Below are 55,917 nucleotides of genomic sequence, written 5' to 3'. Positions count from 1 at the left end.
GTTCATGCCCAGCATGCGGGCATTGGCCAGCACCACGGGGCTCACCTCGCGCACACCCTGATACACGTTGAAGAAGACGATGAAGAAGACGAGCGTGAAGCCGAGCGCCACCTTCGACCAGATGCCGAGGCCGAACCACAGGGCGAAAATCGGCGCCAGGACCACGCGTGGCAGGGCGTTCGCCGCCTTGATGTAGGGGTCGAACACACTGGCGAGAATCTCGCGCCGCGCGAAGAGGAAGCCGAAGGCGATGCCGCCGATGGCGCCGAAGGTGAAGGCGAGCACCGTCTCGGTCAGGGTGATACCGAGATGATACCACAATTCGCCCGAGACGAGATCCTTCCACGTGCGGGCGAGGACATCGAGCGGCGTCGAGAAGAAGAAGGGATCGAACAGCGGCTTGCCGCCGCTCACCGGCACGGCGGTGAGGAGATGCCAGACGAGGAGGAAGGCAAGCCCGACGCCCACCTGCATGGCAAGAAGCGTCGTGCGTCTCATGCGTTCGCCCCTTCACCCTGCGCGTAGGCCTTTTGAACCTCGACACGCAGGGTCGCCCAGATGGCCTTGTGGATGGCGTGGAAGGCAGGATCCAGGCGGATCTCCGCGATATCGCGCGGCCGCGGCAGGGAGACGGGATAGTCGCCGACGATGCGGGCCGCGGGTCCCGCCGACATCACCACCACCCGGTCCGCCAGCGCGATAGCCTCCTCGAGATCGTGCGTGACGAACATCACGGCCTTTCGATCCTGCGCCCACAGGTCGAGCAGCAGGTTGCCCATGATCTGACGGGTCTGTGCGTCGAGCGGCCCGAAAGGCTCGTCCATCAGCAGGATCTGCGGGTTGCGGATCAGCATCTGTGCCAGCGCGACACGCTTGCGCTGGCCGCCGGACAGCATGTGCGGATAGCGGTCGGCAAAGGCGGCCAGGCCGACACGGCCGAGCCATTCCCGGCCCCTCGCCAGCGCCTCGGCCCGCGGCACACCCTTCGGCTCCAGCGCCACGGCGACGTTGTCGATGGCTGTCTTCCAGGGCATCAGCGCGTCCTGCTGGAAGAGATAGCCGGCACGGGCATTGAGCCCCGACAATCGCTCGCCGAAGATGTCCGCCCCGCCCGCCGAGGGCTTGAGCAGCCCGGCCGCCGCGTTGAGCAGGGTCGACTTGCCGCAGCCCGTCGGCCCGACGATGGCAACGAACTCGCTGGCACCGACGGTAAGATCGATGTCGCGTACAGCCTGGTAGGTGCCGCCGCCCTTGAGCGCGAAGGTGATCGCCACCTGCGACAGCCGCACCGCCGGGCTGTCCGCCTCCTTCACCTGTGCCGGAGCGTGCATGCCCGTCCTGTCATCGCGCGTCCTCGATTCCTTGTCTTCGTTCGAAGCAGGAAACGTTAACCGATACGGCCTGCGACGCAACCGCCGCGGCTCCGTGACGGCGCCTGCCCTCTGCCACTTGCACTATCCCGTTGCCTCCCGACATATGGAGCCGTTCCTTCCACCCGGGCCCCTGATGACCTTTGACAATTTCGTTTCCGGCACCGTGGCCTTCGTCCGTGACCATGGCGAGTGGGCCCCGGCCATCGTGTTCGGGCTCGCCTTCGCGGAATCCTTTGCCTTCATTTCGCTGCTGGTGCCCGCCTGGGGCATTCTCGTCGGCATCGGCGCCCTCATCGGCGTCAGCGGCCTCGAATTCTGGCCGATCTGGCTCGCGGCCGCCGCAGGCGCAAGCCTCGGCGACTGGGTGTCCTACCTCATCGGCTTCCATTTCAAGGATGCGGCGACGCGCGTATGGCCCCTGTCACGCCACCCGCAGATGGTGGAGCGCGGCCATCGCTTCTTCATGCGCTGGGGACCCTGGGGCATCTTCATCGGCCGCTTCTTCGGGCCGCTGCGGGCTGTCGTCCCCCTCATCGCCGGCATCTTTGCGATGCCCCGGTTCCTCTTCCAGATGGCGAACGTCTCCTCCGCCATGGTCTGGGCCTTCGTCCTGCTTGCCCCCGGTGCCTTCGCCTTTCACAGGCTGCTGTAGAAAGGCCCCGGCACGGTGCACCGGGGCTCTGATGGGGAGCGCAAGCAGAACCAGCTCGCGCAGTTTTGTGGACGAATTCCCTTCACCGTCATGCCGGGGCTTGTTCCCGGGGTATCCACGGATGCCTGGCAGCGCCAGGCTGAAAGGTTTGGATGGCCGGGATGAGCCCGGCCACGACGGTGGCGGCCGGGATGCTCAGTTCTTGGACTTGTCGACCAGCGCCTTGGCCTTGATCCAAGGCATCATGGCGCGCAGCTTCTCGCCGACTTCTTCGATCTGGTGAGCATTGACGCGCGCGCGGGTCGCCTTGAACGAGGTCTGGTTGACCTTGTTCTCGAGCATCCAGTCGCGCGTGAACTTGCCGGACTGGATGTCGGTGAGCACGCGCTTCATCTCGGCCTTCGTCTCCGCCGTGATGATGCGCGGGCCGGTGACGTACTCGCCGTACTCGGCCGTGTTGGAGATCGAGTAGTTCATGTTGGCGATACCGCCCTCGTAGATGAGGTCGACGATCAACTTCACTTCGTGCAGGCACTCGAAATAGGCCATCTCGGGAGCGTAGCCCGCTTCGACCAGCGTCTCGAAGCCGGCGCGGATGAGCTCGACAAGGCCACCGCACAGCACCACCTGCTCGCCGAAGAGGTCGGTCTCGCACTCTTCCTTGAAGGTCGTCTCGATGATGCCGGCGCGGCCACCGCCAATGGCGCTGGCGTAGGAGAGGCCGAGATCGTGGGCATTGCCAGAGGCGTCCTGATGGATGGCGATGAGCGAAGGCACGCCGCCGCCGCGCTGGTATTCCGAGCGCACGGTATGGCCGGGGCCCTTGGGCGCCACCATGAGCACGTCGAGGTCAGCGCGCGGCTCGATGAGGTTGAAGTGCACGTTGAGGCCGTGCGCGAAGAGCAGCGCGGCGCCGTTCTTCATGTTGTCGGCGAGGTGCTCGCGGTAGATGTCGGCCTGCAGCTCGTCCGGCGTCAGCATCATGATGACGTCGGCCCACCTGGCGGCCTCGGCCACCTCCATAACCTTGAAGCCCTCGGCCTCGGCCTTCTTCGCCGAACCCGAGCCCTTGCGCAGGGCGACCGCCACGTCCTTGACGCCGCTGTCGCGCAGGTTGAGCGCATGGGCGTGGCCCTGGCTGCCATAGCCGACGACGGCCACCTTCTTGCCCTTGATCAGATTGAGATCGGCGTCGCGATCGTAATACACACGCATGATGGGCCCTTTCCTTGGCAAGGTGGTTATGATGGCACGCTGACCCCGACCATCCTGCGCGGCGCGGGTCGTGTCGTGGAACGTTTCTGTGACGGCGGTAAAGCCCGAGAAGCGCTGTGGGTCAAGTAAAATCCGGCACGGGGGACCAAGAGAGTTCCGACATTCGTCCTAACGATCCGTAATATGGAACAATCCGACAGGGAGGTTGCACCATGATTGCAGCGAATGCCGCGGAGATTATCGCCTTCTGGCGCGAGGCCGGCTACGAGCGCTGGTTCTCGCGCGACGAGGCCTTCGACGAAGAGATCCGCGCACGCTTCCTCGCCACCCATGAGGCAGCCGCCGCCGGCGCGCTGAACCGGTGGGAGGAGACGCCGGAAGGCGTCCTCGCCCTGCTGATCCTGCTCGACCAGTTTCCCCGCAACCTGTTTCGCGGCACGCCACGCGCCTTCGCCACGGACGCGCTGGCGCGCACCATCGCCGACCGGGCATTGGCGCAAGACTTCGACCGGAAAGTGCCATCGGAACTGAAGGGCTTCTTCTACCTGCCGTTCATGCATTCGGAGAACCTCGTCGACCAGGAGCGCTGCGTTGCCCTGTACGAGGCCGCGGGCGACGAGAAGGGCCTGCCCCATGCCGTCGAGCACCGTGACATCATCGCCCGCTTCGGCCGCTTTCCGCATCGCAACCCCATCCTCGGCCGTGCCACGACGGAAGAGGAGGCCGCCTTTCTTGCAAACGGCGGCTTTTCCGGCTGACGTTCACGAACGCCCGGCGAGCACCCTGCGCAGGATCCCCATGAGCGCCTCACGGCGCTCGGCTCCGCGCGGCTGTTCGCGTCGCTGCAGCGCGGCGCCGACGGAGGCCTTCGGGCTCCCGGTCCCGAGCTCATAATCGTAGCCGTCCCAGGCATCCTCACGAAAGGAGTAGAAGGCCCAGTGCAGGCCCGCCTCCTCGAGGAGCGAGACGACATCGGCAAGATAGGCGTCGCAGCCCTTGTTCCAGCGTACGCAGCCGAATTCGCCGACCATCAGGCGCGAGCGCGGCACGTCCTTCGCCTCGGCCCACTCCAGGAAGGGCGACAGGTGCTTCGCGAGCCTCTCCCTGTCCCAGTATTCCGCCCGACCATGGGCCCGCACCACGCCAGGATAGGTGAAGCGTCCCCGGTTCTCGTGGCTGGTGAAATCGTAAGGCGCGTAGAGATGCACCGCGTAGATGAGATTGTCGTCCGCGATCGGCGCAAGGCAGCGCACCGCCGCCGGCTGGCCATAGGACCCGGTGTCGAGGACGATGGGTATCGTAGCATCGACGACGCGGATGGCCGCAACCATGTGACGATAGAAGGCATCGAGGTCGCGCGCCGTGCCCTTCGCTGCCGCGCACCAGCGGTCACGTTCGGCAATGTCACCCTCGGGAAGCCGGTAGCCATTCTCCGGCACCGGCTCGTTGACGATGTTATAGGCCACAAGGGCGGGATGGCCCTTGAAGGCCGTCGCTATGTCGTGCCAGTACGCTGCGGCCTGATCCCAATAGACCTTGTCGCGCCAGAGTCGGCCGTCGTGGCGGCGGCCGTTGAGTTGCACCCAGCGGGCGCCCGGTAGCCCGAGCGGCGTCAGCACCACCTTGACGCCCGCAGCGGCAGCCGCATCGAGAACCCGCCCGAGCCGCGCCAGATCGGCCGGCACGAGCCCCGCATAGACATCGAGACTGCCGGCGAGGAAGTCGCGCCGTTCGCCCCGCCACTTGTCGAAGGTCAGGCGCACGAAATCGACGCCGAAGTTCTTTGCAGCATCGAGGCGGGCGCGCGTCTCGACCTTGTTGAAGAAATTGGCGCCACGCCGCTGCTCCCCCCAAAAGCCTCCTGCCTCGCCAGCGGCGGCCGGCAGGGTGAAAAAGCCGGCAGCAAGCACGGCCGCCAATGTCGGCCGCGCCCATACCCGACGGCTGAAGCTCCCACAGCCTGCGCGCCGCACCTGTCTCACATCGACTCGGCGCCGCGGCCGATGGCCGCGATGCCGGTGCGGGCCACTTCCGTCAGCCCGCAGGCCGTCATGAGACTGATGAAACGCTCGGTCTCGTCGCTGGTCCCTGTCAGCTCGAAGATGAAGGACGAGAGCGTCGCATCGACCGTGCGGGCGCCGAAGGCCTGAGCAAGACGCATCGCCTCCACGCGAGCTTCGCCCTTGCCCACTACCTTCACGAGCACCAGCTCGCGCTCGATGGCGTCGCCGTTGACCGTCAGGTCGTCCACCCGGTGCACGGGCACGAGGCGCGAGAGCTGAGCCTTGATCTGCTCGATAACGTGCGCCGTGCCCGTCGTCACGATGGTGATGCGCGACAGATGCTTCTCGTGCTCGGTCTCGGAAACCGTGAGGCTCTCGATGTTGTAGCCCCGGCCGGAGAACAGGCCGGCGATGCGCGCCAGCACGCCCGGCTCGTTGTCGACGATCACCGCGAGCGTATGGCGCGCGATGGGCTCGGCAGCGGGAGCATCTGAATAGTGAGACTTCATCGGCGGACCTGCAAAGGGGGGCTGAACATGCTGCATGATTGTCCTCACGCACTCTTGCGATAATTCGCGATGGGCTCGGCGTCCACCTCGTCCTCGGCGACGATCCAGGGCTCGGCCAGCGCATCTTCGCGCCATGCGCGGAAGGCCGGCAGGTCGAGCACCGCGTCCATGTAGGCGCGTGTCGCCGCATCGACGGGGAAGGAATAGGTCTCGAGGCGGGTGACGACCGGCGCATACATTGCATCGGCTGCCGTGAAGGCGCCGAACAGGAAGGGGCCCTCGGCGCCGAAGCGCTCCCGGGCCTCCCGCCAGGCGAAGGCGGCGCGTGCCACGTCGCGCGCGACCTGCGGGCCGAGGTCCATGGCAGCATACTTCTTGCCGAGATTCATCGGGCAGGCCGAGCGCAGCGCTGAGAAACCGGCATGCATTTCGGCGGCCAGCGACCGCGCCATGGCCCGTGCCGCCCGCTCGCGCGGCCAGATGGGCAGGTCGGGATGCATGTCAGCGAGATAGTCGATGATGGCAAGCGATTCCCAGACGACGATGTCGCCGTCGACAAGCGCCGGCACCTTGCCGGCCGGCGTATAGCGGGCGATCTCCGCCTTCCACGCCGGATCGTCAAAGGTCGGGCCGAAGGGCACCTTCACCTCCGCGAAGGGAATGCCGAAGTGGCGCATGACGAGCCACGGGCGCAGCGACCAGGAGGAATAGCACTTGTTGGCGATGACGAGCTTCATGGGCCTTCGTCCGGTTTCGACTGTGGGGCGCCGAGACTGCCGCGGCAACCGGCGCCGGTCCAATCAAGGCATGTGACGCAAACGATCACGGTTGACGCGCACGCGGCGCACCCTCCCCCTGAGGGGAAGGGTGCGGTGCCCAGCCTCACACCAGCATCTTGCCCTTGGCGTCGATGACCGAACCAATGTCCTCGGCCACGTCGCCCAGGATCATCTCGTTGTGCGCCTTGCCCGAGGGGATCATCGGGAAACAGTTCTCCGCCTTGTCGACCACGCAGTCGAAGATCACGGGTCGGGGCGTGTCGATCATCTCGCGGATGGCATCGTCGAGTACGTCCGGCTTGTCGCAACGGATGCCGACGCCACCATAGGCCTCGGCCAGCTTCACGAAATCCGGCAGCGAATGCGAGTAGCTCTCCGAATAGCGCCCGCCGTGCAGCAATTCCTGCCACTGGCGCACCATCCCCATGTATTCATTGTTAAGGATGAAGACCTTGACCGGCAGGCGGTACTGCAGGGCGGTCGACATTTCCTGCATGTTCATGAGGATGGAGGCTTCGCCTGCGATGTCGACGACGAGCGCATTCGGATGCGCGAGCTGCGCCCCGATGGCTGCCGGCAGGCCGTAGCCCATGGTCCCGAGACCGCCGGAGGTCATCCACCGGTTCGGTTCCTCGAACTTGAAGAACTGGGCGGCCCACATCTGGTGCTGACCGACCTCCGTGGTGACATAAACCTCCCGGTCCTTCGTCAATTCGTACAGCCGCTCGATGGCGTACTGAGGCTTGATCACGTCGCTCGACTTGCGATAGGCGAGGCATTTGCGATCCCGCCAGCCGGCGATGTTGTCCCACCAGCCTTTGAGCGCCACCTTGTCCACCTGCGGCGCCGTGGAGCGCCACAGGCGCACCATGTCCTCGAGCACGTGGGCGCAGTCGCCGACGATGCCGATGTCAACCTTGACGTTCTTGTTGATCGACGATGGGTCGATATCGACGTGGATCTTGCGCGAGTGCGGCGAGAAGGCATCGAGCCGGCCCGTGATGCGGTCGTCGAAACGCGCGCCGATGTTGATCATCACGTCGCAGCCGTGCATCGCGAGATTGGCCTCGTAGGTGCCGTGCATCCCGAGCATGCCCAGGAACTGCGGGTCGGAAGCCGGATAGGCGCCGAGGCCCATCAGCGTCGAGGTGACGGGAAAGCCCGTCAGGCGCACGAGTTCACGCAGCAGTGCCGCAGCTTGCGGTCCGGCGTTAACGACGCCGCCGCCGGTATAGAACACGGGCCGCTTGGCTGAGGCCATCAGCGCGATCGCAGCCTTGATCTTCTCCATGTCGCCCTGCACCTGCGGGCGATAGGTCTTGTGCTGGTTGCTGGCCGGGCGCGCATAGGTGCCGCTCGCGAACTGGATGTCCTTCGGCAGGTCGATGACGACCGGACCGGGCCGGCCGTTCGCCGCGACGTAGAAGGCCTCGTGCATGATGCGCGGCAGGTCCTCGATGCGCTTGACGAGATAATTGTGCTTCGTGCAGTGGCGTGTGATGCCGACGGTGTCCGCCTCCTGGAAGGCGTCCGAACCAATGAGATGCGTCGGCACCTGCCCGGTGAGGCAGACGATCGGGATCGAATCCATCAGCGCATCGGTGAGGCCGGTGACCGCATTGGTCGCGCCCGGGCCCGACGTCACCAGCACGACGCCGACCTTGCCGGAGGAGCGCGCATAGCCCTCGGCCGCATGCACGGCGCCCTGCTCGTGCCGCACGAGCACGTGCTTGACCTTGTCCTGGTGGAACAACGCGTCATAGATCGGCAGCACGGCGCCGCCGGGATAGCCGAAGATGTGTTCGACTCCCTGGTCCTGCAGCGCGCGAACCACCATCTCGGCGCCGGTCATCGTCTCGCTCATCGTCTTCTCCGTTTCCTCGTCGGCGTGGCCGGACGGGTCGGACCGGGGCAACAAAAAAGGGCCCCGAAGGACCCTGCATGCGCCACCAGCCGGACCTGCGGATCATCTCCGCTCCGTCGATGGCGCCCCCGTTACAATAAGAATTGCGCGCATAAGCCGCACGTTCCTTCCACGTCTGTGGCGGGCACGCTAGCCGAGGCCCGCCGGGCGGTCAAGCGGAAGATCGCTCCTGCACGTCGCCCGCGGCGGTCCGCAGGGCCTCGCCGATCGCCTCATGAGCGGCTTCCGGGGCGAGCCACGAGAAATCCGGTAGTTGGTGGCGCACCCAGGTGAACTGCCGCTTGGCATAGTGGCGCGTGTCGGCCTGCGCCTTCTCGATCGCTTCCGCAAGGTCGATCTCCCCGCGGATATGGCGGATGAGCCAGGGCACGCCATGGGCCCGCATCACCGGCAGCGCGGGATCGAGCCCCCGCGCCGCGAGCGCCCTCACCTCCTCGAGCGCGCCCGCCGCCATCATCGCCGCAAAGCGGCTGTCGATGCGGGCGAAGAGCGCCGCCCGTTCCGGCGCGAGGAAGCATTTGTGGAGGCGCCAGCCGGCGAGAAGCGGCCGGCTGCGCCGGCCGTGAAAGCTCGCGATCGGCTGGCCGGTCGCCGCGAAGACCTCCATGGCGCGCAGGATGCGCAGCCGGTCAGTCGGGTTGAGCCGGGCCGCCGTGATGGGATCGCGCGCGGCAAGATCGGCATAAAGCAGCGGTGTCCCCCGGCCGTCGGCGGCGGCGCGCACGGCCGCCCGCACCTCGTCCGGCACCGGCGGGATCTCCGACAGCCCCTCGCAGAGCGCCTTGAAATAGAGGCCCGTGCCGCCAACGAAGATGGGCAGCCTGCCCTTCGCCTCCGCCTCGGCGAGCACCGTTGCGGCATCTGCGAGGTAGCGCCCGACGGAATAGTTCACCGCCCCGTCCACGTGTCCGTAGAGCCGGTGCGGCACCATTGCCTCCTCGGCCGCAGACGGCCGCGCGGTGATGGTGCGCAGGTCGCCGTAGACCTGCATGGAATCGGCATTGACGACGATGCCGCCATGCTCCTGCGCGAGCGCGAGCGCCAATGCGGACTTGCCGGAAGCCGTCGGCCCTGCGATGAGGACGGCTCGCATCCTTTCCGTCACGATCTTCTCCGGCAATGACTGAGACCTTGACCCACGTCGCTACTCTCATAACCAATCCGGCCACGCCCGTCCTCAGCCAAGATCTGGTCGCGGCGGCGGCCAGAAGTCTCGAGACGGCCTCGGCGCCGGTCTGGCTGGACGAAGGCGTGGCGGCCGACATCAACTTCACGCCCCGCGAAGGCGTGTCTGCCCGCGAAAGACTGCGCGCGACGCTGAGCGATGCACCCGTCGACATCGTCGTGCAGCCCCTCGCTGGCCGGCGCAAGCGCCTGTTCCTCGCCGACATGGACTCGACCATGATCGGGCAGGAGTGCATCGACGAGCTCGCGGATCTCGTCGGACTGAAGGCGGAGGTCGCGGCCATCACCGAGCGCGCCATGCGCGGCGAGTTGCCCTTCGAGCCCGCGCTGCGCGAGCGCGTCGCCCTCCTCGGCGGCCTGCCGGTCTCGGTGGTCGACCGCATCATCGCCGAGCGCATCACCCTGACGCCGGGCGGCACCGAACTCGTGCGCACCATGCGCGCGAAGGGAGCCTATACCTGCCTCGTGTCCGGCGGCTTCACCCTGTTCACAGGCCCCATCGCCGCCCGCATCGGCTTTCACGAGCACCGTTCGAACCTCCTCGTCACGGAGAACGGCACCTTCGCCGGGCGGGTGGAGGAGCCCATTCTCGGGCGCGAGGCCAAGCTGGCAACGCTGCACGAGCTGCGCGCGCGCTTCAACCTCGCCGGCAGCGAGACGCTGGCGGTCGGCGACGGCGCCAACGATCTCGCCATGCTCGCCGAAGCGGGCCTCGGCGTCGCCTACCATGCCAAGCCGGCAGTGGCCGCGGCTGCCCATGCCCGCATCGACTATGGTGACCTGAGCGCCCTGCTCTACGTCCAGGGCTATCGCCGCGCTGAATTCGTGACCTGAGCCCGCCGGCAAACAGAAAGGGCGGCCCGGGGGCCGCCCTTCCTCACGCCGTGCGAGACGGTTCACTGCAGGCTGAGGGCCACGAAACGCACTTCGCCCTGGGCGGAAGAGACGAGCAGAAGCACGGACTTCTTGCCCTCCTTCTTCACGGCGTCGATGCGCTTGGTCACGTCCTGCGGGCTCGCTACCGGCTCCTGATTAACCTCGACAATGACATCGCCAGCCTGAATGCGCTTGTCGGCTGCGGCCGAATTGGGATCGACACTGGTGACGACGACGCCCTTGATGTCGTCCTTGATGTTGTAGCGCTGGCGCAGCATGCCATTGAGCGCCGACATTTCGAGGCCGAGCGCCTGGCTGACCGCCGGCTTGTCGCTCTGACCGCTCTGGCCGGGCGTCGCATCGTCCGTCGCCTCCTCGAGGCGGCCGAGGGCGATGCGCTTCCTCTCTTCCTTGCCCTTGCGGATGATGACGACCTCAACCTCCTTGCCGACGGGCGTCTGCGCCACCATCAGCGGCAGGTCGCGCGATTGCGCCACCGGCTTGCCGTCGAAGGAGACGATGACATCGCCGACTTCGATGCCGCCGGCCTTGGAGGGGCCCTTGTCGTCGACACCGGCAACGAGCGCGCCGCGCGCCTTGTCGAGGCCGAGCGCCTCGGCGGTGGCATCGTCGACGTTCTGGATGCGCACGCCGAGCCAGCCGCGGCGCGTCTCGCCGAAGTCGATGAGCTGGCGGATCGTCGGCTCGGCGAGCGAGGACGGCACGGCGAAGCCGATGCCGACCGAGCCGCCCGTGGGCGACAGGATGGCGGTGTTGATGCCGATGACCTCGCCGTTCATGTTGAACAGCGGACCGCCCGAATTGCCCTTATTGATGGCGGCATCGGTCTGGATGTAATTGCCGAAGGCTGACGAATCGATGTCGCGCTTGTTGGCCGAGACGATACCCGCCGACACCGAGCCGCCGAGGCCGAAGGGGTTGCCGATGGCGAGCACCCAGTCGCCGATTCGCAGCGCCTCGGAATCGCCGAAGCGGACGGCCTTGAGCGGCCGATCCGGCTTCACCCTGAGCACGGCGAGGTCGAGCTTCGAATCCTTGCCGACGATCTCGGCCTTGAGCTTGCTGCCGTCGGTGAAAACGACCGTGATATCGTTGGCTTCGCCGATGACGTGGTTGTTGGTGACGATGATGCCGTCGGCATCAATGACGAAACCCGAGCCGAGCGAATTGGAGCGGCGCTGCTGGCGCGGCGCGTTGTCGCCCTGTCCGCGGCGGTTGAAGAATTCCTCGAAAAGGTCCTCGAACGGCGTGCCGGGCGGCAATTGCGGGAACGAGGGGCCGCGCGCCTCCACTGTGGTCGAGGCCGAGATGTTCACCACGGCATCGATGACCTCCTGGGCGACATCGGCCAATGATTCCGGCCCGCGCGCCAAGGCAGCGGTAGGGAGCTGGACGGCCATGACGGCCGCCACCGCAAGGGCCGAGAACGCGCGCCTCAGCCCCGAGCCGCCGATAGCGCGTGGAATGGGCGGAAGAAATGTCATTGTGATCCTCGTTCCCTGGAGCGCAGGCCCGCGCCCCCGTGTCGCTGGTTGCCCCGGCAGCGGCCCGCACCGCGGAACCTTCCGGTCTACCGAGGTTTCATTCTTCAAATGCGGCGGAACGGCGGCTCGCACATGCAACTGTGCGTGATCGTGCCTGCTGCCGCAAGGCGCCCCGCGCAGAGCAGGGTGCCGAAACGGACGGCCGCATCGGGCGGCCCCGCCTCAGGCGCCGCCCCAGCGCACGTACCAGATGATGACGACACCCACGACCGCCGAGACAACGCCGACGAGCCGCATGCGCTCCACGGGCGCCTCGGACGCCTCCGCCAGCGCCCGTTTGGCCGCGGTCGGAAAGGCCGCGAAGATGAGCCCTTCAATGGCCAGCACGAGGCCGAGCGCCGCGAGAAAATCCGTCATACGCCAGCGCCCCCCTCGCTCGCGCCGTCAGGGCGTCGCCAGGCTCGACTGCGGCCCCGGCGCAGGTTGCTGCTGCGGCGCGGGCGGCCGGTCACCTCCGGCCGGAGCCGAGTTGCGCCCGAAGGCGTTGCCGAAATAGCGGAAGAAGTCCGTCTCCGGCGCCAGGACGAGCCGCGTGTCCGAAGCCTGCAGGCTCGTCTCGTAGGCCTGCATGGACCGGTAGAACGCGAAGAAATCCGGGTCGCGCCCGTAGGCCTCAGCGAACACACGATTGCTCTCGGCGTCGCCCTCACCGCGCAGTTCCTGCGCCCTCCGGTCGGCATCGGCCTTGATCACCGTCACGTCGCGATCGGCACGCGCCCGAATGCTCTGGGCGATCTGGGATCCGTTGGCGCGGATGTCGGCTGCCTCGCGCTGACGTTCCGTCTGCATGCGCTGGAAGACCGCCTGGCTGTTGGCCTGCGGCAGGTCGACACGGCGCAGCCGCACATCGACGACAGTGATGCCGAAGCCCTGAGCCTGCTTGTTCACGTCGTCGCGGATCTCGCGCATCAGCCTGGCGCGCTGTTCGCGCACGATGTCGGTAAAGGTCGCATCTGCCAGCACGGCGCGGGCCGTGGAATTGACGATGTTGCCGAGCCTCAGGTTGGCGCCGGCGACATTGTTCACCGTCTGGTAGAAGCGCACCGGATCGGTGATGCGGTAGCGCGTGAAGGCATCGACGACGAGACGCTTCTGATCGGCGGCGATGACCTCCTGCTCGGACAGGTCGAGATCGAGCACGCGCTTGTCGACATAGACGACGTTCTCGACCAACGGCACCTTGAAGTAGAGCCCCGGCTCCATGACGACCTTGCGCACGCCGCCGAAGCGCAGCACCAGGGCGGACTGCGTCTGATAGACGATGAAGGTCGAGGCGTAGACAAGGATAAGCGCCGCCGCAACAAGGATGAGGCCGCCCATTTTCCAGACGTTGCCGTTCATCGGGCCGCTCCCTGCTGCAGGTTGCCGCGCGACTGCTGCGGCTGTTGCGGCTGTGGCCGCATGAGCTCGTTCAACGGCAGGTACGGCAGCACGCCTTGCCCGCCCCCCTTCTGGTCGATGATCACCTTGTCCATGCCGCCGAGCACACGCTCCATGGTTTCGAGGAAGATGCGCTCGCGCGTCAGCTCGGGCGCGGAGCGATAGGTCTCGTAGACCTGCGTAAATCGGGATGCCGCACCCTGGGCCTCGGCGACGACTCGTTCGCGATAGGCCTCGGCCGATTGCAGGATCTGAGCTGCCTGGCCGCGGGCTTCCGGTACGATGCGGCTTGCGTAAGTCTCGGCTTCGTTGCGCATGCGGTCCTGGTCCTGCCGAGCCGCTTGCACGTCGCGGAAGGCGTCGATGACCTGCTGCGGCGGGTCGACCTTCTGCAACTGCACGAGGCGGACCTGCACGCCCGCTCCATAGCTGTCCAGCGTCTCCTGCATGAGCTGACGCACCTCGCCTTCGATGGCGACACGGTCGGTCGTCAGCACGGTCTGGATGTTGCGCCGTCCCACGACCTCGCGCATGGCGCTCTCGGCCACGGCCTTGATGGCAGCATCGGGATTCTGCAGGTTGAAGACATAGTCCTCGGGCCTGGCCGGATCGATCTGCCACTGAACGGCGAAGTTGATGTCGACGATGTTCTCGTCGCCCGTCAGCATCAGGCTTTCTTCCGGCACCTCGCGAGCGGCCGCGACACGGCGCGTCGTGTCGCCGGTGCGCATGCCTACCTCGATGGTGTTGACCGTCGTGACCTCGGGCTTCACCACGGTGCCGATCGGATACGGCAGGTTGTAGCGCAGGCCCTCGTTCGTCTTGCCGACATATTTGCCGAAGATGAGGTTGAGGCCGACCTCGTTGGGCCGCACGGTATAGAAGCCCGTCGCGAGCCAGAGCAGCACGGCGCCGAGCACGATGAAGGCGACCCCTCGCCCGCCCATGCCGCCGCCGGGCAGCATGGTCTTCAGACGGTCCTGGCTGCGCCGGAGCAATTCCTCGAGGTCCGGAGGCGTGTTGCCTCCCCCGCCCTGCGGTCCTGTACCCCACGGGCCGCCGGGCTTCTGGCCCCACGGTCCGCCGCTCTGGTTGCTCCAAGGCATGCTTAGACGTTCCTCACCTGTTTCCGGGCGGCCGCAGCCGCAGCGTTGCAACGATCCGCCAGCGTTGATGGGTTGTCCATCCCCGGCCTGTCAAGGTCGGAAGTGGGGAATGAAGCGCTGAACGTCAACGGTTTTCGACGGTTGGTGCCCCCGGCGACCGTTCACGTTTGCGCTTGTAGTTGATGAAGGTGAACGCGTGCTCGTCCTCGGCGCCGGCCGGGTGCGCCTCGCGGCTCGCCTCCGCGAAGATTTCCGGGTTGATCGCCGGGAACACGGCATCGCCGGCGGGAGCGGCATGGACGCGGGTGAGCAGGATCTCGTCCGCAAGCGGCAGGCACTCGGCGTAGACCTGCGCGCCCCCGGCGACCATCAACCGCCCGACACCGAGGCGGCGCGCCGCCTCCCGCCCGAGCGCCAGTGCCTCGTCAAGGCTCGATGCCCGCACGATGTCCGGTGGCAGTTCGCCGCCCCCGCGCGTCAGCACGATCGTCTCGCGGCCGGCGAGCGGCTTGCCGATCGATTCGAAGGTCTTGCGCCCCATCAGCACGGGATGGCCCATCGTCAGGCTGCGGAAGCGCCGCATGTCCGTGCGCAGCCGCCAGAGCAGCTGGTTGTCCCGGCCGATGACGTCGTTATCCGCGGCCGCAACGATGATGGCGAGCGCAACGGGTGCGCCACCCCCGCTCACGGCGCCTGCTCCGCCAGTTTCGCCAGCGCTTCGCCCGTGACGCGGCAGACGGTCCATTCATCCATCATGCGTGCGCCCTGGCGCTTGTAGAAGCCGATCGCGGGCTCGTTCCAGTCGAGCACCCACCACTCGAGCCGCCCGAGCCCCTCATCGACGCAGCGCCGGGCGAGATGGGAAAGGAGAGCCCTGCCGATGCCTGCGCCACGGAAGGCCGGACGCACGAAGAGGTCCTCGAGATAGAGGCCGTGCCGGCCGAGAAAGGTGGAGAAATCGTAGAACCACAGGGCAAAGCCCGCCGGCTCGCCCCGCCACTCGGCGATGTCGCAGAAGACGCGCGGATTGGCACCGAAGAGCGCCGCGCCGAGATCGCCCTCGGTCGCTTCGACCTCGTGGGCCAGCTTCTCGTAGTCAGCAAGCTCGCGCACGAGCGCCGCGATGAGGCCGAGATCGGCCGATTGTGCAGGACGGATGACGAGGGACATCGCGGGTCTTCTTCGGTGAGCCTTCCGGGGCGGGAGCCCTCAAACGGCGACGGGCGCCTTGATGGCGGGATGGGGATCATAGTCCTCGATGACAATGTCCTCGAAGGTAAAGTCGAAGATCGAGCGCACCGCCGGGTTGAGCACGAGGCGCGGCAGCGGCCGCGGCGCGCGTGCAAGCTGCTCGCGCGCCTGGTCGAGGTGATTGAGGTAGAGATGCGCATCGCCGAAGGAATGGACGAAGTCGCCGGGCACGAGACCCGTGACCTGCGCCATCATCTGCGTCAGCAGGGCATAGCTCGCGATGTTGAAGGGCACGCCGAGGAAGACGTCCGCCGAGCGCTGGTAGAGCTGGCAGGACAGGCGCCCGTCGGCGACATGGAACTGGAACAGGCAGTGGCAGGGCGCCAGCGCCATCCTGTCGATCTCCGCCGGATTCCACGCGGACACGACAAGGCGCCGCGAATCGGGGTTGCGGCGGATTTCGTCCACCACCCAGGCGATCTGGTCCACCGTGCGCCCGTCGGCACCTTCCCACGCGCGCCACTGCTTGCCGTAGACCGGGCCGAGATCGCCGTTCTCGTCCGCCCACTCGTCCCAGATGCTGACCTTGTTCTCCTGGAGATAGCGCACGTTGGTGTCGCCCTTCAGGAACCACAGCAGCTCGTGGACGATGGAACGCAGATGAAGCTTCTTGGTCGTGACGAGCGGAAAGCCCTCGGCAAGGTCGAAGCGCATCTGGTGGCCGAAGACGGACAAGGTGCCCGTCCCGGTCCGGTCGCTCTTGCGCGCGCCCTCGTCGAGCACGCGGCGCAGCAGGTCGAGATAAGCGCGCATCGTCGCCTCACGTGATTCCGTCCCGTCGAGGCATAGCATCGGCAGCGGCGCCGGTGAATGCCTCCGGCGCCGGCGAAGGCGGGTTGCGGGCCACGAAAGGACGAGCGCAGACGTTCATCCGCCTGCGCCCGGAGGCAACCGACTTTCACAATGAAGCCGTGGCGCCGCAATACACGAATGGCCGCCACGACAACGACCTGGTCAGAACAAAATCGTATGGTTATTGTTGTTTAATCATACACACATAATGCCAAAAAAGCACCCAAATAATGCTTCACACATCTCTCATTTCAACAAATATAACTTTAATAACTGAAATTTATTCATAAAATAAATAGCGACAACATATCTTCTCACGCGCGGTCTCGCAATGGCTGCAGGGCTACAGCCCTGTCGGGAGGGCGTGGCAAGCTGCCGTTCGGATGGCATGTCGCCGGCCCTCCCTTGCCTGTCGGCAACTGCGCGAGAATGGCGCTCAAGGCCTTCCATCGGGCCGAGAAGGCCCCTATATTCTGGATGCCGTCGCAAGGCGGCTATGGCGATAAACGGCCATCGCAATAAACCCATCGGACCCGGGGGCGGTACCCGGCGCCTCCACCCAAACGCGAGCGGGCCTCGCGTTTCGGCGGGGGCGAAATAGGATCGACGAGGGTGTAAAGGGTGCGCTTTCGCTCGGCATGGTTCCGCCGTTATCGGGCCGAACTTATAGTTGCCAACGACAACTATGCTCCGGTCGCCGCGGCTGCGTAACGCAGCTTAGGTTACCGATCCAAAGTCCTGACGGTTAGCCCCGGCAGGCGGGGTTCGGAGGCACCTGGCAACAGAAGCCTCCACTTCCTTCTCAATCGCCGGCTCAGAAGGCATCGCTCCGGAACACATGGCGAAGGATCTCATCCGCTACGACCTGCTCGTCCAGGAGGCGCTCAGGGGCGTTGTGCGCAAGCTGCTGGCCGATGCCGTGCGCGACGGCCTGCCCGGCGACCACTATTTCTACATCTCCTTCCGCACCGATCATCCCGGCGTACGGCTGTCGAGCCGCCAGCGCGAGCGCTATCCGCACGAGATGACAATCGTGCTGCAGCACCAGTTCTGGGATCTTGCCGTCACGGACCAGGCCTTCGAGGTCGGCCTGTCGTTCCAGGGCGTGCCCGAGCGGCTGATGATCCCCTTCGAGGCCGTGGTCGGCTTCTACGACCCCTCGGTCCAGTTCGGCCTCAAGTTCGGCCAGGATGGCGAGACCGGCGAGGCCGAAGGCGGGGGACCGACACCGGCTGCCGCAGAGGTGCGCGACGCCCCCGAGCCGGCCGAGGTGATGCCCTCCGCGGAGAGGATCGAGACTCCGGCCGCAGAGGCGCCCAAGGCGGGGGAGAAGGCGACCGCCGCCGAGACACCGGTCGTGGAGCGCGTGCCCCAGGACAACGCGGACGGCAAGGGCGCCCAGGTGGTTAGCCTCGACGCCTTCCGCAAGAAGACCTGATGGGCCGGGCCGCTCCCGCTGCACGGTACCTCCGGCCGCTGCCACGCGAACTGCGCCTGTTCGCCCTTTGACATGAAAGGCGACTGCCATGTCCGACTCATCCGGCAAGATCGCATCCGGCACGTTTTCCGAAGCGGAGAGCGCCGTTCGGCAGGAGGAGGACAGCTTCGGTCCCATCGCCGTTCCGGCCGCCCGGTACTGGGGCGCCCAGACCCAGCGGTCGATCCAGAATTTCCGTATCGGCGACGAGCGCATGCCGCTGCCGCTCATCCATGCCCTCGCCCTCATCAAGCGCGTTGCTGCGGAAACCAACGGCGAATTGGGCCTTCTGGAGCCGCGCCTCGCGCAAGCCATCGCCGCCGCCGCCGACGAGATCCTCGAGGGGCGGCACGACGAGGAGTTTCCCCTCGTCGTCTGGCAGACCGGCTCGGGCACCCAGACCAACATGAACGTCAACGAGGTCATCGCCGGTCGCGCCAATGAGATCCTCGGCGCCGGCCGCGGCGGCAAGAGCCCGGTCCACCCCAACGACCATGTCAACCTCGGCCAGTCGTCGAACGACACCTTTCCGACGGCGCTCCACATCGCAGCGGCGACCGAGATCGAACGCCATCTGCTGCCGTCCCTCGCCCATCTCGGCGGCGTCATCGACGCCAAGGCCCGCGCCTTCGCGGACATCATCAAGATCGGCCGCACCCACCTGCAGGATGCGACGCCGGTGACGCTCGGTCAGGAATTCTCCGGCTATGCGGCGCAGATCGCGCTCGCCATGGATCAGATCCGCGCAGCGGAGCCGGGCCTCCTCTCCCTGGCCCAGGGCGGCACCGCCGTCGGCACCGGGCTCAATGCCCATCGCGACTTCGCCATGCGGTTCGCGGCCCGCGTCGCCGAGCACACGGGGCTCGCCTTCACCTCGGCACCGAACAAGTTCGCCGCCCTCGCCGGCCATGAGGCCGCCGTTTTCGCCCACGGCGCCCTGGCCAGCACCGCGACCGCCCTGTTCAAGATCGCCAACGACATCCGCCTGCTCGGATCGGGGCCGCGCTCGGGCCTCGGCGAGCTGTCGCTGCCCGAGAACGAGCCTGGTTCCTCGATCATGCCCGGCAAGGTCAACCCCACCCAGGCCGAGGCCATGACCATGGTCTGCGCCCAGGTGCTGGGCAACAACACCACCGTCGCCTTTGCGGCGAGCCAGGGACATTTCGAGCTCAATGTCTTCAAGCCGGTGATCGCCCATGCCCTGCTGCAGTCGATCCGCCTCCTGGGCGACGCGGCGACGAGCTTTGCCGACAATTGCGTCGCCGGCATCACCGCCAACGAGGCGCGCATCGGCGAGCTCATGGGCCGCTCGCTGATGCTTGTCACGGCGCTCGCACCGCATATCGGCTATGACAACGCGGCGAAGATCGCCAAGGCAGCCCACAGGAACGGAACGACGCTGCGCGAGGAGGCGCTGGCCTCCGGCCTCGTCCGCGCCGAGGACTTCGACCGCTGGGTCGACCCGTCGGGCATGCTCGGCCCGCGATAAGGAGGGCGTCATGGCCGACATCGTGAACCTGCGCATGGCCCGCAAGGCGAAGTCCCGCAGCCGGAAGGAGGCTGAGGCCGACGCCAATCGCGTCCGCTTTGGCCGGCCGAAGGCCGAGCGTCTCAAGACCCAGCGTGAGCAGGAGAGGTTGGCGCGAGCGCACGAGGGCCACCGGCTGACGACGCCGGACGAAGACGCATGACGCCCCCCGGCCGCGCCGGCATCGTCAAGCGCTCGCTGGTGATCGCCGGGCACAGCACGAGCGTGTCGCTGGAAGAGCCGTTCTGGGCAGCGCTCAGGGAGATGGCTGCGGCGCGCGGCATGTCCGTCGCCCAGGCGGTCGCCGCCATCGACGAGGAGCGCGGCGGACGGAACCTGTCCTCCGCCATTCGCGTGGCGGTGCTTGCCTTTGTTCGGGACGCGGCGCGTGGCTGAGCTGTGTCAGCGGGCCGTCGGCCGGATATCGAGCGGCCCGCCCTGAGGAGGCGGCGCGCGGACGGCTGGCGCCGTCGGAGCTCGGGGCGAGGCGTCACTGCCGCCCATGGGCGACACCGCCGTCGCCCCTGCCCCATCCGGCTCAAACTCCGGCAGGCGATGGATAGCTGGAAGCTGAAGCTGTGTCGGCCCGCGCCCCTCCTGCGACTGCGGCTGCAGGCGGAAAGGGGTTTCGGATGGGACAGGCGCCTGCTGCCGCTGGCTCTCCTCGCGTAGCAACTCCTCCAGCCGCCTCTGATCCTCCCGGCGCTGCAACTCCTGCTGCCGCTGCGCCTCCTCCTCGCGCCGCCTCGCTTCCTCTGCCGCCCGGCGCTCGGCCTCGCGGGCCCGCTGCTCGCGCTCCGCCCTGAGGCGGCGGTTGTGGAAGGCGCGCTCGCGCGCATCGGCCTCCATCGCCTCGATACGTTCGAGCTCGCGCACGATGCCGATGGCGGCAAGGCCATTGGCGAGGCTGCCCGCATCGAGGCTGCGCACCGGCGCATCGACCGGCCCCGACCAGACGGCCATGGCCTGGGGCGCCGGCCCGGTCCAGCCCTTGGGTGACGTCGCCGCGATGACGGTCGCGCGCAAGTCGACAGTGAGGCTGCGCAGGTCAAGCGTGCCAGAGAGCGTCCCTTCGGCCACGCCGGCTTGCGCCGGCATCGTCAGAGGGCCGAAGCGCAGGACGCCGCCCGACAGGCTGACGGGGCCAGACAGCTGCGGCAAAGGCCATGCGCCCGCGTCGAGCGCCTCGGCGAGCGCCGTCGTCACGGCCGGCAGGTCCGGCCGCAGCGTGTCGGCGGCGAGTGCCTGCGCCACCATGCGGGAGACGGCTGACGGATCGAGCCCCGAGATGGACGCATCCGCCAGCGACAGGGTGGCGCCGCCGGCAAGATTGGCCACAAGCCGCGCCGGGCTTTCCCCGGCCGTGCCGATCTCGAAATCGCCGCTGAGGGTACCGGGAAGCCTCCGCCCGACGATGGCCGAAAGCGGAATGGCCGTGAGCTTACCGCGCGCCGATATGGCGGCGAGGGAGCCTTCCCGGCGCATCGTCATACTGGTCTTGATCCGGCCGCCCGATAGCTCGCCATTGAGGTCGTCGATGGCGAGCCCGGCCGGATGCAGCGACAACCGCAGCGTCGCATCGCGCAAAGTGAGCGTCGGCGTCAGGACCAGACGGCCGACGGTCAACGTCAGGACACCGTCGGCAGGCGGGGCAGCGGCACCAAGGCGCTCGCCAGACCATGCGCGCCCGTCGGGCGCCATGGGCAGGGGGCCTAGCGCGAGCGTCGCGACATCGGCGAGCGCCAAACGCTCGAAATGGACCGCCCCCTCAAGACGACCGCCCTCGTCCACCGTCAGGCGCCCGTGCAGCGGAACGCCGCCCGCCGTCGCCGCAAGGTTGACGAGCGACAACCCCTTGCTGCCGAGCGTCGCATCGGCGGTCAGTTCGAGCGGCAATGCCCCCGCGCCCGGCAAGGGCCGCGCCAGCACCTCCGCGAGCCGACCGAGGTCGCCCGCCTTCATCGTCACCCGCCCCGCGAACAGCGGCGCCGTCTCGGAAAAGCTGAAGGTTCCCTCGCCGGACAGGCTGGCCCCGGCAGCCGCGAGCGAGAAGCGCCCGGCCATGTCGTCGAGCGAAGGGCCGCGCGCCGAAACCGACAGGCGCCCGCCCTCGCCGTCCGGCAGGGGCAGGACATCGAAGCCGAGTTGCCCGAGCAGCTGCGCCCCGTCGCCGGCCCCGAGGCTGATCTCAAGCTCCGCGCCGACCCCTGAAGCGGGCGGCAGCGACAGCCCCATGTCCACCTCGGTGTCGCCGATCCTGCCGTCGGCCTTGACGAAGAGCGGCGCACCCGCATCCACGCGCCCCGCTTCGAGCCTGAGGCGGAGCGCCCCGCCGTCCGCGACCGCGCGCGTCAGCGCGGCCGCGGCGCGCGCCGGCAGGAAGCGGGCAGCGAGCGCGGCGAGCGCCTGCGGACGGTCGGCGTCGATGGTCGCGCCCAGCCTCCCGCCAGCGGCATCGATGCGCCCTTGCGCCTCGATCTGTGCGCCGCCGAAACCCGATGCATTGAGATATTCGACCACGATGCCCTGCGATCCGGCCTCCACGAGGGCACTGAGGCGACCGAGTGCATCGCCGCCGGACGCACCGAGCCCAAGGTCGCGCGCATCGAGCGACAGGCCGATGTCGGCGCCGGAAGCCAGGGCGAGCAGCCCGTCGAATTGTGGCAGGGCGGCGATATCGACCCTGCTCGCCGTCACCTCGGCCTCGTAGCGCGGGCGCCCGCCGCTGCCATCCGCGGGCATGAAACGGATCGCGCCGCCGACCTCCGCCTCACCCGCCTTCACGGCGATGTTGCGCGCGCCGATGCTGCCGTGATCGAGCGCGAGCTCGGCGCTGGCGGACAATCGCGGCAGGCCCGCGAGCGCTTCGGCCAGCGACTGCGGCGCCCCCATGCGCACCAGCGCCCGCGCGAACACCAGCGGCTGGCCGCTGTCGAGCGAAATGGACCCCGTTCCCGAGATGTCGTGCTTCGGCCCGCCGAGCGGGATGAGCCCCTCGCCGCGTGCCGCGATGCGGGTTTCCCCCGGCAGCCCGAGATCGAACCGGGACAGGGCGAGGACGTCCCCGTCGCGATGCAATCCGGCCGTGAGCGGGCCGAACTCCTCGCCCGCGATCGCCAATGCCTCGAGCGACAGGTCGAGGTAGAGCGGCAGTTGCGCAAGCACGGTGGCCGCGTGAAGCCCGAGCGCGCCGTCGTCGATCCGCTCGCGCAGCACGTCGAGGTCGACGCGCCGGCCGCCGAGGCTCGCCCGGAGGGCCGGCCGGCCGCCGAGGTCGAGCGTCGCCGTGCCCGTCAGTGCAAGGTCCTTGTTGCCCTCGCCGTGGGTGACGTCAAGCGTGAGGTCGCGCGCCGAAAGGCTGCGGATGTCGCCTTCCACGGCGCCGGAGAGCATGATCTGGCGGGGCTCTCCGGTGCCGGCCAAGGGTTCGGCGTATCGCACGGTGGCCGCAAGACCGGGCAGCAATCGCCCGCTGAGCCCCTCGGCGAGCTTCAGCAGGCCATCGACGTCAAGAAGGCCTCCACCCGCGGCACGGCCCAGCACGGCCTTGAGCCGCATGTCGCCGCCGTTTTCGCGCACCCCGGTCGCGATGCGCAGCGGCACGCCCTGCACCTCGCCCTCGATTCGCCACGGCCCCGCGAGGCTCGCCGCCACGACCTCAGCCTCGATGTCGCCGATGCGCGCGATCTCGCTGCCGGTTGCAGCTTCCACGCGGATCTCGCCGCGCGAAATGCCGAGACGCTCGATGGCGATCTCCACGTTTGCAGCGGAGACGGAGCGCGGGCGCGGCACGGCGAGTGCCCCGTCCTCCCCGACACGCACCGTGAGTACCGGCGCATCGAGCGCGGCCTCGATCACCCGCACCTCACCCTTGACGAGCGGCATGGGCGCGACCTCGACCGATACGCTCCGGGCGGAGAGCCGGGCCCCGCCGCTCTCGCCGAGGCTCACGTCGCTCAGCATGATCTCCGGCGTCGGCAGCAGACGCAGCTCGATGGCACCGCCCGTCCGCACTGGCAGCCCGAGGGCCTCGCCCAGCACGCCCTCCACCTCGCCGCGATGCGCCTCCCAGTCGATGAAATAGGGCACCGCGAGAGCCGCGCTCAACACAAGGATGAGGAGGATGGCAAAGACCGTCAGAAAGTCGCGCACGCTCGTGGGCTCGGCTGATCGAGGTTTTCACCTCACTTTAGCGGATTTGACGGCGCGGCTATGGCGAGCCTTGCATCGCCAACCGCGGCTCGGCCCTTCCATCTCTGGCACGACAACGGGGCAAGCTCAATGGATCGGACGCCGGCCTATGATTTCGCCAGCGTCGCCGGGCAGCAGCCACCGCCTCGCCGCGTCTCCCGCCATGAAGCGGGCGTGGCGCGCAGCAAGCGCGGCGAGCGCTTCGCCGGATCCCGGTTGCGTCTTCCCGGCTTCCTGCACCTTCCACATGTGCACGCACCGCCAGCCCCCGCCCGGCCCCCGACGCAGACGGCGCAGGCTGCGGCCGGAGAAGACGGTGCCCCGCAGGTCGCGGACGACGGGCAAAGCCTTGCCCGGCGCTGCCACGAGATCGACCAGCCACAGCTCATCACCTGCATCGAAATCCGCTTCGACGAGTTCGCGCCCGCCCGTCAGGATCCCATCGGCCGCCTCTCGCGACAGATAGGCCCAGGTGGCGAAGGCCTGCGGTTCCCCGTCGGCAAGGTAGAATTTGATCTGCCCGCGTGAAATGGCCGGCACGAGGCGCCGCTCGATATCTTGGAGGCGCATGTCGCGATACCGTGGCGAGCGCGGCAGCAGGGAAATCGCGGCGCCGAGCGCCTGCTGCTCCCAGAAACGGGTTGCCTTCATCTGAAAACGATCTTGCTTTGAAAATAGAGAGGCGATCACAATGCGCGCCTCTATAGCCCAACCCGATCGCATAAAGAAGAAGCAGAATGTCGGGTCCCGGCCTTGTGATTGCCGTCGGGGCGGGGCGGAGAAGCAATACGCCTCCCCACACCGGGCCTTCACGAGCGCGGCGGCAGCGTCTTGCCGGGATTCATGATGTTGAGGGGGTCAAGCGCGGCCTTGAGCGTGTGCATCACCGCGAGCGCCGGCGCGCCATGCTCCTCGACGAGATAGACCATCTTCTTCTGACCGACGCCATGCTCGCCGGTGCAAGTGCCGCCCATGGCGATGGCGCGACGCACGAGCCGGTCGATGAAGCCCTTCACCCGCTCCACCTCGTCCGCATTGTCGAGGTCGAGGAGAGGCTGGCAATGGAAATTGCCGTCGCCCACATGGCCGGCAATTGGCGAGATGAGGCCGCTCACCTCGATGTCGCGCTTCGTCTCGTCAACACATTCGGCGAGGCGGGAGATCGGCACGCACACGTCGGTGGCAACCGAGCGTGCGCCGGGCCGCAGCGCCAGCGCCGCCCAATAGGCGTCGTGCCGTGCCTGCCAGAGGCGGGAGCGATCCTCGGGCTGGGTCGCCCAGTCGAAGGCGCCGCCTTCGAACTCCGCCGCGATCTCGCCGAAGCGCTCCGCCTGCTCCTTCACGCCCGCTTCCGTGCCGTGGAACTCGACGAAGAGCATCGGCGTCTCCTGGAGGCCAAGCTTGGCGTGCAGATTGACGCCGCGAATCATCACCTCGTCGAGCAGCTCGATGCGGGCAACCGGCAGGCCCATCTGGATCGTGGCGATGACGGCGTCGCACGCGGCCTTCACGGAGGGGAACGGGCATACGCCGGCCGACACCGCCTCGGGAATGCCGACGAGCTTCAGCGTGACCTCGGTGATGACGCCGAGCGTGCCCTCGGAGCCCACGTAGAGCCGCGTCAGATCATAGCCGGCTGAAGTCTTGCGGGCGCGCGTCGAGGTCTTGACGATCTCGCCCGCCGGCGTGACCACCGTGAGCGCCAGCACATTGTCCTTCATCGTGCCGTAGCGGACCGCATTGGTGCCGGAGGCCCGCGTCGCCGCCATGCCGCCGAGAGAGGCGTCCGCCCCCGGATCGATGGGGAAGAAGAGCCCCTGGTCGCGCAGGTGCTCGTTGAGCTCCTTGCGCGTGACGCCCGCCTCCACCGTGCAGTCGAGGTCCTCCGCATGGACGGCGATGATGCGCTTCATGCGGCTCATGTCGATGGACACGCCGCCGTAGGGAGCATTGACATGGCCTTCGAGCGAGGTGCCCGTACCGAAGGGGATGACGGGCATGCGATGCGCCGCGCATAGCCGCACGATCTCCGCGACTTCCTCGGTGTTCTCGGGGAAGACCACGGCGTCAGGCGGCTGGTTAGGGATCCACGTGAGGGTATGGCCGTGCTGCTCGCGCACGGCCTGACTCGTGACGAGGCGGTTGCCGAAGCGCTCGGCGAGCGCGGCGACGACGGCCGCCACGGTCGTCTCGTCCGGTCTTGCCGGCTGTTCTGCGGCGGAGGTCATGCGCGAATCCTCGGGCTATTGCTCATGGGCTCGAGCGCATCTTCTATGCCCTTGCGCCGCGCACAAGTGCGCATTCGTCGCAAGGCGACACGATTCGTTAGGTTTGCATTCAGGTTGGAATGCTTAAACTTTGATCCTGGGGTGCCTCGCCCGGCGCCCGGCAGCCAGCACGATCCGGAGAGGTTCCTTGCGCAACCCGGCAGACGCACCGGCCCTGTTCTTTGCCCCCTTCGTCTCCTCGACCATGCGGGCGGAGGCGCACTGGATCGACTATAACGGCCACCTTAACGCCGCCTACTACAACGTCTTCTTCGACCGGGCGGTGGACGAGGCGTTCGGGCTCGTCGGCCTCGGCCCCGGCTATGTCGAGGAGCGCAAGGCCTCCTTCTTCGTGGTCGAGAGCCATATCCGCTACCGGCGCGAGCTGCGCGAGAACGACCCGGTCCGCGTCACGCTGCAACTCCTCGCCTTCGACGAGAAGCGCATCCACTATTTCATGGAGCTGCATCACGCCGCCGAAGGCTGGCTGGCGGCCTCCTGCGAGAACCTGTCGCTGCACGTCGACATGCGCACGCGCAAGGTAGCGGCCTTCCCGCCGGACATCCTGGCGAACCTCGCCGTCATGCGTGCGGCGCATGCCCGTCTTCCGCATCCGGAAGACGCCGGCAGGTCCATCACCATGCCGGAGCGGGGCGAGGACGAGTACGAGCCTCAGATCGCCTCCGGCACCCGCCACTGAGCGACATCAGCAGCGCGGGCATTCCATCGTGCGCAGGGGCTGCTGAAAGCGGTCGATCTGCTGCTGCTGCCGCATCTGGTTGAATTCGAACTGCTGCTGCTGCCGGTCCTGCGAACGCTGCAGCTCGCGCGTCACATCGCGGTCAGACTGGCGATATTGCCGCTCTACGCGGTTGAGGGCCCCTTCCTGGCCGTGCGCCGGCAGCGGACCGGCGGCGAGGCCGATCATGAGCGCCGCGCCCGCGGCAAGGGCCGGCGCGAGCAACACCATTCTGCGGGGCATCCTGTCCACTCCTCTCATCATGCCCCCTATATAGGGGCCGCATGCCTCCCCTCCTAGGCCGGCGAGTGACCGCGACACTCGACGCCGTTCGCCTTTTGGTCCATGGTCCGACCGATGACTCGCGTACCCACACAGGGCCCTGCGTCCGGCCCCGACGATCTCGCCCACACGCCCCGCCCCGGCTCGCTCGCCGCCCGGGCGCGCGCGGCCGCCGCGCCGACGCCCTACCTCTCCGGTCTCAATGCCGAGCAGCGTCGGGCGGTGGAGGCGACCGAAGGCCCGGTCCTCGTGCTCGCGGGCGCCGGAACGGGCAAGACGCGCGTCCTGACGACGCGCATCGCCCATCTCATCGCGACCGGGCTCGCCTGGCCGTCAGGCATCCTCGCCGTGACCTTCACCAACAAGGCCGCGCGCGAGATGAAGGAGCGCGTCGCCCACCTCGTCGGCCCCGCGGCGGAGGGCATGCCCTGGCTCGGCACCTTTCACGCCATCGGCACCAAGATCCTGCGCCGTCACGCCGAGCTCGTCGGGCTCAAGTCCGACTTCACCATCCTCGACGTCGACGACCAGATCCGGCTGCTGAAACAGGTGCTGCAGGCCGAGAACATCGACGACAAGCGCTGGCCGGCCCGCCAGCTCGCCAGCCTCATCGACGGCTGGAAGAACCGCGCCCTGCAGCCCGCGAAGGTACCGCACGGCGAGGCCGCCGCCTTCGCCCACGGGCGCGGCGCGGAACTCTATGCGCTCTATGAGGAGCGGCTGAAGATCCTCAACGCGGCGGATTTCGGCGACCTGCTGCTGGAATCGATCCGGCTCTTCCAGGAGCATCCCGACGTCCTCGCCGACTACCAGCGCCGCTTCCGCTACATCCTCGTCGACGAGTACCAGGACACCAACGTCGCCCAGTACCTGTGGCTGCGCCTCGTTGCCCAGGCACACCGCAACCTGTGCTGCGTCGGCGACGACGACCAGTCCATCTACGGCTGGCGCGGCGCGGAGGTGGACAACATCCTGCGCTTCGAGCACGACTTCCCCGGCGCCACCGTGGTGCGGCTCGAGCGCAACTATCGCTCCACCGGCCATATCCTTGCCGCCGCTTCGCATCTCATCGCGCATAACGAGGGTCGCCTCGGCAAGACCCTGCGCACCGAGGACGAGCCGGGCGAGAAGGTCACCGTCACCGGTGCCTGGGATTCGGAGGAGGAGGCCCGCCTCATCGGCGAGGAGATCGAGGCCTTGCAGGGAAAGGGCCATCCGCTCTCCGAAATGGCCGTGCTCGTGCGTATCTCGGCGCAAATGCGCGAGATCGAGGACCGCTTCGTCCAGCTCGGCCTGCCCTACCGCGTCATCGGCGGCCCGCGCTTCTACGAGCGCATGGAGATCCGCGACGCCCTCGCCTATCTGCGCTGCGTCGTGCAGCCGGCCGACGACCTCGCCTTCGAGCGCATCGTCAATACGCCGAAGCGCGGCCTGGGTGATGCCACGCTGCAGGTGCTGCACGCCCATGCCCGCGCTGCGCGCATCCCGCTCATGGAGGCGGCGCGCTTCATCGTCGAGACCGAGGAGTTGAAGCCGAAGCCGCGCAGGACGCTGCGCGACCTCCTCGCCAATTTCTCGCGCTGGTCGCAGAGCCTCGGGGCGACGCCCCACACCGAGCTCGCCGAGACGGTGCTGGAGGAATCGGGCTATACTGAGATGTGGCAGAAGGACCGCTCGGCCGAGGCCGCGGGCCGGCTCGAAAACCTCAAGGAGCTCGTCCGCTCGCTCGAGGAATTCCCCGACCTGCCGAGCTTCCTCGAACATGTCTCGCTCGTCATGGACGCGGTCGAGAGCGACAGCGACGACCGCGTCAGCATCATGACCCTGCACGCCGCCAAGGGGCTCGAGTTCGACACCGTCTTCCTGCCCGGCTGGGAGGAAGGGCTGTTCCCGAACCAGCGCGCCCTCGACGAGAGCGGCCGTGCCGGCCTCGAGGAGGAGCGGCGCCTCGCTCATGTCGGCCTCACGCGGGCGCGGCGCCGGGCCAAGCTCTATTTTGCCTCCAACCGCCGCATCCACGGCCTGTGGAATTCGACCATCCCGAGCCGCTTCATCGACGAATTGCCGGAGGCGAGCGTCGAGGTGACCGAAGCGCCGGCTGCCTATACCTACGGCAGCTACGGCCAGAGCCGCTTCGACATGGCCGAGCCCTTCCGCTCCTCCTATGCGACGCCGGGCTGGCAGCGCGCGCAGGCCAACAGCGCCGGCTGGGGCGGTGGACGCGGCGGCCAATCCGGCAGCTTCGCGTCGGGGCGCGGCGCCGGCGCGAGGCGTGGCGGACCGTTGATGATCGAGGGCGAACTCGTCGCCAAGTCGACGGGAACAGCCTCGGCCTTCGGCACGGGCGACCGTGTGTTCCATCTCAAGTTCGGTCCCGGCACGGTCGCGGCTGTGGACGGCAACAAGCTCACCGTCGATTTCGACAAGGCCGGCCGCAAGATGGTGCTCGACAGTTTCGTCGAACGCGGCAGCTGAGGGGAGACGAGCCAATGAGCTTTTGGAAGGGACTTTTGGGCGGGCTCTTCGGCGGCGGGCGAGAGGCCTCGCCCGAGGATGCGCCTGCGGGCGAGGCCGTGGAATACAAGGGCTTCCGCATCCGCCCCGCGCCCTACCCCGCCGGCGCCCAGTTCCAGACCGCCGGCATCATCGAGAAGGAGATCGGCGGCGAGACGAAGGAATATCGCTTCGTGCGCGCCGAGACCCACGCGAGCCGCGGCGACGCGGAGAATTTCGCGCTCACCAAGGGCCGGCAGATCATCGACGAGCAGGGCGAGCGCATCTTCAAGGATTGAGATCGCTTGCATCACTTTTGTTCAAGACCGGCCTCGAGCGCTTTCGCGTATGATGGCGGCATGGATACGGTGACTCAGGAAGAGGCTGTTGCGGCGACGCCGCTCGCGGATGACGAGCGGGCGCGTTTCTTCGCGGCTTCGCCCTTCGGCGGGCTGGAGTGCCTGACCGCCACCTTCCGCTTGCATCGCTACGCTCCGCATGCGCACGAGACCTATGCCGTCGGCGCCATCCTCGCGGGCTGCGAGACCTTCTCCAGCCGCCGGGGCCGCGGCTATGCGGGACCGGGTGAACTCGTCTTCATGAACCCGCACGAGGTTCACGACGGCGCCCCGCACGACGGCGGCTATGCCTACCGCATGAGCTATCCGTCCATCGAGACGCTGGGCGCCGTCGCCGCGGAAGTCAGCGGGCGCTCAGACGTGGGCATCCCCTTCTTCCCGCAGCCCGTGGTGCACGATCCGGCCGGCTTCGCCCTCTTCGTGGAGGCCCATGTGGCCCTCCAGGAGGATGAGGACGCCCTCAAGGGCGCCGAACTCCTCTACAGGTTCCTGTCCCTCGTCATCGTGCGCCATGCCCGCCTGCCCGCGCGCGAGCCCGGGCGTGAGCACGGCCCCGTCGCGCGCGTCAAGGCGCTGCTCGGCGAGCGTTTCGCCGAGCCCCTCACGCTGGAAGACCTGGCAGCGGAGGCGCGCCTGTCACGCCATCATCTCATCCGCGCCTTCGCGCGCGAGACGGGGATGACCCCGCACGCCTTTCTCGTCAATCGCCGCATCAATGCCGCCGAAACCCTGCTGCGCGCCGGGCTTTCGCCGGCCGAGGTGGCGCAGGCGACGGGCTTTGCCGATCAGAGCCACCTCACCCGCGCCTTCAAGCTGCGCCGCGGCGTCACGCCCGGCGCCTACCGCATGGCCTTTGCCCGATGAACAAGCCCTTTGCGCCCTCGGCGCCGGTCGACATGGCGCGCGAGCGCGCGGCCGGCATTCGCGACATCATGCCCGTGATGGTCGCCGCCGCCCCCATCGGCCTCCTGTTCGGCGCCCTGTGCGCCGGCAAGGGGCTGAGCCCGGCCGAGGCCGGCCTCATGTCCGTCCTCGTCTTCGCCGGCGGAGCCCAGTTCGCGGCGCTCGAACTGTGGACGTGGCCGGTGCCCATCGCCACGCTCGCCTTCTCGACCCTGCTCATCAACGCCCGCCACATCCTCATGGGTGCCTCGCTGGCGCCGAAGATGCGCAGCTTCTCCCTCGGCCAGAAGCTCGCCGGCTTCTACGTCCTCACCGACGAATCCTGGGCGCTGGCCGAGCGGCGGGCGAAGGACCGGCCGCTCACCCCGGCCTACTGGTTCGCAGTCGCGGGACTGCTGCCCCTCTCCTGGGTGGGCGCAACCATCGCCGGGGCCGTCCTCGGCTCGTTCCTGGGCGATCCGGCGCGCATCGGCGCAGATTTCGCTTTCACCGCGCTTTTCATCGGCCTCATCGCCGGCTTCTGGAACGGCCGCGTCAGCGCCGCCGCCATCGGCGCGAGCGCCGCCGTCTCGGCCGCCACCTATTTCGCCTTCGGCCCGCCGTGGCACGTGGCGGCCGGCGCACTCACCGGCATCGCCGCCGCCTATGTCGCCGCCCCCGCCGGCGAGGAGCCTCCGGAGGCCGCATGACCATCGACCCGACCACGCTCGCCGCCATCCTCGCGATGGCGGTGATCACCTACCTCACGCGCATCGCCGGCATCTTCCTCGTCGGACGGCTCGCCCTCTCCGGCCGCGCCAAGGCGGCCTTCGACGCCATCCCGCCGGCGGTGCTCGTCGCCGTCATCGCACCGACCGCGCTCGCCACCGGCTGGCCGGAGACGCTCGCCGCCCTCGTCACCGCCGTGGCCGCGACGCGCCTGCCCCTCCTCGCCACCATCGCCGTAGGTGTCGCGAGCGTGGTCCTGCTGCGGATGATCGCGGGATAGGCACGGCAGCCGCGATTTTCAGCCATCATGCCCGCGCTTAGCACACGAAAACGGGGAACAGCGGCGCGCAACCTCCTCGCCCGCCTTGGCCGGGCTTGTCCCAGCCATCCACGCCTTTCGGCCGAGTGCAAGCAGCGTGGATGCCCGCGACAAGCGCGGGCATAACGGAAAGCCCGCGCTCAGCCCCCAACCGTCCGTGTCGCCTCTACCAGCCACGCCCGGTCCGCGCCCTCGAGCGCCGGCATCAGCGCCTCGCGCACGCGGGCATGGTAGGCGTCGAGCCACGCACGCTCTTCGTCGCTCAGCAGCGAAGGCTCGACCAGCGCGAGGTCGATGGGCGCCAGCGTCAGCGTTTCGAAGCCGAGCATCGGCCGGTCGGCGCCGGGCATGTCCCGCTCCTCGACGAGAACGAGGTTCTCTATGCGGATGCCGTATTCGCCTTCCTTGTAGTAACCCGGCTCGTTGGAGAGGATGACGCCCGGCTCCAGCGGCGTCGTGCCCAACTTGGAGATGCGGTGCGGCCCCTCGTGCACCGAGAGGAAGGCGCCGACGCCGTGGCCCGTGCCGTGGTCGAAGTCGAGCCCCGCCTCCCACAGCGGCCGGCGGGCGAAGCTGTCGAGCTGCGCGCCGCTGGTGCCCTTGGGGAAGACCGCCGTGGCGATGGCGATATGACCCTTGAGCACGCGGGTGAAGCGCTCCCGCATCTCCGCGCTCGGCGTGCCAACGGCGAGGGTGCGCGTGATGTCCGTCGTGCCGTCCTCGTATTGCGCGCCGGAATCGATGAGGAAAATGCCTTCACCGATGCGGCGGTTGCTCGCCATCGTGACATGGTAATGCGGCAGGGCCGCATTCGGCCCGGCGCCGGCGATGGTGTCGAAGGAGATGTCGACGAGCGCGTTCGTCTCGGCGCGGAAATTCTCCAGCGCGACCGCGGCGTCGATCTCCGTGAGGCTACCGCCGGGCGCCTCGCGGGCAAACCAGGCGAGGAAGCGGGTGACCGCCACGGCGTCGCGGCGCTGTGCGGCACGGGCGCCGGCCTTCTCCGCCTCGTTCTTGACCGCCTTCATGAGGCTGATCGGATCATCGCCCACATCAGCCGTGCCGCCGGCGGCGCTCACCGTCTCGCGCAAGGCCGCCGCCGCCGTCGCCGCGTCGAGCCGCACGCGCCGCCCGCCGGCGGCCGCCGTGGCGAGCGCGGCGAGCAAAGTGTCAGGCGAGGCAATGTCGGCGAGCGGCGCCAGCGCCTCGCGCAGCTCCGTCCCGATCTTGTCCTCGTCGATGAAGATTGTTGCCCGGCCGCCGCGCGGCACGAGCGCATAGCCGAGGGCCAGCGGCGTATGGGCGACGTCAGCCCCCCGCAGGTTGAAGAGCCAGGCGAGATTATGCGGATCGCTGACGACGAGGGCATCGCTGCGCGCCTTCGCTAGCTTCTCGTTGAGCTGCGACAGCTTATCGGCAGCGGAGACGCCGGCGAAGATGAGCGGATAGGGCCGCGCCGGGGCTCGCGGCGGTACCGGACGGTCGCTCCAGATGGCATCGACGGGATTGTCGGCCACCGGCACCAGCGTGCCGCCCGCGTCCTCGGCCGCGCGGGCGAGCCTGTCCACCGCCGCGGGGGTGTGCAGCCATGGATCGTAACCGAGCTTCGCCCCCTGCGGCAGGTTCTCGCCGATCCAGGCCGCTGGCGGCATTTCGTTGCTCGCAACCGGTGCGAAAAGCTCGGTGTCGACCTGCTCGCGCACCTGCAGCGTATAGCGCCCGTCGACGAAGATCGCCGCCTTGTCCATAAGCACCACGGCCGTGCCGGCCGAGCCGCCGAAGCCCGTCAGCCAGGCGAGCCGCTCCGCATGGGGCGGCACGTATTCGCCCTGGTGCTCGTCGGCGCGCGGCACGACGAAGCCGTCGAGGCCCCGGCGGCGCAATTCATGCCGCAGCGCAGCAAGATGCGGCCCGCAGGCGGCCGGGTCGCGATCGTTGTCGAAGGCCTGAAAGCGGCTCTGCCTCATCAGCTTCGGGCTCCCTCATGCAAATGTTTCATATGTAACCGGTTTTTGGCATCGCGCGCCCAATGCGGCGGCAGCGTCGCACAATTGTCATGCACCTCACGCTGCTCTGGCAAGCATCCCGCAAACAGGCCCGCTCAGCATGCATAGGTCATATGCGCTGACCCATCTTCTTCGCACATGCAGCATTCCCTATATTGCGACCATAAACACGCGAGGAAGCGTTCCCGGGGCTGTCCTCCAACGTGCGGAGATGGACCCATGGCTTACGTTACGACCGACATCGCTTATGTAGCGCCCAAGAAGACCGGAGTCTTCAAGCGCATCCTCAATGCCCTCGTCGAGGCGCGCATGCGCGCTGCCGACCGGGAAATCCGCCGCCTGGAGGCGATCTACGGCCCGCTGACCCTGAAGGACGCGGACCTCGACAAGGTCAGCCTCGGCAAGTCCGGCGCCCTGCCCTTCGCCCGCTGAGGCGAGGGACCGCGCAGCCGGTTCACATCGATCGAAAGGCAACAGACATGTTCATCGTGACCATCCTGAGGGCAATCGGCCGTTTTACGGTCACGATGGCCGAGATCGTCGCTGAGGCGCAGGACATGCGCCGCGAGATGCGTCGCCGCTACCCGGCCATCGATTACTGACAGCGGCCTTTCATCGACGCGGGCGGGGGGCAGCGCCTCCCCGCCTCAGAACCAGCGTCGCCCAGCCTTCACGCTCGGCACGCCTGACGAGCGCCAGCCCCTGCGAGGCATAGGCGCTGACGACCCCCGGCACATCGCGGATCAGCAGCCCCGAGAGCACCAAGGTGCCCTGCGGGGCAAGCACTTTGCGCAGGGACGGCGCGAGAAGCCTGAGCGGCCGGGCAAGGATATTCGCAAAGACGAGATCGTAGTGACCCTTGCGGGCAGCGAAATGGTGCTGCACGCCCGGCGCTGCGTAAAGCCGCACGTGGTCGCGCGCGCCGTTCAGTCTCGCGTTGGCGCGCGCGACCGCGACGGCCACCGGATCGATGTCACCCGCCACGACCGGCCTGTGCAAAGCCCGCGCCGCAGCGATGGCAAGGATGCCAGTGCCCGTGCCGACGTCGAGCACATGGCGGGGCCGTCCGCGCTTCAGCTCCGCGACGAGTTCCAGGAGACAGCCGAGCGTCGTGCCATGGTGGCCCGTGCCGAAGGCGAGCGCCGCGTCGATCTCGACGGCGATGTCATTCGCCCGCACGACGGCCCGGTCATGGCTGCCGTGCACGAGGAAGCGCCCCGCCCGCACCGGCTTCAAGCCCTCAAGGCTCGCCTTCACCCAGTCCTTCACCTCGATCGGCGCGAAGACCGCGCCGTCCACCGCATCGCCGACGATGGGGCGCAGCAGGTTCAGGATCGCCGCCTCGTCCGGTGCGCTCGAGAAATAGACTTCCAGATGCCAGCGCCCGTCCGGAGCTTCGAAGGCTGCCACCGCCGTCTCGGCCGGATCGAAGAACTCCCCGAGAAGCTCGACCATGGCCTGGGCAGAGCTCTCGTCCGCGGCAAGGCGCATGGAATGGGTGGGCTTGTGCGGCGGCAGGCCTTCGAGCATGGGGCTGGCTTTCAGTAACGAATGGCGCGTGTCTTAGACCGTGTCGCCGCCCGGGGAAAGGGCGGGAGCGGTTCACGCCCCAACGAGCGTGAACCAGCCGTCCTCGTCGATGACCTCCACACCGAGCTCCTGCGCCTTGGCGAGCTTGGAGCCAGCGCCCGGCCCGGCCACCACGAGGTCGGTCTTCTTCGATACCGAACCCGCTACCTTGGCGCCGTAGCGCTCGGCCATGGCCTTGGCCTCGTCGCGAGACATGCGCACGAGCGTGCCGGTGAAAACCACCGTCTTGCCCGCGACCGGACTCTCGATAGTCACCGTCCGTTCCATCTCCTGCGGCGTCACTTGTGTAAGCAGCGCGTCCAGAGTCGTCTCATTGTGCGGTTCGGCGAAGAACTGCACCAGCGCCTCCGCCACCACCTCGCCGATGCCGTCGATGGCGTTGAGCTCCGCCCAGGCTTCCGATGCGCGGTCGCGGGCGGCGATCAGGGCCGCCCGCAGCGCCTCGAAGGTGCCGTAGTGGCGGGCGAGGAGCTTCGCCGTCGTCTCGCCCACATGGCGGATGCCGAGCGCGAAGATGAAGCGGTTGAGTGGCACCCGCCGGCGCGCCTCGATGGCCGCGAAGAGGTTGCGCACGCTCGTCTCGCCGAAGCCCTCGCGGTCCTTCAGCTTCTTCAGGCTCGCCGCATCGCGCTCGGCCAGTGTGAAGATATCCTGCGGGCCGTGCACCAGTCCCTCGCGGAAGAAGAGCTCGATCTGCTTGTCGCCGAGGCCGTCGATGTCGAGCGCGTTGCGCGACACGAAGTGCTTCAGGCGCTCCATGGCCTGCGCCGGGCAGGTAAGCCCGCCCGTGCAGCGCCGAACGGCGTCCTCCCGCCCCGTGCGGGGGTTGATCTCGCGCACCGCATGGCTGCCGCAGGCCGGGCATGTGGCCGGGAAGCGGTAGGGTTCGGAGCCGGCCGGGCGCCTCTCCATAACGACGCCGAGCACCTGCGGGATGACGTCGCCGGCGCGTTGGATCTCGACCGTGTCGCCAATGCGGATATCGATGCCACCGCGGATCGGCTGGCCGTCGCCGCCGATGCCGCGGATGTAGTCCTCGTTGTGCAGCGTCGCGTTGGCGACAACGACGCCGCCCACCGTGACGGGTTTCAGCTTCGCCACGGGCGTCAGCGCCCCCGTCCGCCCCACCTGGATCTCGATGTCGAGCAACTCGGTCATCGCCCGCTCGGCGGGGAACTTGTGAGCGATGGCCCAGCGCGGCGACCGCGAGACGAAGCCGAGGCGCTCCTGTAGAGCCAAACTGTCCACCTTGTAGACGACGCCGTCGATGTCGTAGCCAAGATTGGCCCGGTCGGCCTCGATGGCGTGATAGCGGGCGAGCAGATCCTCGACGCTGTGGCAGCGCTTCATCAGCGGGTTGATGGGAAAGCCCCAGCGCCCCAGCGCCTCAACCACCCCCATCTGCGTGTCGGCCGGCAGGGCCGACACGTCACCCCAGGCGTATGCGAAGAAGGCGAGCGGCCGGCGTGCGGTGACTGCCGGGTCGAGCTGGCGTAGCGAGCCCGCCGCGGCATTGCGCGGATTGGCGAAGAGCGGCTTCCCGGCCTCTGCCTGGCGCTGGTTGATGGCCGCGAAATCCGCATGGCGCATGTAGACCTCGCCGCGCACCTCGAACACCTCGGGCATGTCGGCGGCGTCGATCTCCTTGGGGATGGCGTCGACGACGCGGGCATTGGCCGTCACGTCCTCCCCCTCCTCCCCGTCGCCGCGCGTCGCGGCCGTGACGAGGCGACCCTTCTCGTAGCGCAGGCTGATGGACAGGCCGTCGATCTTCGGCTCGGCGGTGATGACAAGCGGCGCGTCGGGGGCGAGGCCCAGAAAGCGGCGGATCCGCACGACGAACTCCGCGACGTCCTCGTCGGCGAAGGCATTCGACAGCGACAGCATGGGCACGCGGTGGCGCACCTTGGCGAATTTCTCGCTCGGCCGGGTGCCGACCTTCTTCGTCAGGCTCTCGTCGGTGGCAAGGTCGGGAAAGCGAGCCTCCAGCGCCTCGTAGCGGCGCCGCAGGGCATCATAATCGGCATCGGAGATGGTGGGCGCATCCTCGCCGAAATAGCGGCGGTCGTGCTCGGCGATCTCGGCGGCGAGGGCCGCGTGCTCGCGCTTCGCCTCCCGCGGCGTCAATACCTCGACGGCGACGTCGCGCAGGGAAGCACCCGCTGTGGAGGACGAGGAACGTTCGGACATGGGCGTCACGCTCAGGGATTCGGGGAGCGCAGACTATATGACAAAGCCGGCCGTCTTCACCTACCTCGTCATCGCCACCCGCCCTTCGCCATCCAGTCCGCCCGCAGGACCATTCGCAGTGCTCGACACGCATATGGGGATAGGCCCCGTTGCCTCTGCGGAGCGATGCGGGCAGCGTCGCGGGCGCGAGGATTTCGTGGCCCCCGTCAGGGAGGCCACCGGCGGCCGCGGCGGCGAGGCGGCCTTTCCCCCTGTCGCTCGACTGCCTGCGATGCTTCGGCACCGTCACGGAGCCGATCGCGTCCTTCGACATGATGCACGAGGGATTAAAGGAGCTCCGCGCCTGGCCTTCAGGCGCTCAGCCTTCCGTCTCCAGCAGCCGCGCCGCGGCGGCGCGCGCCTCGTCCGTGATGGTTGCCCCAGCGAGCATGCGGGCGATCTCCTCCTGGCGCATGCGTTCGGCGAGTGGCGTCACGCGCGTCGCCACCTTGTCCGCGGTTGCCGCCTCCTTGGCGATGAGGAGATGGTTCGCGGCGCGCGCGGCGACCTGCGGGGCGTGGGTGACCGCGACGACCTGCACCCGCGCCGCGAGGCGCTTCAGGCGCTGGCCGATGGCATCGGCCACGGCGCCGCCGACACCGGTGTCGATCTCGTCGAAGATCAGCGTCGGCGCCGAGCCCTTGTCCGCCAGCACCACCTTGAGCGCCAGCATGAAGCGTGACAGCTCGCCGCCGGACGCGACCTTCATCAGCGGGCCCGGCCGCGTGCCCGGATTGGTCTGCACCCAGAATTCCACCCGGTCGAAGCCTTCCGCCGCCTCGGCGCTGTCGTCGCTGTCGATGCGCGCGATGAAGCGCGCCCGCTCCAGCCTGAGCGGCGGCAGTTCCGCATTGACGGCTGCTTCGAGCTGCGCCGCGGCCTCGGCCCGCCCGGCGCTGAGGTGCGCCGCCGCTGCGCGATAGACCGCGCTCGCCTCGTCCACCGCGGTGGAGAGCCGATCGAGTTCCGCCTCGCCGGCATCGATAGCGGCGAGATCGGCGAGGAAGCGCTGGCGTAGGGGCGCGAGGTCGTCCGCCGGCACATCATATTTGCGCGCGGCGGCCCGAAGCGCGAACAGCCGCTCCTCCACGCGCTCCAGTTCACGCGGATCGAAGGCCGCCGCGCGCAGCGCCTCCTCCAGGGCGGCGCGCGCATCGTCGAGCGCGACGAGGGCCGCGTCGAGCGCCGCGACACTGGGCTCGACGAGGCTCGGCGCCTGCTGCGCCCGCCGCTCCAGCCGGCGCACGGCGGCCGACAGGACCGGCACGGGCGAGGCATTGCCGGCAACCGCGTCGAAGGCCTCGTTCAGGTCGCTCGCCACCTTCTCCGCCTGCATCATGAGCTGGCGCCGCTCAGCGAGCGCCTCTTCTTCGCCGGCGTCGGGATTGAGCGCCTCAAGCTCCTCCGCCGCATGGCGCAGGAAATCGGCCTCCTTGCGCGCCGCCTCAATCCGAGCACGATGGCGCACGAGCGCTGCCCGCGTCTCGCGCAGGCGCGCATGGGCCGTCTCCACCTTCGCAGCCTCCTGCTGCAACTCCCCGAAGACGTCTAGGATGGCGCGGTGGGTGGCCGCATCGACGAGCGCCCGGTCGTCGTGCTGGCCGTGGATTTCGACGAGCGTGGCGCCGATCGTCTTCAGCGCCTGGACGCTGACCGGCTGGTCGTTGACGAAGGCGCGCGTGCGCCCGTCCGCATGCTGGAGGCGGCGCAGGATGAGCGCGCCATCCTCGGCGATGCCGAAGCTGCGTGCCGCCTGCCAGGCGGGATGCTCGCCCGCCACCTCGAAGACGGCGGTGACTTGCCCCTGCGCCGCGCCGTGGCGCACAAGGCCGCCGTCGCCACGTCCGCCGAGGGCCAGCGCGAAGGCATCGAGCAGGATGGACTTGCCGGCACCGGTTTCGCCGGTAAGGACGCTGAGGCCGCGATCGAAGGCGAGATCGAGCCGGTCGATCAGAACGATGTCGCGGATGGCGAGCTGGACGAGCATGCCGCCCGCGCCGCGATCAGCCGCCGAGGCCCACGGACCGCGTGAAGCCGCGGAAGGTCCGGCTGATCCACGAACCCGTGTCCTCGCGCGGCTCATGCCCGCCGCTCTGCAGCAGCTTGTACGCGTCCTTGTACCAGGGGCTGTCGGGGAAGTTGTGGCCAAGCACGGCCGCAGCGGTCTGCGCCTCGCTGACAACGCCGAGAGCGAGATAGGCCTCCGTCAGGCGCTGTAGCGCTTCCTCCACGTGCCGGGTCGTCTGGTACTTGCTGACGACGTCGCGGAAACGGTTGATGGCGCCCGTGTAGTTCCGCCGCTGAAGGTAATAGCGGCCGATCTCCATCTCCTTGCCGGCAAGCTGGTCGCGCACCACCTGCAGCTTGAACTTGGCATCTTCGGCATATTCGGAGCGCGGATGACGCTCGACGAGTTCCTGGAAGGCGGCGAGCGCCTTCTCGGTGCGCTCCTGGTCGCGCGTCACGTCCGGAACTTCGCGATAGTACGACATCGCCAGCAGGTACTGCGCGTAGGCCGCATCCTCCCCGTTGGGATAGAGCGTCAGGTAGCGTCGCGCGTCGTTGACCGATTCGCTGAACTCTCCGCCCTCGTAGGAGGCGTAGGTCTTCATGATCAGCGCCTTGCGCGCCCATTCGCTGCGCGGATAGGTCTTGTCGATCTGGTCGAACTTCTTCGAGGCGTCCGGGTACTCGTTCTTGGCCATCAGCGCGAGCCCCTCGTTGTAGAGGTTCGCGGCCGGCACGTCGGGGACGAGCTCGGGCTTGTACTTCTCGTCCTTCTCGAAGGGATTGAGCGAGGAGAGCGTGTCGCACGCCGTCAGAGAAAGGCCCAGCGCCGCGCATGCGAGCAGCCTGCCGATATTCGGCATCAGCGCGCCGGTCCGGGCGGTCTTGGACGAAAATGCAGAGCGCATTACCTCACCTTCCTCCACTGCGGCCCCACGGCCACGGCTCACCATCGCTCGACGGTTGGGCTGTTTAACCCAAAGCCACCGCTTCCGCCAAGGTCTGGAAAAGCATTGCGAGCCGATTTCGACGGCTGCAACCTGCGGGGCGGAAAACGGCGTTTCGATGGCCCCGCAAGCGGACGTCAGTGGATGTCGGGCGCGTAGGCCGGCACGGCGATGCCGCCCGCGATCTCCGCATGGCCCTGCTCGCGCCGGGGCTCGCCCTCGACGATCGCGTAGTTCGCGCGATCAGCGAACAGAGCATCGAGAACCATGAAGTTCAAACGGTGCCCGCCGCAATAGGAGTGATAAGCGCCGATCAGCGGCAAACCGGACAGAGCAAGATCACCGATTGCGTCGAGCAGCTTGTGGCGAACGAACTCGTCGGGATGGCGCAGGCCCTCCTCGTTGAGGATGCGGTCCTCGCCGAGCGCCACCGTATTCTCGAGGGAGGCGCCGAGGGCAAAGCCCGCCTTCCACAGCCGCTCCACGTCGCGCATGAAGCCGAAGGTGCGGGCATTGGCGATCTCGCGCCGGTAGACCGTCGCCGACAGGTCGACGATCTTGCGCTGGCGGCCGATCAGCGGCGTGTCGAAATCGATCTCGACATCGAGGCGGAAGCCCTTGTCGCGCGGCCTGAGCTCGGCGAAGGCCTTGCCCTGCTGCACGCGCACCGGGCGCAGTACCTTCACGTAGCGGCGCGCCGCCGACTGGGAGGCGAGGCCGACGCGGTCGAAGGCCTCGACGAAGAGGGCGGCGCTGCCGTCGAGAATCGGGATCTCCGGACCGTCGACCTCGATCAGCGCATTGTCGATGCCGAGGCCGGCGAGCGCCGACATGAGATGCTCGATGGTGGCGACCGCGCCCGAGTCGCTTTCGCCGATGACGGTGCAGAGTTCCGTCGCACTCACCGCGATGTGGCGCGCCTCGATCAGCCGCTCCCGCCCGTTGGCAAGCCCAGTCCGCAGGAAGACGATGCCGTGGTTGACGTCCGCAGGATGGATGGTGAGCCGCACAGGTTTCCCGGAATGAACGCCGTTGCCCGTCAGGGTCACGGTATCACGAAGCGTCGTCTGCCCGTTGGCTTTCATTCTTTCGGTCCCGTCGCCCGGAGCGGGCGGATGCACCCAAGACAGTGCAAGGCTTGCGGCCCTTGCCAAGGCACGTGATTCGCGACATCGACGTTTCGAATCCCGCGCGAGTTGCGTGGACCATAGTCGCGCCGCCAAACGCGGCCAAATCACGCTTTCTTACTGTCTGTTACACTGATCGTCGGGCCCTCACGATACATGTAAACCTTTGAAAAATATTAACGAAAGAAAAACCCCGGAAGCTCGTGCCCCCGGGGTTGAGTCATGGCCTCGAGAAGGCGGCGCTCAGTTGGCCTGACGGCGCAGGAAGGCCGGGATCTCGAGCTGGTCGTCGTCGATCGTGCGGCTCGGCGCCGGCGCGCGGCCGTGCGGGTCGAGCGCCCCCTGTGCCGGCCGGTAGCCCTGCGCCTGCGGGCGCTTGGCATATTCGGCGTGCACCGGCGACGGCGCCGGCTGCGGCGCCTGCTGGCGCACCGGCTGTGGCGCGGGCGCCGGGGCGGCCGGCTGGTGGTCGTCGCGGCGGCCAAGGCCGACGGAGGCGATGCGCTGCAGCAGGGACATGCGCTTGTGGTCGGCGCCGTGGTCCTGATGCTCCGGCCGCGCGGCGCGGATCTGGTTCTGCACCGGCAGCGGCAGCTCGTCGACGCGCGGCATGCGCGTCGGGCGCACCACGGCCCGCTCGGGCTGGGGCGGGATGAAATGCTCCTGCATCTCATGCGGCGCCGGCTCGTGCATGACCGGAGCCGGAGCTGCGGCCATCGCCGCCGCCGTGGCCGCGCGCGGCGCCGCGGCCGGCGCGATCATGACGTCGTGACGCACGTGTTCCGCACGCGGCATCTCCTGGCGAACCGGCGCAGCGACGGGAGCCGAAACCGGGGCAGCGACCGGCGCTGGCTCGGCGACCGGAGGGACGAACTCGGCGGCGGGAGCCTGGGGAGCCGGCATCGGCTCCACTGGCGCCGCGACGGGAGCCGGGGCAGCGACCGGCGCGGGAGCTGGCATCGGCTCGGGCGCGACCGGCGCGGCGGCGACACGCGGCGTCGTCTCGATGGCCACGGGGCGCGGCGCCACGGGCGGATGCGCCGCCCGTTGACGGGCCTCCGAGCGCAGGCGCTCGGCGACTTCGGCGATGCGCTGCTCCGTCAGCGACAGGTCCTGCGCGTTGTGGATCAGTTCCTGGTCGATGCCGGTGGCGACGACAGAGACGCGGATCGTGCCCTCGAGGCTTTCGTCGAAGGTGGCACCGAGGATGATGTTGGCCTCGGAATCGACCTCCTCGCGGATGCGCGTCGCGGCTTCGTCCACCTCGTAGAGCGTCAGATCCGGACCGCCCGTGATGGAGATGAGCAGGCCGCGTGCCCCCTTCATCGACACGTCGTCGAGGAGCGGATTGGCGATGGCGGCCTCGGCCGCCGTGATGGCGCGGCCGTCGCCGGAGGCTTCGCCCGTGCCCATCATCGCCTTGCCCATGCCCCGCATGATGGCGCGCACGTCGGCGAAATCGAGGTTGATGAGGCCTTCCTTCACCATGAGGTCGGTGATGCAGGCGACGCCCGAGTAGAGCACCTGGTCCGCCATCGCGAAGGCATCGGCGAAGGTGGTCTTCTCGTTGGCGACGCGGAAGAGATTCTGGTTCGGGATGACGATCAGCGTGTCGACAGCCTGCTGCAGCTCGCCGATGCCGGCCTCCGCCACCCGCATGCGGCGCTGACCCTCGAAGTGGAAGGGCTTGGTCACGACGCCAACGGTCAAGATGCCCATGTCGCGCGCGGCGCGGGCGATGACGGGGGCCGCCCCGGTGCCGGTGCCGCCGCCCATGCCGGCGGTGATGAACACCATGTGCGCGCCCGACAGCTGATCGCGGATCTCGTCGATCACCTCCTCGGCGGCCGCGCGGCCCACCTCCGGCTGCGAGCCGGCGCCGAGGCCTTCCGTCACCTGCAGACCCATCTGCACGATGCGCTGGGCGCGGGCGCTGGTGAGCGCCTGGGCATCGGTGTTCGCGCAGACGAACTCGACGCCCATCAGCCCCGACTCGATCATGTTGTTCACGGCGTTGCCGCCGGCGCCGCCGACGCCGAACACCGTGATGTGGGGCTTCAGTTCCCGGATGTCCGGGGCTTGCAGATTGATCGCCATGGTCGTGGCCTCTTCTTCTCAAACGGCGCCCGGCTGCGCGCCCCTCTCACTCCGGTTCCAGACTGTCGCGGCCGCCGCGCCGCTCCAATCTCAGAAGCTCTCCCTGAACCAGCGTCCCATTCGGGACAGGTAACCATCCGTGCCTGTCGCGAGCATGGTCCGGGCCGCCTTGGGCTCGAAATGCTCGATATGGGCGACCTGCGGGTAGACCAGCAGACCGACCGCCGCCGCGAAGGCGGGTCCCTTCGCGGCTTCCGGCAGCCCCTTGATGCCGAGCGGCCGGCCGATGCGCACCTGGGCCGAGCCCTTCGGGCCAGCGAGGATGCGCCTGGCGACTTCCGGCAGGCCCGTCAATTGGGAAGCCCCGCCGGTCAGGATGACGCGCCGTCCGTCGGCCGGGGCAAAGCCCGCCGCCTTCAGCCGGTCGCGCACCAGCTCCAGGATTTCCTCGACACGCGGGCGGATGATCCGCACCAGGTGCGACTTCGGCATGTGGTTCGGCACGTCCCGCTCGCTCTCGTCGACGAGCGGCACGGAGATGATCTCGCGCTCGTCCGACGCGGAGGGGAGCGCACCGCCGTAGAGCGTCTTGAGGCGCTCGGCCGCAGCGAGGTGCGTCGACAGGCCCCGCGCCACGTCCATGGTGACATGATGGCCGCCGACCGCGACCGCGTCGGCATGGACGAGATGGCCGGCGAAGAACGCGCCGAAGCTCGTCGTGCCGCCGCCGAGGTCGACGACGAGCCCGCCCATCTCCGCCTCGTCGTCGACAAGCGTGGCGATACCCGCCGCATAGGGACTCGCTACGATGGCCTCGACGTCCAGATGGCAGCGCTCGACGGCCAGCATGAGGTTGCGTGCGGCGGAAGCTTCGCTCGTCACGACGCTGAGGTCGACGCCGAGATTCTCGCCAATCATGCCGACCGGGTCGAGCACGCCCTTCTGCCCGTCGAGCGCGTAGCCCGTCGGCAGGGCGTGCAACACGACGCGGCCCGGCTTCAGGCTGTGGGCGCTCGCGGCATCGAGCACACGGTGCACGTCCGCGCTCGTCACCGTGCCGCGCGTCGCGACATTGGCGGCGAAGCTTTGCGCCGCGAGCCGCCCGCCGGTCAGGTTGACGATGACCGACTGCACTTCGACCTTCGCCATCCGCTCGGCCGCGTCGACCGCTTGGCGGATCGCCTGCTCCGCGGCCTCGAGGTCGACGACGATGCCGCCCTTGAGGCCGAGCGAGCGCTGGTGGCCGATGCCGAGCACGCGCACCTGGTGGGTGCGGCGGCGCAGCACGTCGCTTTCGCTCGCCGGCAGCAGCTGGGCGATGAGGCAGACGACCTTGCTGGTACCGACGTCGAGCACGGACAGAAGCGTGCTCTTGCGGGCGGACAGGGGCTTCAGGCGCGGCGTCAGGCCATTGCGCAAGGAGCTCATATATCCGCCTCCCTGGCGCTCGTCGGCTTCTTCTTCGCCGCCTCGGCACGGGCGGCTGCGGCCTCGACGCCGAGCCGCATCACGACCCTGTCGGACTGGCGCATGTCGATGACGAGAATGTCCCGCTCCAGGATGCGGTCGCTCTCCTCGAGCTCCGCCAGCCGGGCGACCGCCGCCGTCGGGTTCGCCTCCGGCAGGCGAACCTCGAGGCCGTTGTCGAAAATGAGGTTCCAGCGCCGGCCGGCGATGAGCGAACCCGCCCTGATTCGCTCGCGCAGCGGACCGGCGGCGTCCAGGAGTTCGAGATAGTCGGCCGAGTGCACGTTGGCGCGGTCGCCGACGACGAGCGGCAGGCGCGTGTAGCGCGCATCGTTGAGGAAATCGATCACCGTTCCGTCGGCGGCCACGACGAAGACCTCTCCGTTGCGCTGCCAGAGAGCAAAGGGCTCCCGCTCGGTGATCGTGATGGCGAGCTCGTTCGGATAGAGCTTGCGCACCGAGGCCTCGCGGATCATCGGCACGGCCTCGAGGTTCTGGCGCACCGCGGCGGGATCGATGAAGAGCACCGAACTGTTCGGCGAAATGCCGCCCGCGGCGAGTATCTCCGCCGGCCTGAGCTCCGCGAGGCCGGATATGACGACCTGCCGGATGCCAAAGCCGAAGGCGCGGGCGACGGCGTCGCTCAGGGTGCCGTTCTCGGCCCTGAACCGGTCGACGTGCCCACCGGCGAAGGCGCCGTAGAGACCGATGCCGGCGAAAAGGGCGAGGGTGAGCGCGCTACCGAGCCCGCGCGGCAGCCGTCGGCGGCCGCCGACGCGGACGTAGCCGCGCCGGCGCCATCCCCGGAACAGCCGAAGGCGCGGCCATTCCGGCGCGGCAAACAGCGCGCCGGCGGGCATGGCCGCAGCGGCCGAGACAGCCCCGCGGGGGCTTCTCGTTCCTACCGGTCGCAGGAGGCGTCCTCCACCATCCATCGCATGAGCTCGCCGAATGAATACCCCGCATGCGCGGCCAGTTCGGGCACCAGGCTGGTCTCGGTCATGCCGGGCTGCGTGTTGACCTCGAGACAGACGAGCTTGCCAGATCCCTCTGGCCGGTCGTCGTACCGGAAGTCGGCGCGGGAGACGCCACGACAGCCGAGTGCTTGATGCGCCGTTAACGCCAACTCTTCGATCTGTTGGTAAATTTTTGGTTTAATTTTTGCCGGGAGGATGTGGATCGAGCCACCTTTCGCATATTTCGCATCATAGTCGTAAAAGGCGCCCGCCGCGGGCCGGATGTCTATGACACCCAAGGCTTTGCCGCCCATCACGGCACAGGTGAGCTCGCGCCCGGCAATGTACTCCTCGGCGAGCAGCCAGTCGGTGTGCGGCCAGTCGGGCCGCGTTAACTCTTGCGGCGGGTGCGAGCGCTCCTCGCGCACGATGATGACGCCGACCGACGAGCCCTCGTTGACCGGCTTCAACACGTAGGGCGGCGGCAGCACGTGGCGCTCGGCTGCCTCGCGCCGGTGCACCACGATGCCATGCGCCACCGGCACGCCGGCCGCTGCCATCACGAGCTTGGCCCTGGCCTTGTCCATGGCAAGCGCCGACGCGAGCACGCCGGAATGGGTATAGGGCAGGCGCATGATCTCGAGGATGCCCTGGATGGTGCCGTCCTCTCCCGGGCTGCCGTGCAGTGCGTTGAAGACCACGTCGGGCCTCAAGCGGTCGAGCACGGCCGCGATGTCGCGGCCCACGTCGATGCGCGTCACGCGGTAGCCCTCCGCCTCGAGGGCGTCGGCGCAGGCCTTGCCCGAGTTGAGGGACACTTCGCGCTCGGCGGACAGGCCGCCCATCAGCACCGCAACGTGTTTGGTCATGTTCCCGCATCCTTATCCAACGAGGTGCGGCACCGGCTCGCCAAAGGAGCGCCGGGCCGCGGGCCGGCGCGGCGTCAGGCCACGCCCACCCGCTTGATCTCCCACGCGAGCATCACGCCGGAGTGTGCCTGCACACGCCGACGAACTTCCTCACCGAGATTCTCGATCTCCGTCGCCGTGGCGCCACCGAGATTGACGAGGAAGTTGCAATGCATCTCCGACACCTGCGCCTGGCCGATCCTGAGCCCGCGGCAGCCGGCGGCGTCGACCAGCTGCCACGCCTTCGCCCCGTCGGGGTTCTTGAAGGTGGAACCGCCGGTGCGCGTGTTGACCGGCTGAGTGGCGGCCCGGGCTTCGGTGATCTCGTTCATGCGGGCGAGGATTTCCGCCGGATCGCCGGGCCGGCCCTCGAACAGCGCCTCGACGAAGACGAACTCCTCCGGCACGCCGGCATGGCGATAGGAGAACTGCATGTCCGCACAGGAGAGCACGTGTCGCCGGCCCTTCCGGTCGAGCGCCCGCGCCTCGACGAGCACGTCCTTGACCTCCCCGCCATAGGCGCCGCCGTTCATGCGCAAGGCCCCGCCGACGGCACCGGGAATGCCGCGCAGGAAGGCGAGCCCGTCGATGCCGGCCTCGGCGGCGGCCCGCGCCACCTTGACATCTGGCGCTCCCGCTCCGGCCCGCACCCGGTTGCCTCCCTCCACGCTCACCTCGGCGAAGGCCTTGCCGAGGCGCAGGACGACACCGGGCACCCCGCCGTCACGCACGAGGAGGTTCGAGCCGAGGCCGATGACGGTGAGCGGCACTCCCTCAGGGAGATTGGCCAGAAAGAGCGCCAGATCGTCCTCGTCCGCCGGCGTGAACAGCACTTGGGCCGGCCCGCCCGTGCGGAACCAGCTGAGCGGTGCAAGCGGCGCATTGGCCAGCAGCGCGCCACGCAAGCCCGGCATAGCGGCGGCAAGCTCGGCAGTGATGTCGGGAAAGCTCATGGCGTCGCCTCGTGCAGGTCGTGGACAAGGCGCTTCCCTGTCACGCGCCCTCCCCTGCTTCGAGTTCGCCGGGCAGGGCATAGGCCCAGTTGGTGATCGTGCCGGCGCCGAGACACACGACATAGTCGCCCGGTTTGACGAGGCGGCGCACGATAGCGGCGAGCGCCTGCGGCCCCTCAAGAGCGATCGCCTGGCGGTGGCCGCGGGCCTTGAGGCCGGCCACGAGATCGTCACGCTCGGCCCCCGCGATCGGCTGCTCGCCGGCGGCATAGACAGGGGCGACGATGACCGCGTCGGCATCGTTGAAGCAGGTGCAGAAGTCGTTGAACAGGGCCTTGAGCCGCGTGTAGCGATGCGGCTGCATGACCGCGATCACCTGCCCCTTCGTCGACGCGCGGGCGGCGCGCAGGACGGCGGCGATCTCCACCGGGTGGTGGCCGTAGTCGTCGAAGATGTTGACGCCGTTCCACTCGCCCGTGCGGGTGAAGCGCCGCTTGACGCCGCCGAAACCGGCGAGCGCTTGGCGGATCGCCTCCGGACTCATGCCCAGCTCGTGCGCGACGGCGATCGCCGCCGTGGCATTGAGCGCATTGTGGTGGCCGGGCATGGGCATGACGAGATCGGGGATCACCGTCTCCGCGCCCGTCTTGCGGTCGCGGATCAGCACCTTGAAGCGGCTCTTGCCGCCGTTGAGGTCGATGTCGATGAGGCGCACGTCCGCCTGCGGGTTCTCGCCATAGGTGATCACGCGCCGGTCCTCGATCTGGCCGACGAGGTCCTGCACCGTTGGGTGGTCGATGCACATCACCGCGAAGCCGTAGAACGGCAGGTTCTCGACGAAGGAGCGGAAGGCCGCCTTGATGGCGTCGAAGGTCTTGAAATGGTCGAGGTGCTCGGGGTCGATGTTGGTGACGATGGCGACATCAGCCGGCAGCTTGAGGAAGGTACCGTCGGACTCGTCCGCCTCCACCACCATCCAGTCACCGGCCCCGAGGCGGGCGTTGGTGCCATAGGCGTTGATGATGCCGCCGTTGATGACGGTCGGGTCGAAACCGCCGGCATCGAGCAGCGTCGCAACGATCGAGGTCGTCGTCGTCTTGCCGTGCGTGCCGGCGATCGCGACGCAGGTCTTGAGCCGCATCAGTTCGGCCAGCATCTCGGCCCTGCGCACCACCGGCAGGCGCTTTTCGCGCGCGGCAGCGAGCTCGGGATTATCGCGCTTGATGGCGGTGGACACGACGACGACTTCGGCATCGCCGAGGTTCTCGGTCGCATGCCCGATGGAAATGGATGCCCCCTTCTCGCGCAGGCGCTTCACATTGGCGTTGTCGCTCGCATCCGAGCCCTGCACCGTGTAGCCGAGGTTGAGGAGCACCTCGGCGATGCCCGACATGCCGATGCCGCCGATGCCGATGAAGTGGATGGGACCGAGCTCGCGCGGCAGCTTCATGGTGTCGTCTCCGTTTGCGAGGCTTGTTCTTGGGCGAGTTTGCCGATGCGTATGACGAGCGCGGCGAGACGCTCCGCCGCGTCGACGATGCCCGCGCTCTTGGCTGCTTCGGCCGCCCGCGTCAATGTCTCGGGCGCATCGAGGCGCGCCTCGATCTCCGCCGCGAGGCGGGCGGGCGTGAATTCGCCCTGCGCAATGACGCTGGCCGCGCCGATTGCCCCGAGGCTCGCGGCATTGGCCGCCTGGTCCTGGTCGAGCGCGCCGGGCAGCGGCACGAGGATGGACGGGCGGCCGATGACGGAAAGCTCGGCGACCGTGGAGGCGCCAGCGCGCGAGACCACAAGATGCGCCGCGGCCATGCGGCGCGGCAGGTCGTTGAAGAAGGGCTCGATCTCGCAGGAGACGCCGAGGCGCGCATAGATGCCGCGCACCCGCTCGAGATCCTCCGGCCGGGCCTGCTGCACGATGTGGAGGCGCGCGCGCGCCGCTTCGCCGAGCTGCTCGACCGCAACTGGCACCACGTCGCTCATCACCCGCGCGCCCTGGCTGCCGCCGAAGACGAGGAGCGACAGGCGCTCGCCGGCCGCAAGCGGCCGGAAGGGCGCGGTCGCCGCCTCGATGACGCTGGGGCGCACCGGGTTGCCGGTATGCGTCGTCTTGGCGCGCGCCGCCTCGCTCAGGCCCTTCACCGCGGCGAAGCCGGTGGCGATGGCCGTGACGCGGCCCATGAGGAAGCGGTTGGCGCGGCCGACGACGGCGTTCTGCTCGTGGATGACGCTCGGCACCATCGCCATGGTGGCGGCGAGCACCGGCGGCACCGTCGGATAGCCGCCGAAGCCGACGACGACGGCCGGCCGGCGCTCGCGCATCAGGCGGCGCGCCCGCCAGACGCCCCGCGCCAGCGTGACGAAGGACTGCACGGCGGCGAAGGGCGAGCGCCGCGACGGCGTTGCCGAAGGGATGACGAAACGCTCGCTGGCCGGGAAATGATGGGCATAGGCGGCCGCGCGCTCGTCGGTCGCGAGCGCCACCGCCACGCCGCGCCGGCCGAGCGCCGCCGCCAGCGCCTCGGCCGGGAAGAGATGGCCGCCGGTGCCGCCGGCGGCGAGGAGGACGAAGCCTTCCCTGCTCATCGCGTCTCGCCCCACCGGCGCGGCCCGGCATCGTAGATTTCGGCCCGCGGCCTGCGGCGCGTCAGGGCGATGAGGAAGCCCATGCCAATCGCCAGGGAGAACAGCGAGGAGCCGCCGTAGGAGATGAAGGGCAACGTCATGCCCTTGGCCGGCAGAAGATGCACGTTCACCATCATGTTGATGGAAGCCTGGATGCCGAAGAGCGTCGCAAGCCCCGTCACCGCGAGGCGGCAGAAGGGATCGTCGTCGCGCTGGGCGAGAACGAGGCTGCGGATGACGATGAAAGCGAACAGCAGCACGATGGCGATGCACACGACGATGCCGAATTCCTCCGCCGTGGCAGCGAAGATGAAGTCGGTGTGCGCATCGGGCAGGATGCGCTTGACCGTGCCCTCGCCCGGTCCCTTGCCCAGCCAGCCGCCCTGGGCGAAGGATTCCATCGCCATGTCGACCTGGAAGGTGTCGCCGACGTCATCGTTGAGGAAGCGCTCGATGCGGCCGCGCACGTGCGGGATGAACTCATAGGCGGCGACGAGCCCGGCAAGGCCCATGCCGCCGATGCCCGCCACCCAGAAGATGTGCAGCCCCGCCGCGAAGAACACCGCCGCCCATACCAGCGTCACGAGCATGGTCTGGCCGATGTCCGGCTGCAGGATGAGCGGCACGATGGTCGCGGGCAGGATGAGGATGGCGAAGATCGTCCCCGGCATGTCCCTGCGGCGCCCGCCTTCCGCAAAGAGCCACGCGATGAGCACGACGAAGGCCGGCTTCACGAATTCCGACGGCTGTACGGTGATGCCGGCAAGCGAAATCCAGCGGCGAGAGCCCTTGACCTCTGGGCCGACGTAGAGCGCCGCGACGATGAGCGCCATGCCGACGATGAAGACGAGGAGCGCGACGCGCCTCACCTGGCGTGGCGTCAGCAGCGACGTCGCGATGAGCATGAGGATGGCCGGCACCAGATAGAAGACCTGCCGGTTGACGAAGTGGAAGGTCGGCAGCCCGAGCCGCTCGGCCACCGGCGGCGCGCCGCCCATGAGGAAGACGATGCCCGCCACCATGAGCACGCCGAGCGCGCCGAGAGTGAAGCGATCGACCGTCCACCACCAGTCGGCGAGCACTGTCCGTTCTGCGCGCGACACCATGGCTCACTCCTTCGCGAAAGGCTCGAGGCCGGGCAGGGCCAGGACGAGATCGCGGAACCTGTCGCCGCGAACCTCGAAATTGCGGAACTGGTCATAGGAGGCACAGGCCGGTGACAAGAGCACCACCGGCTCGGCATGTTTGGAAATGGCCGCATCCTCCGCCGCCCGTGCCACGGCGACTTCGAGCGTGCCGCAGCGCTCATAGGGCACTCGGCCATCGAGCGTCGCCGCAAAATCATCGCTTGCCGCGCCGATCAGGTAGGCCCTGGCGATGCGCGGGAAGAGCGGGGCGAGCGGCGTGATGCCGCCCTCTTTGGCCTTGCCTCCCGCGATCCAGTGGATGCCGCCGTCGAAGGCGCAGAGCGCCTTTTCCGCAGCATCGGCATTGGTCGCCTTGGAATCGTTGACGAACAAGACCTTGCCGGCCCGTCCCACTTGCTCCATGCGGTGGGCGAGGCCGGGAAAGCGCGCGAGTCCCGCGCGGATGACGCCGAGATCGATCCCCGTCGCCATCGCAGCGGCTACGGCCGCCGCGGCATTCTGGGCATTGTGTGCCCCGCGCAGGGAGCCGATGCCGGTAAGGTCGATATGCGCAGCCACCGCAATGGCATCATCGGGGCCTGCCACCCGCAGCGTCAGGCCATGCGGCTCCCAGGACCAGCCCTCCTCTAGCCTGCGCTCAACCGAGATGGTCTCGAGCGGCCGGCCGAGCGCGACGCGCCGGCCCGCAATGGCGCGACAAAAGTCGTCGTCCACGCCGATCACGGCAAGCCCGGAGCCGGCGACGAGCCGCTCCTTGATGGCGGCGTAGTTCGCCATCGTGCCGTGACGGTCGAGATGATCGGGCGTGATGTTGAGAAGGATGCCGACGCTCGGTGCGAGCGAGGGCGCAAGGTCGATCTGGAAGGACGAGCACTCGACGACATAGGCGCGGCCGGCCTCGAAAGGCTTCAGCGCCAGCACCGGCGTGCCGATGTTTCCGCCCATTTGCACGTCGAGCCCGCCGACCTTGAGGAGGTGGGCGACGAGCGCCGTCGTCGTCGACTTGCCGTTGGTGCCGGTGACGGCGATGAACGGCGCCTCCGGCATGTGCCTCGCCCGTTCGCGGCAGAAGAGCTCGACGTCGCCGATGATCTCAATGCCGGCCGCACGCGCGAGCGGCACCGTCCAGTGCGGCTCGGGATGGGTCAAGGGTACGCCCGGCGAGAGCACGAGCGCGGCGACGCCGTCCCAGGCGATGTCGTGCAGGTTCTCGACGGCGATGCCCCTCGCGGCCGCGGTGACGCGCGCCATCTCCCCGTCGTCGTAGGCGACGACGTCGGCGCCGCCCGCCACCAGCGCCTCGGCCGTGGCGAGCCCCGAGCCGCCGAGCCCGAAGAGCGCGACCCGCCTGCCGGCGAAGGAGGTGACGGGGATCATCGCCTCACCTCAGCTTCAAGGTCGAGAGGCCGACGAGCGCGAGCACCACCGAGATGATCCAGAAGCGGATCACAACTTGCGGCTCCGTCCAGCCGAGCTGCTCGAAGTGATGGTGGATCGGCGCCATCTTGAAGACGCGCTTGCCCGTGAGCTTGAAGGACGCGACCTGGATGATCACCGACAACGCCTCCACGACGAAGAGGCCGCCGACGATGGCAAGCACGATCTCGTGCTTGGTCGCGACCGCGATTGTGCCGAGAAGGCCGCCGAGGGCAAGCGAGCCCGTGTCGCCCATGAAGATCTGCGCCGGCGGGGCGTTGAACCACAGAAAGCCGATGCCCGCCCCCATTACCGCACCGCAGATGACGGCGAGTTCGCCCGTGCCCGGCACGAAATTGATCTGCAGGTAGTTCGAGAAGATGGCGTTGCCGACGAGATAGGCGATGAAGCCGAAGGTCGCGGCCGCGATCATGACCGGCACGATGGCGAGGCCATCGAGCCCGTCGGTGAGATTCACCGCGTTGCCGGCGGCAACGATGACGAAGACACCGAAGGCGATGAAGAACCAGCCGAGGTCGAGGAGCAGGTCCTTGAAGAAGGGGATGGCGACGGAGGTGGCGAGAGCGTCCCGCGTCGGCGGCAGATCCCCCCGCGCCACGAGGACGATGGCGATGCAGGCGATGCCGGCGATCAGCGCCTCGATGGCGAGACGCGAGCGGCCGGAAAACCCCTTGTGGGACTGCTTCGTGACCTTGAGATAGTCGTCGTAGAAGCCGATGGCGCCGAAGCCGAGCGTCACCAGCAGCACGATCCAGACGTAGGGATTGGCGAGATTGGCCCACAGCAGGGTGGAGACGACGAGCCCGGACAGGATCATCAGGCCGCCCATGGTGGGCGTGCCCTTCTTCGTCAGGAGGTGCGACTGCGGCCCGTCCTCGCGGATCGGCTGGCCCTTGCCCTGCTTGATGCGCAGGGCCGCGATGATGGCCGGGCCAAACATGAATACGAAGAACAGCGCCGTCGCCGTCGCGGCGCCCGTACGGAAGGTGATGTACCGGAAGACGTTGAGCCCGGGGATGATGTCGCTGAATTCGGCGAGCCAGACGAACATGCTCTTGTCTTCTCCGCTTACATGTCCGCTTCGGCTCGCGCCGCTTCACGGGGGTAGCGATCCTTGAGGGTGGCGACGATGCGCGAGACGTAGGTGCTCTTGGAGCCCTTGACCATGACGACGTCGCCGCCGCGCAGCGCGCCGACGAGTTCCGGCTCAAGCTCCGCGGGTGTCTGCGCATAGCGCCCGCGCATCTCCTGCGGAAGGGCCTGCCACAGGTTTTTCATCAGCGGACCGCACGCGAAGACGAGACTGACGCCGCTTTGCGCCACGAACTCGCCGAGAGCGCGGTGCAGCGCCGGGCCGTCCGGCCCGAGCTCCAGCATGTCGGCGAGAACCGCGATGCGCCGGCCGCGCAGCCCCGCGTCCGCCTCGGCGAGTGTCTCGACGGCCGCCCGCATGGAGGCGGGGTTGGCATTGAAACTCTCGTCGACGAGCGTGATGGTGCCGCCCGGTCCCTTCATCAACGTACGCTCGCCGCGGCCAGCGATCGGCTGAAGCTCGCCGAGGCCGAGTCCGGCGAGGGCGATGTCGGCCCCAAGCGCCTTGACAGCCGCCATGACGGCAAGGCTGTTGAGCGCGACGTGCCGGCCCGGGCTGCCGAGCCGGTAGGTGATGGCCTCGCCGAAGACCCGGGCCTCGACGATCGTCATGTCGGACTTGAGAAGGATGCGCTCGGCCCGGACATCCGCCCCCTCGTGCTCGCCGAAGGAGACGATGCGGCCGGCGGGAGACGCCGCCGCATGCAGCTTCAGCCGCTCGAAATGGGGATTGTCGCGGTTGATGATAGCCGTGCCGCCGGGCTCGATGCCGGAGAAGATCTCGCCCTTGGCATCGGCGATGGCTTCGACTGAGGGAAAGAATTCGAGATGCACGGGCCCGACGGTGGTGATGATGGCGACGTGCGGGCGCACCAGCGCCACGAGCGCGGCGATCTCGCCGGGCGCGTTCATGCCGATCTCGAAGATGCCGTAGGCGCTGTCGCGCGGCATCCGCATCAGCGTCAGCGGCACGCCCCAGTGGTTGTTGTAGGAGGCGACGGCCGCATGCGTCCTGCCCTGCTTGCCGAGGGCGAGGCGCAACGCCTCCTTGGTGCCGGTCTTGCCGACGGATCCCGTGACAGCGACGACCTGCGCCTTCGTGCGCGCGCGCGCCGCTCGCGCAGCCGCGCCCATGGCGGCAAGCACGTCGGGCACCACCAGCAGCGGCCCGAGATGCGACAGGGCATCGAAATGCGCCTCGTCGACGAGCGCCGCTGCCGCGCCCTTGGCGAGCGCATCGGCGACAAATTCGTGCCCGTCGCGGCTGCCGGCGAGCGCGCAGAAAAGATCGCCCGGCGCGAGCGTGCGCGTGTCGATCGACACGCCGGAGATGGTATCGGCCAGGCCGCCGTGCGCCCGGGCTCCGAGCGCGCCGAGGATTTCGAGGCCTGTCCAGAGGGCGTTGTTCATCGTTCAAGGTCCGCAACGGCCGCGAGCACGGCCTCGTGATCGGAA

General features: G+C 68.4%; 52 protein-coding genes and 1 other RNA gene (2 of these 53 running past the window's edge). 16 read left to right on the top strand and 37 right to left on the bottom strand.

What is annotated here, in order from left to right; genetic code table 11:
• Positions 1–498 carry the 5' portion of an ABC transporter permease gene (locus P2T65_RS02435; protein ID WP_055457423.1) on the bottom strand. It extends 300 nt beyond the left edge of the window, so the window shows 498 of its 798 coding nt (coding positions 1–498); the start codon lies at positions 496–498; its stop codon lies beyond the left edge, outside the window.
• Positions 495–1,331 (bottom strand): ABC transporter ATP-binding protein, encoded by an 837-nt coding sequence (locus tag P2T65_RS02430; RefSeq protein WP_055457424.1) that lies wholly within the window; start codon positions 1,329–1,331, stop codon positions 495–497. The genes P2T65_RS02435 and P2T65_RS02430 overlap by 4 nt, the downstream gene beginning before the upstream one ends.
• Positions 1,332–1,506: 175 nt before the next feature.
• Between P2T65_RS02430 and P2T65_RS02425 the strand changes: the two genes are divergently transcribed.
• Positions 1,507–2,025, top strand: coding sequence for a DedA family protein (locus P2T65_RS02425; protein ID WP_055457425.1), 519 nt, complete (start codon positions 1,507–1,509; stop codon positions 2,023–2,025).
• A gap of 195 nt (positions 2,026–2,220) precedes the next feature.
• Here P2T65_RS02425 and ilvC read toward each other — a convergent pair whose 3' ends face one another.
• A complete protein-coding gene (ilvC, locus tag P2T65_RS02420) occupies positions 2,221–3,240 on the bottom strand; it encodes a ketol-acid reductoisomerase (protein WP_055457426.1) in 1,020 nt (339 codons plus the stop codon).
• Between the two features lie 212 nt (positions 3,241–3,452).
• Between ilvC and P2T65_RS02415 the strand changes: the two genes are divergently transcribed.
• The gene (locus P2T65_RS02415) at positions 3,453–3,998 is read left to right on the top strand and encodes a DUF924 family protein (protein WP_276199127.1); all 546 of its coding nucleotides are present in this window, start codon (positions 3,453–3,455) and stop codon (positions 3,996–3,998) included.
• A 3-nt stretch (positions 3,999–4,001) separates the two neighbouring features.
• Here P2T65_RS02415 and P2T65_RS02410 read toward each other — a convergent pair whose 3' ends face one another.
• From P2T65_RS02410 to miaA, 5 genes are all read right to left on the bottom strand, one after another.
• The gene (locus tag P2T65_RS02410) at positions 4,002–5,150 is read right to left on the bottom strand and encodes a cellulase family glycosylhydrolase (RefSeq protein ID WP_276199186.1); all 1,149 of its coding nucleotides are present in this window, start codon (positions 5,148–5,150) and stop codon (positions 4,002–4,004) included.
• A gap of 68 nt (positions 5,151–5,218) precedes the next feature.
• Complete coding sequence (ilvN, locus tag P2T65_RS02405) at positions 5,219–5,752, bottom strand: acetolactate synthase small subunit (protein WP_019404412.1); 534 nt, start codon at positions 5,750–5,752, stop codon at positions 5,219–5,221.
• A gap of 44 nt (positions 5,753–5,796) precedes the next feature.
• Positions 5,797–6,489 (bottom strand): glutathione S-transferase family protein, encoded by a 693-nt coding sequence (locus tag P2T65_RS02400; protein WP_276199126.1) that lies wholly within the window; start codon positions 6,487–6,489, stop codon positions 5,797–5,799.
• A 145-nt stretch (positions 6,490–6,634) separates the two neighbouring features.
• Positions 6,635–8,395, bottom strand: a complete 1,761-nt coding sequence (locus tag P2T65_RS02395) for an acetolactate synthase 3 large subunit (protein WP_276199125.1) — start codon at positions 8,393–8,395, stop codon at positions 6,635–6,637.
• Between the two features lie 211 nt (positions 8,396–8,606).
• Entirely contained in the window at positions 8,607–9,548 is a 942-nt protein-coding gene (gene miaA / locus P2T65_RS02390) for a tRNA (adenosine(37)-N6)-dimethylallyltransferase MiaA (protein WP_276199185.1), read from the bottom strand.
• Positions 9,549–9,574: 26 nt separating this feature from the next.
• On the opposite strand from miaA, the gene serB reads away from it, so the two are divergent.
• Complete coding sequence (gene serB / locus P2T65_RS02385; protein ID WP_276199124.1) at positions 9,575–10,474, top strand: phosphoserine phosphatase SerB; 900 nt, start codon at positions 9,575–9,577, stop codon at positions 10,472–10,474.
• 62 nt (positions 10,475–10,536) lie between these two features.
• Here the strand turns inward: serB and P2T65_RS02380 are convergent, their stop codons facing one another.
• From P2T65_RS02380 to P2T65_RS02350, 7 genes are all read right to left on the bottom strand, one after another.
• Positions 10,537–12,021, bottom strand: coding sequence for a Do family serine endopeptidase (locus P2T65_RS02380; RefSeq protein WP_055457432.1), 1,485 nt, complete (start codon positions 12,019–12,021; stop codon positions 10,537–10,539).
• A 222-nt stretch (positions 12,022–12,243) separates the two neighbouring features.
• Positions 12,244–12,438 (bottom strand): DUF2065 domain-containing protein, encoded by a 195-nt coding sequence (locus P2T65_RS02375; protein WP_055457433.1) that lies wholly within the window; start codon positions 12,436–12,438, stop codon positions 12,244–12,246.
• Between the two features lie 27 nt (positions 12,439–12,465).
• Positions 12,466–13,422 (bottom strand): protease modulator HflC, encoded by a 957-nt coding sequence (locus tag P2T65_RS02370; RefSeq protein WP_055457434.1) that lies wholly within the window; start codon positions 13,420–13,422, stop codon positions 12,466–12,468.
• A complete protein-coding gene (gene hflK, locus P2T65_RS02365) occupies positions 13,419–14,567 on the bottom strand; it encodes an FtsH protease activity modulator HflK (RefSeq protein WP_063189249.1) in 1,149 nt (382 codons plus the stop codon). Before hflK ends, P2T65_RS02370 begins: the two co-directional genes overlap by 4 nt.
• A gap of 124 nt (positions 14,568–14,691) precedes the next feature.
• Positions 14,692–15,255: a dihydrofolate reductase gene (locus P2T65_RS02360; protein ID WP_055457436.1), complete on the bottom strand. Its 564-nt coding sequence runs from the start codon at positions 15,253–15,255 to the stop codon at positions 14,692–14,694.
• Positions 15,252–15,737, bottom strand: a complete 486-nt coding sequence (locus P2T65_RS02355; protein ID WP_276199123.1) for a GNAT family N-acetyltransferase — start codon at positions 15,735–15,737, stop codon at positions 15,252–15,254. Before P2T65_RS02355 ends, P2T65_RS02360 begins: the two co-directional genes overlap by 4 nt.
• Before the next feature lie 39 nt (positions 15,738–15,776).
• A complete protein-coding gene (locus P2T65_RS02350) occupies positions 15,777–16,571 on the bottom strand; it encodes a thymidylate synthase (protein WP_063189251.1) in 795 nt (264 codons plus the stop codon).
• A 479-nt stretch (positions 16,572–17,050) separates the two neighbouring features.
• Here P2T65_RS02350 and ssrA point away from each other — a divergent pair.
• The 5 genes from ssrA (at position 17,051) to P2T65_RS02325 (ending at position 20,011) form a co-directional block, all read left to right on the top strand.
• Positions 17,051–17,406, top strand: a transfer-messenger RNA (tmRNA) gene (gene ssrA, locus P2T65_RS02345).
• 42 nt (positions 17,407–17,448) lie between these two features.
• Entirely contained in the window at positions 17,449–18,048 is a 600-nt protein-coding gene (locus P2T65_RS02340) for an SspB family protein (RefSeq protein WP_276199122.1), read from the top strand.
• Positions 18,049–18,136: 88 nt separating this feature from the next.
• The gene (gene fumC / locus P2T65_RS02335; RefSeq protein ID WP_071924012.1) at positions 18,137–19,576 is read left to right on the top strand and encodes a class II fumarate hydratase; all 1,440 of its coding nucleotides are present in this window, start codon (positions 18,137–18,139) and stop codon (positions 19,574–19,576) included.
• A 10-nt stretch (positions 19,577–19,586) separates the two neighbouring features.
• A complete protein-coding gene (locus P2T65_RS02330) occupies positions 19,587–19,778 on the top strand; it encodes a DUF4169 family protein (protein WP_276199121.1) in 192 nt (63 codons plus the stop codon).
• Positions 19,775–20,011 (top strand): ribbon-helix-helix domain-containing protein, encoded by a 237-nt coding sequence (locus tag P2T65_RS02325; protein ID WP_276199120.1) that lies wholly within the window; start codon positions 19,775–19,777, stop codon positions 20,009–20,011. Before P2T65_RS02330 ends, P2T65_RS02325 begins: the two co-directional genes overlap by 4 nt.
• Before the next feature lie 6 nt (positions 20,012–20,017).
• Here the strand turns inward: P2T65_RS02325 and P2T65_RS02320 are convergent, their stop codons facing one another.
• The 3 genes from P2T65_RS02320 to P2T65_RS02310 all read right to left on the bottom strand — a co-directional run bounded on the left by P2T65_RS02320 (position 20,018) and on the right by P2T65_RS02310 (position 26,034).
• The gene (locus P2T65_RS02320; protein WP_276199119.1) at positions 20,018–23,767 is read right to left on the bottom strand and encodes an AsmA family protein; all 3,750 of its coding nucleotides are present in this window, start codon (positions 23,765–23,767) and stop codon (positions 20,018–20,020) included.
• A 126-nt stretch (positions 23,768–23,893) separates the two neighbouring features.
• Complete coding sequence (locus P2T65_RS02315) at positions 23,894–24,457, bottom strand: toxin-activating lysine-acyltransferase (protein WP_276199118.1); 564 nt, start codon at positions 24,455–24,457, stop codon at positions 23,894–23,896.
• A gap of 158 nt (positions 24,458–24,615) precedes the next feature.
• Positions 24,616–26,034, bottom strand: coding sequence for an FAD-linked oxidase C-terminal domain-containing protein (locus P2T65_RS02310; RefSeq protein ID WP_276199117.1), 1,419 nt, complete (start codon positions 26,032–26,034; stop codon positions 24,616–24,618).
• A 187-nt stretch (positions 26,035–26,221) separates the two neighbouring features.
• On the opposite strand from P2T65_RS02310, the gene P2T65_RS02305 reads away from it, so the two are divergent.
• Positions 26,222–26,773: a thioesterase family protein gene (locus P2T65_RS02305; RefSeq protein ID WP_245280432.1), complete on the top strand. Its 552-nt coding sequence runs from the start codon at positions 26,222–26,224 to the stop codon at positions 26,771–26,773.
• A gap of 6 nt (positions 26,774–26,779) precedes the next feature.
• On the opposite strand, the gene P2T65_RS02300 is transcribed toward P2T65_RS02305, so the two are convergent.
• Complete coding sequence (locus P2T65_RS02300) at positions 26,780–27,055, bottom strand: hypothetical protein (RefSeq protein WP_141659639.1); 276 nt, start codon at positions 27,053–27,055, stop codon at positions 26,780–26,782.
• Between the two features lie 114 nt (positions 27,056–27,169).
• Between P2T65_RS02300 and P2T65_RS02295 the strand changes: the two genes are divergently transcribed.
• The 5 genes from P2T65_RS02295 to P2T65_RS02275 are packed head-to-tail and all read left to right on the top strand — an operon-like array spanning position 27,170 to position 31,837.
• Positions 27,170–29,569 carry a UvrD-helicase domain-containing protein gene (locus P2T65_RS02295; protein ID WP_276199116.1) on the top strand — a complete coding sequence of 800 codons (2,400 nt, stop codon included), beginning with the start codon at positions 27,170–27,172 and terminating at the stop codon, positions 29,567–29,569.
• 14 nt (positions 29,570–29,583) lie between these two features.
• Entirely contained in the window at positions 29,584–29,886 is a 303-nt protein-coding gene (locus P2T65_RS02290; RefSeq protein ID WP_055457448.1) for an HlyU family transcriptional regulator, read from the top strand.
• A 60-nt stretch (positions 29,887–29,946) separates the two neighbouring features.
• Positions 29,947–30,810 (top strand): AraC family transcriptional regulator, encoded by an 864-nt coding sequence (locus P2T65_RS02285; protein WP_055457449.1) that lies wholly within the window; start codon positions 29,947–29,949, stop codon positions 30,808–30,810.
• On the top strand, positions 30,807–31,538 hold the full coding sequence (locus tag P2T65_RS02280; protein ID WP_055457450.1) for an AzlC family ABC transporter permease: 732 nt from the start codon (positions 30,807–30,809) through the stop codon (positions 31,536–31,538). Before P2T65_RS02285 ends, P2T65_RS02280 begins: the two co-directional genes overlap by 4 nt.
• Complete coding sequence (locus tag P2T65_RS02275) at positions 31,535–31,837, top strand: AzlD domain-containing protein (protein WP_055457451.1); 303 nt, start codon at positions 31,535–31,537, stop codon at positions 31,835–31,837. Before P2T65_RS02280 ends, P2T65_RS02275 begins: the two co-directional genes overlap by 4 nt.
• Before the next feature lie 179 nt (positions 31,838–32,016).
• Here the strand turns inward: P2T65_RS02275 and P2T65_RS02270 are convergent, their stop codons facing one another.
• Complete coding sequence (locus P2T65_RS02270; protein ID WP_055457452.1) at positions 32,017–33,843, bottom strand: aminopeptidase P family protein; 1,827 nt, start codon at positions 33,841–33,843, stop codon at positions 32,017–32,019.
• Positions 33,844–34,101: 258 nt separating this feature from the next.
• On the opposite strand from P2T65_RS02270, the gene P2T65_RS02265 reads away from it, so the two are divergent.
• Together P2T65_RS02265 and P2T65_RS02260 are read left to right on the top strand one after the other, a co-directional pair.
• On the top strand, positions 34,102–34,314 hold the full coding sequence (locus P2T65_RS02265; RefSeq protein WP_019402719.1) for a hypothetical protein: 213 nt from the start codon (positions 34,102–34,104) through the stop codon (positions 34,312–34,314).
• A 47-nt stretch (positions 34,315–34,361) separates the two neighbouring features.
• Positions 34,362–34,484, top strand: a complete 123-nt coding sequence (locus P2T65_RS02260) for a hypothetical protein (RefSeq protein WP_276199115.1) — start codon at positions 34,362–34,364, stop codon at positions 34,482–34,484.
• A gap of 10 nt (positions 34,485–34,494) precedes the next feature.
• On the opposite strand, the gene P2T65_RS02255 is transcribed toward P2T65_RS02260, so the two are convergent.
• The 17 genes from P2T65_RS02255 to P2T65_RS02175 form a co-directional block, all read right to left on the bottom strand.
• Entirely contained in the window at positions 34,495–35,412 is a 918-nt protein-coding gene (locus tag P2T65_RS02255) for a 50S ribosomal protein L11 methyltransferase (RefSeq protein WP_055457453.1), read from the bottom strand.
• Between the two features lie 72 nt (positions 35,413–35,484).
• A complete protein-coding gene (gene ligA, locus P2T65_RS02250; RefSeq protein ID WP_055457454.1) occupies positions 35,485–37,662 on the bottom strand; it encodes an NAD-dependent DNA ligase LigA in 2,178 nt (725 codons plus the stop codon).
• 358 nt (positions 37,663–38,020) lie between these two features.
• Positions 38,021–39,688 (bottom strand): DNA repair protein RecN, encoded by a 1,668-nt coding sequence (recN, locus tag P2T65_RS02245; RefSeq protein ID WP_071924017.1) that lies wholly within the window; start codon positions 39,686–39,688, stop codon positions 38,021–38,023.
• A gap of 16 nt (positions 39,689–39,704) precedes the next feature.
• A complete protein-coding gene (locus tag P2T65_RS02240) occupies positions 39,705–40,616 on the bottom strand; it encodes an outer membrane protein assembly factor BamD (protein ID WP_096335273.1) in 912 nt (303 codons plus the stop codon).
• Between the two features lie 176 nt (positions 40,617–40,792).
• Positions 40,793–41,740 (bottom strand): UDP-3-O-acyl-N-acetylglucosamine deacetylase, encoded by a 948-nt coding sequence (gene lpxC, locus P2T65_RS02235; protein ID WP_276199114.1) that lies wholly within the window; start codon positions 41,738–41,740, stop codon positions 40,793–40,795.
• 285 nt (positions 41,741–42,025) lie between these two features.
• Positions 42,026–43,879 carry a cell division protein FtsZ gene (gene ftsZ / locus P2T65_RS02230; protein ID WP_276199113.1) on the bottom strand — a complete coding sequence of 618 codons (1,854 nt, stop codon included), beginning with the start codon at positions 43,877–43,879 and terminating at the stop codon, positions 42,026–42,028.
• Between the two features lie 90 nt (positions 43,880–43,969).
• Positions 43,970–45,307 carry a cell division protein FtsA gene (gene ftsA, locus P2T65_RS02225; protein WP_055457458.1) on the bottom strand — a complete coding sequence of 446 codons (1,338 nt, stop codon included), beginning with the start codon at positions 45,305–45,307 and terminating at the stop codon, positions 43,970–43,972.
• On the bottom strand, positions 45,304–46,206 hold the full coding sequence (locus P2T65_RS02220) for a cell division protein FtsQ/DivIB (RefSeq protein ID WP_096335274.1): 903 nt from the start codon (positions 46,204–46,206) through the stop codon (positions 45,304–45,306). Before P2T65_RS02220 ends, ftsA begins: the two co-directional genes overlap by 4 nt.
• Before the next feature lie 41 nt (positions 46,207–46,247).
• Entirely contained in the window at positions 46,248–47,171 is a 924-nt protein-coding gene (locus P2T65_RS02215) for a D-alanine--D-alanine ligase (protein WP_055457460.1), read from the bottom strand.
• Between the two features lie 74 nt (positions 47,172–47,245).
• Complete coding sequence (murB, locus tag P2T65_RS02210; protein WP_055457461.1) at positions 47,246–48,163, bottom strand: UDP-N-acetylmuramate dehydrogenase; 918 nt, start codon at positions 48,161–48,163, stop codon at positions 47,246–47,248.
• A gap of 40 nt (positions 48,164–48,203) precedes the next feature.
• A complete protein-coding gene (murC, locus tag P2T65_RS02205) occupies positions 48,204–49,613 on the bottom strand; it encodes a UDP-N-acetylmuramate--L-alanine ligase (RefSeq protein ID WP_276199112.1) in 1,410 nt (469 codons plus the stop codon).
• Complete coding sequence (murG, locus tag P2T65_RS02200; protein WP_276199111.1) at positions 49,610–50,746, bottom strand: undecaprenyldiphospho-muramoylpentapeptide beta-N-acetylglucosaminyltransferase; 1,137 nt, start codon at positions 50,744–50,746, stop codon at positions 49,610–49,612. Before murG ends, murC begins: the two co-directional genes overlap by 4 nt.
• On the bottom strand, positions 50,743–51,891 hold the full coding sequence (locus P2T65_RS02195; RefSeq protein ID WP_055457464.1) for a putative peptidoglycan glycosyltransferase FtsW: 1,149 nt from the start codon (positions 51,889–51,891) through the stop codon (positions 50,743–50,745). Before P2T65_RS02195 ends, murG begins: the two co-directional genes overlap by 4 nt.
• Before the next feature lie 3 nt (positions 51,892–51,894).
• On the bottom strand, positions 51,895–53,310 hold the full coding sequence (murD, locus tag P2T65_RS02190) for a UDP-N-acetylmuramoyl-L-alanine--D-glutamate ligase (protein ID WP_276199110.1): 1,416 nt from the start codon (positions 53,308–53,310) through the stop codon (positions 51,895–51,897).
• A gap of 4 nt (positions 53,311–53,314) precedes the next feature.
• Positions 53,315–54,421 carry a phospho-N-acetylmuramoyl-pentapeptide-transferase gene (gene mraY / locus P2T65_RS02185; protein WP_055457466.1) on the bottom strand — a complete coding sequence of 369 codons (1,107 nt, stop codon included), beginning with the start codon at positions 54,419–54,421 and terminating at the stop codon, positions 53,315–53,317.
• A gap of 17 nt (positions 54,422–54,438) precedes the next feature.
• Positions 54,439–55,872 carry a UDP-N-acetylmuramoylalanyl-D-glutamyl-2,6-diaminopimelate--D-alanyl-D-alanine ligase gene (locus P2T65_RS02180; protein ID WP_055457467.1) on the bottom strand — a complete coding sequence of 478 codons (1,434 nt, stop codon included), beginning with the start codon at positions 55,870–55,872 and terminating at the stop codon, positions 54,439–54,441.
• Positions 55,869–55,917, bottom strand: partial view of a UDP-N-acetylmuramoyl-L-alanyl-D-glutamate--2,6-diaminopimelate ligase gene (locus P2T65_RS02175; RefSeq protein WP_055457468.1) — the 3' end only. Its footprint extends 1,430 nt past the window's final position; 49 of the gene's 1,479 nt are visible here — the last part of the coding sequence; its start codon lies beyond the right edge, outside the window — the gene reads right to left on this strand; it ends in the stop codon at positions 55,869–55,871. Before P2T65_RS02175 ends, P2T65_RS02180 begins: the two co-directional genes overlap by 4 nt.

The organism is Chelatococcus sp. XZ-Ab1 (assembly GCF_029309855.1).
GTDB lineage: Bacteria > Pseudomonadota > Alphaproteobacteria > Rhizobiales > Beijerinckiaceae > Chelatococcus_A > Chelatococcus_A sambhunathii.
This window is presented reverse-complemented; position numbering and strand designations above follow the sequence as displayed.

Coding starts and splice junctions, on each gene's coding strand:
- P2T65_RS02290 (WP_055457448.1), top strand. CDS start 29,584: ATGAGCTTTTGGAAGGGACTTTTGGGCGGGCTCTTCGGCGGCGGGCGA.
- P2T65_RS02285 (WP_055457449.1), top strand. CDS start 29,947: ATGGATACGGTGACTCAGGAAGAGGCTGTTGCGGCGACGCCGCTCGCG.
- P2T65_RS02325 (WP_276199120.1), top strand. CDS start 19,775: ATGACGCCCCCCGGCCGCGCCGGCATCGTCAAGCGCTCGCTGGTGATC.
- P2T65_RS02220 (WP_096335274.1), bottom strand. CDS start 46,206: ATGCCCGCCGGCGCGCTGTTTGCCGCGCCGGAATGGCCGCGCCTTCGG.
- P2T65_RS02350 (WP_063189251.1), bottom strand. CDS start 16,571: ATGCGCGCTTATCTCGACCTGCTGCGCCGCGTGCTCGACGAGGGCGCG.
- P2T65_RS02300 (WP_141659639.1), bottom strand. CDS start 27,055: ATGCCCCGCAGAATGGTGTTGCTCGCGCCGGCCCTTGCCGCGGGCGCG.
- P2T65_RS02255 (WP_055457453.1), bottom strand. CDS start 35,412: ATGCTCGAAGGCCTGCCGCCGCACAAGCCCACCCATTCCATGCGCCTT.
- P2T65_RS02425 (WP_055457425.1), top strand. CDS start 1,507: ATGACCTTTGACAATTTCGTTTCCGGCACCGTGGCCTTCGTCCGTGAC.
- P2T65_RS02430 (WP_055457424.1), bottom strand. CDS start 1,331: ATGCACGCTCCGGCACAGGTGAAGGAGGCGGACAGCCCGGCGGTGCGG.
- ilvC (WP_055457426.1), bottom strand. CDS start 3,240: ATGCGTGTGTATTACGATCGCGACGCCGATCTCAATCTGATCAAGGGC.
- P2T65_RS02380 (WP_055457432.1), bottom strand. CDS start 12,021: ATGACATTTCTTCCGCCCATTCCACGCGCTATCGGCGGCTCGGGGCTG.
- P2T65_RS02375 (WP_055457433.1), bottom strand. CDS start 12,438: ATGACGGATTTTCTCGCGGCGCTCGGCCTCGTGCTGGCCATTGAAGGG.
- murB (WP_055457461.1), bottom strand. CDS start 48,163: ATGAGCTTTCCCGACATCACTGCCGAGCTTGCCGCCGCTATGCCGGGC.
- fumC (WP_071924012.1), top strand. CDS start 18,137: ATGTCCGACTCATCCGGCAAGATCGCATCCGGCACGTTTTCCGAAGCG.
- mraY (WP_055457466.1), bottom strand. CDS start 54,421: ATGTTCGTCTGGCTCGCCGAATTCAGCGACATCATCCCCGGGCTCAAC.
- ftsA (WP_055457458.1), bottom strand. CDS start 45,307: ATGAGCTCCTTGCGCAATGGCCTGACGCCGCGCCTGAAGCCCCTGTCC.
- P2T65_RS02195 (WP_055457464.1), bottom strand. CDS start 51,891: ATGGTGTCGCGCGCAGAACGGACAGTGCTCGCCGACTGGTGGTGGACG.
- P2T65_RS02340 (WP_276199122.1), top strand. CDS start 17,449: ATGGCGAAGGATCTCATCCGCTACGACCTGCTCGTCCAGGAGGCGCTC.
- P2T65_RS02280 (WP_055457450.1), top strand. CDS start 30,807: ATGAACAAGCCCTTTGCGCCCTCGGCGCCGGTCGACATGGCGCGCGAG.
- P2T65_RS02240 (WP_096335273.1), bottom strand. CDS start 40,616: ATGCGCTCTGCATTTTCGTCCAAGACCGCCCGGACCGGCGCGCTGATG.
- hflK (WP_063189249.1), bottom strand. CDS start 14,567: ATGCCTTGGAGCAACCAGAGCGGCGGACCGTGGGGCCAGAAGCCCGGC.
- ilvN (WP_019404412.1), bottom strand. CDS start 5,752: ATGAAGTCTCACTATTCAGATGCTCCCGCTGCCGAGCCCATCGCGCGC.
- miaA (WP_276199185.1), bottom strand. CDS start 9,548: ATGCGAGCCGTCCTCATCGCAGGGCCGACGGCTTCCGGCAAGTCCGCA.
- P2T65_RS02355 (WP_276199123.1), bottom strand. CDS start 15,737: ATGTCCCTCGTCATCCGTCCTGCACAATCGGCCGATCTCGGCCTCATC.
- P2T65_RS02270 (WP_055457452.1), bottom strand. CDS start 33,843: ATGAGGCAGAGCCGCTTTCAGGCCTTCGACAACGATCGCGACCCGGCC.
- P2T65_RS02415 (WP_276199127.1), top strand. CDS start 3,453: ATGATTGCAGCGAATGCCGCGGAGATTATCGCCTTCTGGCGCGAGGCC.
- P2T65_RS02310 (WP_276199117.1), bottom strand. CDS start 26,034: ATGACCTCCGCCGCAGAACAGCCGGCAAGACCGGACGAGACGACCGTG.
- P2T65_RS02295 (WP_276199116.1), top strand. CDS start 27,170: ATGACTCGCGTACCCACACAGGGCCCTGCGTCCGGCCCCGACGATCTC.
- P2T65_RS02260 (WP_276199115.1), top strand. CDS start 34,362: ATGTTCATCGTGACCATCCTGAGGGCAATCGGCCGTTTTACGGTCACG.
- P2T65_RS02330 (WP_276199121.1), top strand. CDS start 19,587: ATGGCCGACATCGTGAACCTGCGCATGGCCCGCAAGGCGAAGTCCCGC.
- lpxC (WP_276199114.1), bottom strand. CDS start 41,740: ATGAAAGCCAACGGGCAGACGACGCTTCGTGATACCGTGACCCTGACG.
- ftsZ (WP_276199113.1), bottom strand. CDS start 43,879: ATGGCGATCAATCTGCAAGCCCCGGACATCCGGGAACTGAAGCCCCAC.
- P2T65_RS02215 (WP_055457460.1), bottom strand. CDS start 47,171: ATGACCAAACACGTTGCGGTGCTGATGGGCGGCCTGTCCGCCGAGCGC.
- P2T65_RS02315 (WP_276199118.1), bottom strand. CDS start 24,457: ATGAAGGCAACCCGTTTCTGGGAGCAGCAGGCGCTCGGCGCCGCGATT.
- P2T65_RS02400 (WP_276199126.1), bottom strand. CDS start 6,489: ATGAAGCTCGTCATCGCCAACAAGTGCTATTCCTCCTGGTCGCTGCGC.
- ligA (WP_055457454.1), bottom strand. CDS start 37,662: ATGTCCGAACGTTCCTCGTCCTCCACAGCGGGTGCTTCCCTGCGCGAC.
- P2T65_RS02180 (WP_055457467.1), bottom strand. CDS start 55,872: ATGAACAACGCCCTCTGGACAGGCCTCGAAATCCTCGGCGCGCTCGGA.
- P2T65_RS02265 (WP_019402719.1), top strand. CDS start 34,102: ATGGCTTACGTTACGACCGACATCGCTTATGTAGCGCCCAAGAAGACC.
- murC (WP_276199112.1), bottom strand. CDS start 49,613: ATGAAGCTGCCGCGCGAGCTCGGTCCCATCCACTTCATCGGCATCGGC.
- murD (WP_276199110.1), bottom strand. CDS start 53,310: ATGATCCCCGTCACCTCCTTCGCCGGCAGGCGGGTCGCGCTCTTCGGG.
- P2T65_RS02275 (WP_055457451.1), top strand. CDS start 31,535: ATGACCATCGACCCGACCACGCTCGCCGCCATCCTCGCGATGGCGGTG.
- serB (WP_276199124.1), top strand. CDS start 9,575: ATGACTGAGACCTTGACCCACGTCGCTACTCTCATAACCAATCCGGCC.
- P2T65_RS02395 (WP_276199125.1), bottom strand. CDS start 8,395: ATGAGCGAGACGATGACCGGCGCCGAGATGGTGGTTCGCGCGCTGCAG.
- recN (WP_071924017.1), bottom strand. CDS start 39,688: ATGCTCGTCCAGCTCGCCATCCGCGACATCGTTCTGATCGACCGGCTC.
- P2T65_RS02370 (WP_055457434.1), bottom strand. CDS start 13,422: ATGAACGGCAACGTCTGGAAAATGGGCGGCCTCATCCTTGTTGCGGCG.
- murG (WP_276199111.1), bottom strand. CDS start 50,746: ATGAGCAGGGAAGGCTTCGTCCTCCTCGCCGCCGGCGGCACCGGCGGC.